This window comes from Streptomyces sp. ISL-10, from assembly GCF_018614575.1.
Classification (GTDB): domain Bacteria; phylum Actinomycetota; class Actinomycetes; order Streptomycetales; family Streptomycetaceae; genus Streptomyces.
The window spans coordinates 1-56,267 of the sequence record NZ_JAGGOJ010000033.1 but is presented as its reverse complement, the minus strand read 5'-3'; the positions used below and the strand labels follow the sequence as shown (position 1 = coordinate 56,267).

53 protein-coding genes, 9 tRNA genes, 1 other RNA gene and 1 pseudogene (1 of these 64 running past the window's edge) are annotated in these 56,267 nt (G+C 70.8%); 33 read left to right on the top strand and 31 right to left on the bottom strand.

The window, feature by feature from the left end:
• The 5 genes from J7E88_RS30330 to J7E88_RS30310 form a co-directional block, all read right to left on the bottom strand.
• A protein-coding gene (locus J7E88_RS30330) for a DEAD/DEAH box helicase (RefSeq protein ID WP_215186646.1) crosses the window boundary here: on the bottom strand, positions 1-146 show its 5' end (the start). It extends 2,032 nt beyond the left edge of the window; 146 of the gene's 2,178 nt are visible here — the first part of the coding sequence; its start codon is at positions 144-146; the stop codon falls past the left edge of the window.
• A gap of 248 nt (positions 147-394) precedes the next feature.
• Positions 395-883 (bottom strand): hypothetical protein, encoded by a 489-nt coding sequence (locus J7E88_RS30325; protein ID WP_215186645.1) that lies wholly within the window; start codon positions 881-883, stop codon positions 395-397.
• Between the two features lie 321 nt (positions 884-1,204).
• Entirely contained in the window at positions 1,205-1,567 is a 363-nt protein-coding gene (locus tag J7E88_RS30320) for a CrcB family protein (protein ID WP_215186644.1), read from the bottom strand.
• Positions 1,567-2,016: a CrcB family protein gene (locus J7E88_RS30315; RefSeq protein WP_308307665.1), complete on the bottom strand. Its 450-nt coding sequence runs from the start codon at positions 2,014-2,016 to the stop codon at positions 1,567-1,569. Before J7E88_RS30315 ends, J7E88_RS30320 begins: the two co-directional genes overlap by 1 nt.
• Positions 2,017-2,069: 53 nt before the next feature.
• Positions 2,070-2,420 carry a metallopeptidase family protein gene (locus J7E88_RS30310; RefSeq protein WP_215186642.1) on the bottom strand — a complete coding sequence of 117 codons (351 nt, stop codon included), beginning with the start codon at positions 2,418-2,420 and terminating at the stop codon, positions 2,070-2,072.
• 76 nt (positions 2,421-2,496) lie between these two features.
• On the opposite strand from J7E88_RS30310, the gene J7E88_RS30305 reads away from it, so the two are divergent.
• From J7E88_RS30305 to J7E88_RS30290, 4 genes are all read left to right on the top strand, one after another.
• Positions 2,497-4,062, top strand: a complete 1,566-nt coding sequence (locus J7E88_RS30305) for a metallophosphoesterase (RefSeq protein WP_215186641.1) — start codon at positions 2,497-2,499, stop codon at positions 4,060-4,062.
• A 116-nt stretch (positions 4,063-4,178) separates the two neighbouring features.
• A tRNA-Glu gene (locus J7E88_RS30300) sits at positions 4,179-4,251 on the top strand.
• A gap of 38 nt (positions 4,252-4,289) precedes the next feature.
• Positions 4,290-4,364, top strand: a tRNA-Asp gene (locus J7E88_RS30295).
• Positions 4,365-4,386: 22 nt separating this feature from the next.
• A tRNA-Phe gene (locus J7E88_RS30290) sits at positions 4,387-4,460 on the top strand.
• A gap of 107 nt (positions 4,461-4,567) precedes the next feature.
• Here J7E88_RS30290 and J7E88_RS30285 read toward each other — a convergent pair.
• From J7E88_RS30285 to J7E88_RS30275, 3 genes are all read right to left on the bottom strand, one after another.
• Complete coding sequence (locus J7E88_RS30285) at positions 4,568-5,404, bottom strand: cytochrome c biogenesis CcdA family protein (RefSeq protein ID WP_215186640.1); 837 nt, start codon at positions 5,402-5,404, stop codon at positions 4,568-4,570.
• Positions 5,401-6,138, bottom strand: coding sequence for a DsbA family protein (locus tag J7E88_RS30280; protein ID WP_215186639.1), 738 nt, complete (start codon positions 6,136-6,138; stop codon positions 5,401-5,403). The genes J7E88_RS30285 and J7E88_RS30280 overlap by 4 nt, the downstream gene beginning before the upstream one ends.
• 61 nt (positions 6,139-6,199) lie before the next feature.
• Entirely contained in the window at positions 6,200-6,655 is a 456-nt protein-coding gene (locus tag J7E88_RS30275) for a hypothetical protein (RefSeq protein ID WP_215186638.1), read from the bottom strand.
• A gap of 171 nt (positions 6,656-6,826) precedes the next feature.
• Between J7E88_RS30275 and hrpA the strand changes: the two genes are divergently transcribed.
• From hrpA to J7E88_RS30260, 3 genes are all read left to right on the top strand, one after another.
• Positions 6,827-10,777: an ATP-dependent RNA helicase HrpA gene (hrpA, locus tag J7E88_RS30270; protein ID WP_215186637.1), complete on the top strand. Its 3,951-nt coding sequence runs from the start codon at positions 6,827-6,829 to the stop codon at positions 10,775-10,777.
• Between the two features lie 89 nt (positions 10,778-10,866).
• Positions 10,867-10,941: transfer RNA gene (locus tag J7E88_RS30265), tRNA-Asp, on the top strand.
• 114 nt (positions 10,942-11,055) lie between these two features.
• Positions 11,056-11,409, top strand: a complete 354-nt coding sequence (locus J7E88_RS30260) for a DUF6274 family protein (RefSeq protein WP_251023449.1) — start codon at positions 11,056-11,058, stop codon at positions 11,407-11,409.
• A 377-nt stretch (positions 11,410-11,786) separates the two neighbouring features.
• Here J7E88_RS30260 and bldC read toward each other — a convergent pair whose 3' ends face one another.
• Together bldC and J7E88_RS30250 are read right to left on the bottom strand one after the other, a co-directional pair.
• Entirely contained in the window at positions 11,787-11,993 is a 207-nt protein-coding gene (gene bldC, locus J7E88_RS30255; RefSeq protein ID WP_003949541.1) for a developmental transcriptional regulator BldC, read from the bottom strand.
• A 478-nt stretch (positions 11,994-12,471) separates the two neighbouring features.
• Positions 12,472-13,302 (bottom strand): hypothetical protein, encoded by an 831-nt coding sequence (locus J7E88_RS30250; RefSeq protein ID WP_215186636.1) that lies wholly within the window; start codon positions 13,300-13,302, stop codon positions 12,472-12,474.
• 155 nt (positions 13,303-13,457) lie between these two features.
• Here J7E88_RS30250 and J7E88_RS30245 point away from each other — a divergent pair, with 155 nt between their 5' ends.
• Both J7E88_RS30245 and J7E88_RS30240 read left to right on the top strand, forming a co-directional pair.
• On the top strand, positions 13,458-14,540 hold the full coding sequence (locus J7E88_RS30245; RefSeq protein WP_215186635.1) for a Glu/Leu/Phe/Val dehydrogenase dimerization domain-containing protein: 1,083 nt from the start codon (positions 13,458-13,460) through the stop codon (positions 14,538-14,540).
• 281 nt (positions 14,541-14,821) lie between these two features.
• A complete protein-coding gene (locus tag J7E88_RS30240; RefSeq protein WP_177153145.1) occupies positions 14,822-15,085 on the top strand; it encodes a DUF3073 domain-containing protein in 264 nt (87 codons plus the stop codon).
• A 54-nt stretch (positions 15,086-15,139) separates the two neighbouring features.
• On the opposite strand, the gene purM is transcribed toward J7E88_RS30240, so the two are convergent.
• The 9 genes from purM to purS all read right to left on the bottom strand — a co-directional run bounded on the left by purM (position 15,140) and on the right by purS (position 24,584).
• Positions 15,140-16,225 carry a phosphoribosylformylglycinamidine cyclo-ligase gene (gene purM, locus J7E88_RS30235; protein WP_215186634.1) on the bottom strand — a complete coding sequence of 362 codons (1,086 nt, stop codon included), beginning with the start codon at positions 16,223-16,225 and terminating at the stop codon, positions 15,140-15,142.
• A 33-nt stretch (positions 16,226-16,258) separates the two neighbouring features.
• The gene (gene purF, locus J7E88_RS30230) at positions 16,259-17,776 is read right to left on the bottom strand and encodes an amidophosphoribosyltransferase (RefSeq protein ID WP_215186633.1); all 1,518 of its coding nucleotides are present in this window, start codon (positions 17,774-17,776) and stop codon (positions 16,259-16,261) included.
• 433 nt (positions 17,777-18,209) lie between these two features.
• Complete coding sequence (locus tag J7E88_RS30225; RefSeq protein ID WP_215186632.1) at positions 18,210-19,010, bottom strand: META domain-containing protein; 801 nt, start codon at positions 19,008-19,010, stop codon at positions 18,210-18,212.
• An 87-nt stretch (positions 19,011-19,097) separates the two neighbouring features.
• Positions 19,098-19,889 (bottom strand): maleylpyruvate isomerase family mycothiol-dependent enzyme, encoded by a 792-nt coding sequence (locus J7E88_RS30220; protein WP_215186631.1) that lies wholly within the window; start codon positions 19,887-19,889, stop codon positions 19,098-19,100.
• 10 nt (positions 19,890-19,899) lie between these two features.
• On the bottom strand, positions 19,900-20,742 hold the full coding sequence (locus J7E88_RS30215) for a M23 family metallopeptidase (RefSeq protein ID WP_215186630.1): 843 nt from the start codon (positions 20,740-20,742) through the stop codon (positions 19,900-19,902).
• Positions 20,743-20,788: 46 nt separating this feature from the next.
• The gene (locus tag J7E88_RS30210) at positions 20,789-21,304 is read right to left on the bottom strand and encodes a helix-turn-helix transcriptional regulator (protein WP_215186629.1); all 516 of its coding nucleotides are present in this window, start codon (positions 21,302-21,304) and stop codon (positions 20,789-20,791) included.
• Positions 21,305-21,415: 111 nt separating this feature from the next.
• Positions 21,416-23,665, bottom strand: coding sequence for a phosphoribosylformylglycinamidine synthase subunit PurL (purL, locus tag J7E88_RS30205; protein WP_215186628.1), 2,250 nt, complete (start codon positions 23,663-23,665; stop codon positions 21,416-21,418).
• Entirely contained in the window at positions 23,662-24,342 is a 681-nt protein-coding gene (gene purQ, locus J7E88_RS30200) for a phosphoribosylformylglycinamidine synthase subunit PurQ (RefSeq protein ID WP_215186627.1), read from the bottom strand. The genes purL and purQ overlap by 4 nt, the downstream gene beginning before the upstream one ends.
• Positions 24,339-24,584 (bottom strand): phosphoribosylformylglycinamidine synthase subunit PurS, encoded by a 246-nt coding sequence (gene purS, locus J7E88_RS30195; RefSeq protein ID WP_017240564.1) that lies wholly within the window; start codon positions 24,582-24,584, stop codon positions 24,339-24,341. The genes purQ and purS overlap by 4 nt, the downstream gene beginning before the upstream one ends.
• Before the next feature lie 278 nt (positions 24,585-24,862).
• Here purS and J7E88_RS30190 point away from each other — a divergent pair, with 278 nt between their 5' ends.
• The 4 genes from J7E88_RS30190 to J7E88_RS30175 all read left to right on the top strand — a co-directional run bounded on the left by J7E88_RS30190 (position 24,863) and on the right by J7E88_RS30175 (position 25,885).
• Positions 24,863-25,198: an Lsr2 family protein gene (locus J7E88_RS30190; protein WP_215186626.1), complete on the top strand. Its 336-nt coding sequence runs from the start codon at positions 24,863-24,865 to the stop codon at positions 25,196-25,198.
• Positions 25,199-25,335: 137 nt separating this feature from the next.
• Positions 25,336-25,407: transfer RNA gene (locus tag J7E88_RS30185), tRNA-Gly, on the top strand.
• Positions 25,408-25,488: 81 nt separating this feature from the next.
• Positions 25,489-25,561: transfer RNA gene (locus J7E88_RS30180), tRNA-Gly, on the top strand.
• 251 nt (positions 25,562-25,812) lie between these two features.
• Positions 25,813-25,885 (top strand) — tRNA-Gly (locus J7E88_RS30175).
• 291 nt (positions 25,886-26,176) lie between these two features.
• Here J7E88_RS30175 and J7E88_RS30170 read toward each other — a convergent pair.
• The 6 genes from J7E88_RS30170 to ffs form a co-directional block, all read right to left on the bottom strand.
• On the bottom strand, positions 26,177-27,076 hold the full coding sequence (locus J7E88_RS30170) for a phosphoribosylaminoimidazolesuccinocarboxamide synthase (protein WP_215186625.1): 900 nt from the start codon (positions 27,074-27,076) through the stop codon (positions 26,177-26,179).
• Between the two features lie 97 nt (positions 27,077-27,173).
• Positions 27,174-28,634, bottom strand: a complete 1,461-nt coding sequence (locus J7E88_RS30165; protein WP_215186624.1) for a N,N-dimethylformamidase beta subunit family domain-containing protein — start codon at positions 28,632-28,634, stop codon at positions 27,174-27,176.
• Between the two features lie 227 nt (positions 28,635-28,861).
• Positions 28,862-30,532, bottom strand: coding sequence for a hypothetical protein (locus J7E88_RS30160; protein ID WP_215186623.1), 1,671 nt, complete (start codon positions 30,530-30,532; stop codon positions 28,862-28,864).
• A gap of 413 nt (positions 30,533-30,945) precedes the next feature.
• The gene (gene purD, locus J7E88_RS30155; RefSeq protein WP_215186622.1) at positions 30,946-32,196 is read right to left on the bottom strand and encodes a phosphoribosylamine--glycine ligase; all 1,251 of its coding nucleotides are present in this window, start codon (positions 32,194-32,196) and stop codon (positions 30,946-30,948) included.
• Between the two features lie 61 nt (positions 32,197-32,257).
• Positions 32,258-34,573 carry a DNA polymerase III subunit gamma and tau gene (locus J7E88_RS30150; RefSeq protein ID WP_215186621.1) on the bottom strand — a complete coding sequence of 772 codons (2,316 nt, stop codon included), beginning with the start codon at positions 34,571-34,573 and terminating at the stop codon, positions 32,258-32,260.
• Positions 34,574-34,667: 94 nt separating this feature from the next.
• Positions 34,668-34,766: signal recognition particle sRNA small type (gene ffs / locus J7E88_RS30145), an RNA gene on the bottom strand.
• Positions 34,767-34,863: 97 nt separating this feature from the next.
• Between ffs and J7E88_RS30140 the strand changes: the two genes are divergently transcribed.
• Positions 34,864-34,951 (top strand) — tRNA-Ser (locus J7E88_RS30140).
• Positions 34,952-35,525: 574 nt separating this feature from the next.
• Here the strand turns inward: J7E88_RS30140 and J7E88_RS30135 are convergent.
• On the bottom strand, positions 35,526-35,870 hold the full coding sequence (locus J7E88_RS30135; RefSeq protein ID WP_215186620.1) for a helix-turn-helix domain-containing protein: 345 nt from the start codon (positions 35,868-35,870) through the stop codon (positions 35,526-35,528).
• A 97-nt stretch (positions 35,871-35,967) separates the two neighbouring features.
• On the opposite strand from J7E88_RS30135, the gene J7E88_RS30130 reads away from it, so the two are divergent.
• The 4 genes from J7E88_RS30130 (at position 35,968) to J7E88_RS30115 (ending at position 40,049) form a co-directional block, all read left to right on the top strand.
• A complete protein-coding gene (locus J7E88_RS30130; RefSeq protein ID WP_215186619.1) occupies positions 35,968-36,861 on the top strand; it encodes an NAD(P)-dependent oxidoreductase in 894 nt (297 codons plus the stop codon).
• A gap of 298 nt (positions 36,862-37,159) precedes the next feature.
• On the top strand, positions 37,160-37,513 hold the full coding sequence (locus tag J7E88_RS30125; RefSeq protein ID WP_215186618.1) for a VOC family protein: 354 nt from the start codon (positions 37,160-37,162) through the stop codon (positions 37,511-37,513).
• A 604-nt stretch (positions 37,514-38,117) separates the two neighbouring features.
• Positions 38,118-39,377 (top strand): S8 family serine peptidase, encoded by a 1,260-nt coding sequence (locus J7E88_RS30120; RefSeq protein WP_215186617.1) that lies wholly within the window; start codon positions 38,118-38,120, stop codon positions 39,375-39,377.
• 465 nt (positions 39,378-39,842) lie between these two features.
• Positions 39,843-40,049, top strand: coding sequence for a DUF5988 family protein (locus J7E88_RS30115; protein WP_215186616.1), 207 nt, complete (start codon positions 39,843-39,845; stop codon positions 40,047-40,049).
• 385 nt (positions 40,050-40,434) lie between these two features.
• On the opposite strand, the gene J7E88_RS30110 is transcribed toward J7E88_RS30115, so the two are convergent.
• Positions 40,435-40,650 carry a hypothetical protein gene (locus J7E88_RS30110; protein ID WP_215186615.1) on the bottom strand — a complete coding sequence of 72 codons (216 nt, stop codon included), beginning with the start codon at positions 40,648-40,650 and terminating at the stop codon, positions 40,435-40,437.
• Positions 40,651-41,062: 412 nt separating this feature from the next.
• Here J7E88_RS30110 and J7E88_RS30105 point away from each other — a divergent pair, with 412 nt between their 5' ends.
• From J7E88_RS30105 to J7E88_RS30085, 5 genes are all read left to right on the top strand, one after another.
• Positions 41,063-41,368, top strand: a complete 306-nt coding sequence (locus J7E88_RS30105) for a hypothetical protein (protein WP_215186614.1) — start codon at positions 41,063-41,065, stop codon at positions 41,366-41,368.
• 168 nt (positions 41,369-41,536) lie between these two features.
• On the top strand, positions 41,537-42,172 hold the full coding sequence (locus J7E88_RS30100; protein WP_215186613.1) for a TetR/AcrR family transcriptional regulator: 636 nt from the start codon (positions 41,537-41,539) through the stop codon (positions 42,170-42,172).
• Complete coding sequence (locus tag J7E88_RS30095; RefSeq protein WP_215186612.1) at positions 42,169-43,830, top strand: FAD-binding dehydrogenase; 1,662 nt, start codon at positions 42,169-42,171, stop codon at positions 43,828-43,830. Before J7E88_RS30100 ends, J7E88_RS30095 begins: the two co-directional genes overlap by 4 nt.
• Positions 43,827-44,627 (top strand): SDR family oxidoreductase, encoded by an 801-nt coding sequence (locus J7E88_RS30090; RefSeq protein WP_215186611.1) that lies wholly within the window; start codon positions 43,827-43,829, stop codon positions 44,625-44,627. The genes J7E88_RS30095 and J7E88_RS30090 overlap by 4 nt, the downstream gene beginning before the upstream one ends.
• 214 nt (positions 44,628-44,841) lie before the next feature.
• The gene (locus J7E88_RS30085) at positions 44,842-45,201 is read left to right on the top strand and encodes a VOC family protein (protein ID WP_215186610.1); all 360 of its coding nucleotides are present in this window, start codon (positions 44,842-44,844) and stop codon (positions 45,199-45,201) included.
• Positions 45,202-45,250: 49 nt separating this feature from the next.
• On the opposite strand, the pseudogene J7E88_RS30080 reads toward J7E88_RS30085, so the two are convergent.
• Positions 45,251-46,113 (bottom strand): annotated as a pseudogene (locus tag J7E88_RS30080) (sigma-70 family RNA polymerase sigma factor).
• Positions 46,114-46,567: 454 nt separating this feature from the next.
• Here J7E88_RS30080 and J7E88_RS30075 point away from each other — a divergent pair.
• From J7E88_RS30075 to J7E88_RS30060, 4 genes are all read left to right on the top strand, one after another.
• A complete protein-coding gene (locus J7E88_RS30075) occupies positions 46,568-46,984 on the top strand; it encodes a YciI family protein (protein WP_215186609.1) in 417 nt (138 codons plus the stop codon).
• A complete protein-coding gene (locus J7E88_RS30070; protein ID WP_374196343.1) occupies positions 46,978-48,213 on the top strand; it encodes an RNA polymerase sigma factor in 1,236 nt (411 codons plus the stop codon). The genes J7E88_RS30075 and J7E88_RS30070 overlap by 7 nt, the downstream gene beginning before the upstream one ends.
• Before the next feature lie 52 nt (positions 48,214-48,265).
• Positions 48,266-48,865, top strand: coding sequence for an HhH-GPD-type base excision DNA repair protein (locus tag J7E88_RS30065; RefSeq protein ID WP_215186608.1), 600 nt, complete (start codon positions 48,266-48,268; stop codon positions 48,863-48,865).
• 138 nt (positions 48,866-49,003) lie between these two features.
• A complete protein-coding gene (locus J7E88_RS30060; protein ID WP_308307663.1) occupies positions 49,004-50,563 on the top strand; it encodes a M28 family metallopeptidase in 1,560 nt (519 codons plus the stop codon).
• A gap of 39 nt (positions 50,564-50,602) precedes the next feature.
• Here the strand turns inward: J7E88_RS30060 and J7E88_RS30055 are convergent, their stop codons facing one another.
• Positions 50,603-52,204 carry a helicase HerA-like domain-containing protein gene (locus J7E88_RS30055; RefSeq protein ID WP_215186606.1) on the bottom strand — a complete coding sequence of 534 codons (1,602 nt, stop codon included), beginning with the start codon at positions 52,202-52,204 and terminating at the stop codon, positions 50,603-50,605.
• A 96-nt stretch (positions 52,205-52,300) separates the two neighbouring features.
• On the opposite strand from J7E88_RS30055, the gene J7E88_RS30050 reads away from it, so the two are divergent.
• Together J7E88_RS30050 and J7E88_RS30045 are read left to right on the top strand one after the other, a co-directional pair.
• Positions 52,301-52,597, top strand: a complete 297-nt coding sequence (locus tag J7E88_RS30050) for a type II toxin-antitoxin system VapB family antitoxin (protein ID WP_003955420.1) — start codon at positions 52,301-52,303, stop codon at positions 52,595-52,597.
• A 114-nt stretch (positions 52,598-52,711) separates the two neighbouring features.
• Positions 52,712-53,338, top strand: coding sequence for a LytR C-terminal domain-containing protein (locus J7E88_RS30045; protein ID WP_251023436.1), 627 nt, complete (start codon positions 52,712-52,714; stop codon positions 53,336-53,338).
• Between the two features lie 198 nt (positions 53,339-53,536).
• On the opposite strand, the gene upp is transcribed toward J7E88_RS30045, so the two are convergent.
• Complete coding sequence (gene upp / locus J7E88_RS30040) at positions 53,537-54,172, bottom strand: uracil phosphoribosyltransferase (protein WP_215186605.1); 636 nt, start codon at positions 54,170-54,172, stop codon at positions 53,537-53,539.
• A gap of 114 nt (positions 54,173-54,286) precedes the next feature.
• On the opposite strand from upp, the gene J7E88_RS30035 reads away from it, so the two are divergent.
• The 4 genes from J7E88_RS30035 (at position 54,287) to J7E88_RS30020 (ending at position 55,818) form a co-directional block, all read left to right on the top strand.
• On the top strand, positions 54,287-54,469 hold the full coding sequence (locus J7E88_RS30035) for a hypothetical protein (protein ID WP_215186604.1): 183 nt from the start codon (positions 54,287-54,289) through the stop codon (positions 54,467-54,469).
• Positions 54,470-54,627: 158 nt separating this feature from the next.
• On the top strand, positions 54,628-55,170 hold the full coding sequence (locus tag J7E88_RS30030; RefSeq protein WP_215186603.1) for a hypothetical protein: 543 nt from the start codon (positions 54,628-54,630) through the stop codon (positions 55,168-55,170).
• Between the two features lie 10 nt (positions 55,171-55,180).
• Complete coding sequence (gene tadA, locus J7E88_RS30025) at positions 55,181-55,666, top strand: tRNA adenosine(34) deaminase TadA (protein WP_215186602.1); 486 nt, start codon at positions 55,181-55,183, stop codon at positions 55,664-55,666.
• Between the two features lie 67 nt (positions 55,667-55,733).
• Positions 55,734-55,818, top strand: a tRNA-Ser gene (locus J7E88_RS30020).
• Between the two features lie 147 nt (positions 55,819-55,965).
• Here the strand turns inward: J7E88_RS30020 and J7E88_RS30015 are convergent.
• Positions 55,966-56,267: hypothetical protein (locus J7E88_RS30015; protein WP_215186601.1), on the bottom strand; the 302-nt coding region annotated here is incomplete at its 5' end.

Genomic DNA, 56,267 nt, shown 5'->3' with positions numbered 1-56,267 from the left:
TCGGGCAGACCGAGGTCCGCGAACGTGACCTGGGGCTGCTGGGGCTCTTCGGCCGCCGTCTCGACGACCTCGACGACCTCTGCGACCGCCTCGTCGAACGTGTCGTTCTCGGGCATGACGGCGTGATCAGTACTGAAAGTGGACATGCGAAATGCGAAACCTTCCGGAGTCTCGGCACGCGCCCAAACTCCGTGAATTCGCAATTCGACCGCCTCGATGCGGTCAGCCACGGCTAGGGAAATACGCGCCACGCGGCGCGCTTCCGTTTCGGCGCCGGGCAATGGGATCAAACGATCTACCACCATACGCACCCCCCCCCGGTAAAGGCAAACCGCCCCCGAGTGACCCCGCTTACATCCCCGGCGTCCGGACCTCCGGCCCCGGCCCGGACGCCCTACGCCGGGCGGTCCTGGGGCGAAGCGGCGGGCTCGCCGTTCCCCAAGGCCCCGGCGGCCCGCCTCGCCCCCACGTGCACCTCGGGCGCCGAGGAGGCCGACGGCTGGCCGGTCGGTTCGCTCGGCTGCGGCGTGGGGCTCGTGGGCGGCTCCGGGGTCGGCTCCGACGGCGGCAGGGTCGGGTGCTGCTGGGTCGGGGACGGCGAACCGCCGCCATGGGGCGGCGTCGGCCTCGTCCCCGGCTTCAGGGGCTTCCCGCCCGGCACCGGGTCCGCCCCTGTGCTCGGCATCCCCTCGGCGCGCTTGCCCTTCTCCTTCCCGGCGGCGTCGGCCTCCTCGGCGTCCTTCCCGTCCCGCCCGTCCCGGCCGTGCTCGGCCGCCCCGCGCTGCGCACCGCCTGGGACGCCGTGGCCGCCGTCGGGCTCCGCGGCCACCCCGCGCTCCGCCGAGATGCTGGGCGCGGGCTTCCTGCCCGCGTCGTCGCTCACGCTCATACAGCCTGTCGAGGCCAGACCGCCCATGAGGCGACGATCCAGACGGCCTTCCGGCCGGGGGCTGACAACTGGCGCACGGGGGCACCTCCGGGACGAGGGGGCATGCGGGTCGCCCTGCCCAACTCCCGTCGCCCCGCCGGGGACACGCCCTCGACGCACCCGTCCCGCGCACCCCGCCGCGCCCGGGAACGGACCGGACCCGGCAAACCCCCGGCCAAAGCGCGACACGCCAGCCGCGACGGGAACGTACGGGACCCAGGCACCGCAGCCATCGCACGACACCCCCGCGCCGCACCGGACCCGCCCCTCGACCCGTCAGCCCACGATGCCGCGCGCCAACTCCACGCCCAGGAAGACCGATCCGAGCCCGATCAGCACGGAGGCGGCCACGTTCGCGACGGCCAGGAACTTCCAGCCGCGTTCGGCCAGGCGCAGCGTCTCGTAGGAGAACGTGGAGTACGTCGTGAGCGCCCCGCACAGCCCCGTGCCCAGCAGCGCGTACGTCCCCGAGGACACCGAAGCTCCGGCCAGCGCACCGAGGAGGAGGCTCCCCGCAGCGTTCACCGTGAACGTCCCCCACGGGAACACCGAGTCGTGCCGCGCCTGTACCGCACGGTCCGTCAGATAGCGCAAGGGGGCGCCGACCGCCCCGCCAGCGATGACCAGCAGCCAGTTCATCACGCGCCTGCCCGGGCCGCCCGCGCCGAGCGGTCCAGGGCCGCCCTGGTGAGGGAGGCGGCCAGCCACACGGCGGCCAGCGCAGCGGCGGCGGTGCCACCCGCGTACGCCACGGCGGCCCCTGCCTCCTCGCGTTCCAGCAGCTCGGTGAAGTCGAGGGCGTAGGTCGAGAACGTCGTGAAACCGCCGAGCACGCCCACCCCGAGGAACGGCCGGACCAGCGGGTGCGCGGTGCGGCCGCGCTCGCCCACCAGCACCATCAGTACGCCGATCAGGGCGCAGCCGAGCACGTTCACCCAGAAGACGGCCCAGGGAAACGCCCCCTGAGGAGCGGGCCACAGCAACAGAGCCCCGTAGCGGGCCGACGCGCCCGCCGCGCCACCCGCCGAGATCGCCGCGAGCACCGCCAACCCGTGTGCGCCCGCCAGTTCGGCGCGTTGGGCCGGCACATGGAGGTCGACGTCCGGATCGATCGCCTCCGGGAGGCCGTTCGGGCCGGAGCTCACCCGTACCCCAGGGCGTGCAGCCGCTCGTCGTCGATCCCGAAGTGGTGGGCGATCTCGTGCACCACGGTGATCTCCGTCTCCGCGACGACGTCCTCTCGGGTCTCGCACATCCGCAGCGTCGGCCCCCGGTAGATGGTGATGCGGTCCGGCAGCACACCCGCGTACCACTCGCCGCGATCCGTCAGCGGAGTCCCCTCGTAGAGCCCGAGCAGCTCGGGATCGTCCAGGGTGGGTTCGTCCTCGACGAACACGGCGACGTTGTCCATCAGCCGCGTCAGTTCGGGCGGGATCCTGTCCAGGGCCTCGGCGACCAGTTCCTCGAACTCCTCGCGCGTCATCTCCAGCACCTGGCCATTGTCACGCACGCCGAGCCCGCCGCGCCGCCCCGGCATGGTGACCGGTCGCGTGGGGCATACGGCACCAATGGCCCGCGAAGCCCCGGAATCGAACCACTTGCCCCGCCCGATCCGCCTGATCCGTACCGCGCTGCGGCGCGGCGGCCCCACGACTGTGCAGGCCACCGCACTTTCGCACACCCCGCGGCCCTGGACCCGCGCACTCGGCCTGACGGCCGTCGTCCTCGTCGGAGCCTGGCTCGGCCTGCTCATCGTCGGCAACGTCCGTACTCCGGTCGGCCCGATGGACACCACCATGACGCTGCGTCCCTCCTTCAGCGGCGGCACGAAGATCAACGTGTCCCCGCTCGGCGCCCTCGAACTCGACTCCCACGTCGCCCCCGTCCGCCTCGACGTCGACGTCGACCGCCTCGACCCGGACCGCTCCCGGGCCCTGGTCGAACACCCCGAGCGGCTGTCCGGGCTCCAGGACGAGATCTCCACCGATGTCCAGGACGGCACCACGGAGCTCGCGGTGCGCTCCTGCGTCGCCGTCGTCTCCGGCGCGACCGCACTGGGCCTGGCCGTCTACCGCCGCCCCCGTCGCGCCCTAGCCGCCGGCGGGCTCGCGCTCGCGCTCCTCGCCGCGTCCGGCGTCTCGGCGGCCGCGACCTGGAATCCGAAGTCCGTACTGGAGCCCAAGTTCTCCGGACTGCTGTCCTCCGCGCCGTCCGTCGTCGGCAACGCGCGCTCGATCGTGACCGAATTCGACGTCTACCAGAAGGAGTTGGCACGCCTGGTCACCAACGTCACCAAGCTGTACGACGCGACGTCGACGCTCCCGGCCTACCGGCCGGACCCGGGCACGATGCGGGTGCTCCACGTCTCCGACATCCACCTCAACCCGGCCGCCTGGCACATCATCGGCTCCCTCGTGAAGCAGTACGGCATCGACGTGATCATCGACTCCGGCGACACCATGGACCACGGTTCGTCCGCCGAGAACGGCTTCCTCGACCCCATCCGCGACCTGGGCGCGCCCTATGTGTGGGTCCGCGGCAACCACGACTCGCGTTCGACGCAGGAGTACCTGTCCCGGATGAAGAACGTCCACGTCCTCGACGAAGGGCGGGCCGTCACCGTCGCGGGGCTGCGCATCGCGGGCACCGGCGACCCGCAGTTCACCCCGGACCGGTCGGTCGTCGCCCAGGGCGACCCGGCGGAACGCATGACCGGCATCCGCCTCGCCTCCGCCCTGCGCGACCAGAAGAGCGCCGGGACGCCGGTCGACATCGCGGTCGCCCACAACCCCGTGGCGGCCCGCGAGACCGACGGCACCGTGCCGCTGGTCCTGGCCGGGCACATCCACAAACGGCACACCGAGGTGCTCAGGCACGGCACCCGCGTCAAGATCGAGGGGTCGACGGGCGGCGGCGGGTTGCGCGCGGTGCAGAACCAGGAGCCGGAGAAGGTACGCGCCTCGGTGCTCTACCTCGACCGGACGAACCGACAGCTCCAGGCATGGGACGAGATCACGCTGGGCGGCCTGGGTCTGACCACGGCGGAGGTCAGCCGCCATGTCGCCCGGCCACCGGACCCCGCCGCCTCGTCCTCCCCCTCGCCGTCACCGGGTTCGCCGACGCCGTCTCCGTAGGGGGCGTGCGGCGGGCGGGGACCGGGCGCCCCGAAAAGCGTTTTGGCGATAGCTCCCCGCATCCCATATGCTTCTCACGTCCCCGACGCGCTGCGAAGCGCCCAGGCGGGCCCTTAGCCCTCATCGTCTAGTGGCCCAGGACGCCGCCCTTTCAAGGCGGTAGCACGGGTTCGAATCCCGTTGGGGGCACGCATCACCGTGTGCGAGACTTGTCTCGCACCACGCTTGGTCCTGTGGAGCAGTTTGGAGTGCTCGCCACCCTGTCAAGGTGGAGGCCGCGGGTTCAAATCCCGTCAGGACCGCTGGAGCTCGGAAGAGTTTCTCGGCTGGGTAGCTCAGTTGGTACGAGCGATCGCCTGAAAAGCGATAGGTCGCCGGTTCGACCCCGGCCCCAGCCACCGTACGAAGGCCCCGATCCCCGGATCGGGGCCTTCGCCGTTTCCCGGCCCCGCCCCCCGGAAGCGTGAGCCGGGCCCCCGTCCGGTGGACGGGGGCCCGCACCGCGCTACGCCTTCTCCCGCTCTTCTCCCCGGCGCCAACCGCGCACGCCCAGGATCAGCGCCGCCACCGCGACCACCACGACGAGCAGCGCCCAGTCCGGGATCGCCCTGCCGATGCCCGCCGCCCACTCCTCCACCGCGAACGAGTCGTCGACCGACAGCAGGCCCGGCAGGGCCGTCGTGCCGTCGAAGACCAGGAACACGGCACCCAGCAGGACGAAGAACACTCCCGACGCCAGGGACGTCGTGTGCAGCCGGAACCGGCCCACGCCCAGTTCGCGCCCGCGGAGCCATCGGCGCGCGCCCAGATCGAAGCGGTCCCAGAGCAGGGCCAGCAGGAACAGCGGGACCGCCATGCCCAGGGCGTAGACCGCGAGCAGCAGGCCGCCGTAGACCGGGCTGCCGCTCAGGGCCGCCACGGTCAGCACGCTGCCCAGGATCGGGCCCGCGCAGAAGCCCGCCAGCCCGTAGACCAGGCCCAGGGCGTAGACCGACAAAACCGTCGTCGGACGGATACGGCCCGACACCTCGGCGATACGGCGCGAGGCGAAGCCCATCCCGAGGATCTGCGCGCCCCCGAGCGCGACGATCAGCCAGCCGCCGGCCGAGACCAGCAGGTCACGGTGGCCGTAGAAGAGCCGCCCCGCGAAGGACCCGGCCGCGCCGAGCGGGACCAGGGTGGTCGCCAGGCCGGCGTAGAAGATGCCGGTACGCGCCAGCAGCCGGCCCGTGGAGTCGATCGAGTACGCGAAGAACGCGGGCAGCAGCAGCGCGCTGCACGGACTGATCAGGGCGAGCAGGCCGCCGAGGAAGGCCGCCAGATAGCCGATGTCGTGCGTCACGAGCCCTGCTTCGCGGCCCGGGCCGCCGCCTCGATGGCCTCGGTGAACGTCTCCATGGGCTGTGCCCCCGCGATGGGCCGGCCGTTGACCAGGAAGGACGGGGTCGACGTGGCTCCCAGACCGTAGCCCTCCTCCTGGTCCTTCGCGACCGCCCGGCGCGCGGCATCGCTGTCCAGGTCACGCGCGAAGCGGTCGAGGTCGCCGACCCCGGCCTCGCGGGCCAGCGCGGTGAGGCGGTCCGGTCCGAAGCCCTTCTCCTTGGCATCGGCCGCGTACGCCGCCGCGTGGAACTGCCAGAAGCGGCCCTGCTGCCCTGCCGCCCAGGCGGCGCGTGCCGCGGCCTCGGACGCCTCGCCGAAGATCGGGAAGTTGCGCCACTCGATCCGCAGGACGCCTGCGTCGACGTACTTCTTCACCAGCTGCGGCTCGGTGTCGCGGGCGAACTTCCCGCAGTAGCCGCACTGGAAGTCCGCGTACTCGACCATCACGACGGGCGCGTCCGCGCGGCCCGTGGCCAGGGGGTCACCGGCCTCCCGGCGGGCGAGCCTCTCCAGCTCGGGGTAGGTGCCCGCCCGCGGTTCGGCGGAGACGTCGGCCACGGACGAGGAGCCGGCCGACGGCGCGGGGTCGGGCTCGGTGGCGGTGTACGAGGCGAAGCCGAGCAGCAGCGCGGCGACGAGGACACCCGCGCCGATGGCAAGCGGCTTGCCTGAGGGGGACGTGGCGGAAGACATGGAGGAGCTCCTGAGCGAGAAGGCCTGACGGGAGGAATGCCGGTGGAAGGGACCGGCGGGCCTATACGCGCAGGACGGACAGGTCGACCGCGGAGGGCGGCGCGAGTGGTGGCGGTCCGCGCAGGGGCGTCACGGCCGGCACGGCCTGGTCGCAGACGAGTGCGGAGCCGGCGGGGCCGTGGGCCTGGTGCAGGGCGGGAAGAAGCTCGTACGCGGATCCGCCGCGCGGCGGTACTCCGGGGTGCGCTCCGCTGCCCTCGCCCCCGGTGCGCTTCCCGCACCCGGACCGGGGCGCCGGATCCACCGCTGCGGGCGACATGTCCCCGGTGCCGACGGCCTCGGCCGGGGCGCGGCCGCCGGCGGCGCCGCCCGCGAGAGCCTCACCGCGACCGATGCCCGCCCCCCTACCCGCGCCGTCGGCAGCATGAGTCGCGGCCGGGAGGATGTCCGCCGCCGCTGTGCCCGTCGCGCATCCCAACAGCGCGCCGAGCAGTCCGAGCAGCAGGCTCGCGGTCACCGCGACACGGTGTCGGCGGTCGCCGCCGTTGTGCATGGCGCGCTTTTCCCCTCGGGACGTTCGGGACGTGCGGGATTACGGGAGGCATGAACGATTCGCTCCATACTGCACCAGCTTGCTGACGAAATGGGTTCGCCAGTGCTTTCCGGAGGGTGCGATCCTGGACTCCGTATGTCTACTTCCTTCGCCGACCTCCAGACCCTGCTGGCCGGGGCGTCCCTGCGCGACGCCCACCGGCTCGGCCGCCGTCTCGAGGGCGCCCGCCGCATCCGTAAGCCCGACGCGCGGCAGGCCGTGCTGGACGAGATCGCCGCCGAGGCCGAGAGGTCCGCGGCCCGTAACGCGCGGCGTGCCGAGCGCGTGCCCAAGGTCACGTACCCGGAGCAGCTCCCGGTCAGTCAGAAGAAGGACACGATCCTCGAGGCGATACGGGACCACCAGGTCGTGATCGTCGCGGGCGAGACCGGGTCCGGCAAGACGACCCAGATCCCCAAGATCTGCCTGGAGCTCGGCCGGGGTGTGCGCGGCATGATCGGCCACACGCAGCCCCGCCGTATCGCGGCCCGTACGGTCGCCGAGCGCGTCGCGGAGGAGCTGCGGACCCCGCTCGGCGAGGCGGTCGGCTGGAAGGTCCGCTTCACCGACCAGGTGAACCAGGACTCCACCTTCGTCAAGCTGATGACGGACGGCATCCTGCTCGCCGAGATCCAGACGGACCGCGAGCTGCGCGCCTACGACACGATCATCATCGACGAGGCGCACGAGCGATCCCTGAACATCGACTTCCTGCTCGGCTATCTCGCACAGCTGCTGCCGAAGCGCCCCGACCTCAAGGTCGTCATCACCTCCGCGACGATCGACCCGGAGCGGTTCTCCCGCCACTTCGGCGACGCCCCGATCGTCGAGGTCAGCGGCCGGACGTATCCGGTCGAGGTCCGCTACCGCCCGCTCCTCGAAGACGACTCCGAGGACTCCGACCGCGACCAGATCACCGCGATCACCGACGCCGTCGAGGAGCTGATGGGCGAGGGCAAGGGCGACATCCTCGTCTTCCTCTCCGGCGAGCGCGAGATCCGCGACACCGCGGACGCGCTCAACAAGAAGCAGTACAGATTCACCGAGGTGCTCCCCCTCTACGCGCGCCTGTCGCACGCCGAGCAGCACCGGGTCTTCCAGCCGCACACCGGCCGCCGGATCGTCCTCGCGACGAACGTGGCCGAGACGTCGCTGACCGTGCCCGGCATCAAGTACGTGATCGACCCGGGCACGGCCCGTATCTCGCGCTACAGCCATCGCACCAAGGTCCAGCGGCTGCCGATCGAGCCGATCAGCCAGGCCAGCGCCAACCAGCGCAAGGGCCGCTGCGGCCGTACCTCCGACGGCATCTGCATCCGGCTGTACTCCGAGGACGACTTCCTCACCCGCCCGGAGTTCACGGATGCGGAGATCCTGCGCACCAACCTCGCGTCCGTCATCCTCCAGATGACCGCGGCCGGGCTCGGCGAGATCGAGAAGTTCCCCTTCATCGACCCGCCGGACCACCGCAACATCCGCGACGGCGTACAGCTGCTCCAGGAGCTGGGCGCCTTCGACCCGGCGCAGAAGGACCCCCGCAAGAAGCTGACGCAGCTCGGCCGCAAGCTCTCCCAGCTCCCGGTCGACCCCCGGCTCGCCCGGATGGTCATCGAGGCCGACAAGAACGGCTGCGTGCGCGAGGTCATGGTCATCGCGGCCGCGCTGTCCATCCAGGACCCGCGCGAACGCCCCTCCGACAAGCAGGCGCAGGCCGACCAGCAGCACGCCCGCTTCAAGGACGAGACCAGCGACTTCCTCGCCTTCCTCAACCTGTGGCGCTACATCCGCGAACAGCACAAGGAACGCGGCTCGTCCAGCTTCCGCCGCATGTGCAAGCAGGAGTACCTGAACTTCCTGCGCATCCGCGAGTGGCAGGACATCTACTCCCAGCTGCGCACGGTGGCGAAGCAGATGGGGATCCACCTCAATGAGGAGGACGCCCCCGAGCAGTCCGTCCATGTCTCCCTGCTCTCCGGCCTGCTCTCGCACGTCGGCATGAAGGACGTGAAGGACGCCGGGGCGGAGGGCGGGAAGAACACAGCGAAGAACGAGTACCTGGGCGCGCGGAACGCCAAGTTCGCGATCTTCCCCGGATCCGCCCTCTTCAAAAAGCCCCCGCGCTTCGTGATGTCCGCCGAGCTCGTGGAGACCTCACGCCTGTGGGCACGCGTCAACGCGAAGATCGAACCGGAGTGGATCGAACCGCTCGCCCAGCATTTGCTGAAGCGTACGTACAGCGAGCCGCACTGGGAGAAGGACGCCGCCGCCGTCATGGCGTACGAGAAGGTGACGCTCTACGGCGTGCCCATCGTCGCCCAGCGCAAGGTGAACTACGGGCGCATCGACCCGGAGACCTCCCGCGACCTGTTCATCCGCAACGCTCTCGTCGAGGGCGACTGGCGCACACACCACAAGTTCTTCGCGGACAACCGCAAACTTCTGACCGAGGTCGAGGAGCTGGAGCACCGGGCCCGCCGCCGCGACATCCTCGTGGACGACGAGACCCTCTTCGACTTCTACGACCAGCGCGTGCCCGACCACGTCGTGTCCGGTGCGCACTTCGACTCCTGGTGGAAGCACAAGCGCCGCGAACAGCCCGAACTGCTCGACTTCGAGCGCGAGATGCTGATCAACGAGAAGGCCGGGGCGGTCACCAAGGACGACTACCCGGACTCGTGGCGGCAGGGCCGGCTGAAGTTCCCGGTGACGTACCAGTTCGAGCCGGGCGCGGACGCCGACGGTGTCACCGTCCACATCCCGCTCCAGGTGCTGAACCAGGTCACCGACGAGGGCTTCGACTGGCAGATCCCCGGCCTGCGCGAAGAGGTCGTCACCGAGCTGATCCGCTCCCTCCCGAAGCCGATCCGCCGCCACTACGTGCCGGCGCCGAACTACGCGAAGGCGTTCCTGGACAAGGCCGTCCCCCTCCAGGAGCCGCTGCCCGTCACCCTGGCGCGTGAGCTCCAGCGGATGGTCGGCGTTCCCGTCCGGGCGGACGACTTCGATCTCTCCCGGATCCCCGACCATCTCAAGATCACGTTCCGGATCGTCGACGAGCGCCGCAAGAAGCTCGCCGAGGACAAGGACCTGGAGGCGCTGCGGCTGGCGCTGCGGCCGAAGGCCCGTCAGGCGCTGTCCAAGGCCGCCGCCTCCTCCGGCCCGTCGGGTGAGGCGCTGGAGCGCACGGACCTGAAGGACTGGACGATCGGCACGCTGGCGCGGGTGTTCGAAACACGCCGGGCCGGCCAGCCGGTCAAGGCGTACCCGGCGCTCGTCGACGCGGGCGACAGCGTCTCCGTACGGCTCTTCGACACCGAGGCCGAGCAGACGCAGGCGATGTGGCAGGGCACCCGTCGCCTGATCATGCTGAACATCCCCGTGAACCCGGCGAAGTTCGCCTCCGACAGGCTGACCAACCAACAGAAGCTGGCACTGTCCCGCAATCCGCACGGTTCGATCCAGGCGCTGTTCGACGACTGCGCCATGGCGGCGGCGGACCGGCTCATCGCCGACCACGGCGGCCCGGCGTGGGACGAGGAATCGTTCCGGAAGCTGTTCGACAAGGTCCGCTCGGACCTCGTGGATCTGACCGTCCGGACCGTCGATCAGGTGCAGCAGATCCTGGCGGCCTGGCAGGCCTGTGAGCGGCGCCTGAAGGCCACGAACAGCCTGACTCTGATCAACAACGTCCAGGACGTGCGCGAGCAGCTGGCGGCCCTCGTGCCGGCCGGCTTCGTGACGCGCACGGGCCTGCGCAGGCTCCCCGACCTGATGCGCTACTTGATCGCCGTGGACCGCCGGCTCCAGCAGATGCCAACGGCCGTCCAGCGGGACACCACGCGCATGGACAAGGTCCACGAGATGCAGGACGAGTACGCCTGGCTGCTGGAGCAGCTGCCCCAGGGCCGGCCGGTGCCACAGGAGGTCCTGGACATCCGCTGGATGATCGAGGAGCTCCGGGTCAGCTACTTCGCGCATGCGCTGGGCACGGCGTACCCCGTGTCGGACAAGCGGATCGTGAAGGCGATCGACGCGGCGGCACCGTGACGGCCCCGTTGCCCTGGGTGAGTTCGACCCGGTCGGCAGACCTGCTGTACAGTCTCTCTCGCAGCCAGGGAACATCGGCTGCGAAACCTGGTCCTGTGGAGCAGTTTGGAGTGCTCGCCACCCTGTCAAGGTGGAGGCCGCGGGTTCAAATCCCGTCAGGACCGCGCCAGATGACGAAGGCCCGCATCATCACGATGCGGGCCTTCGTCGTTTGCGCGCGCAGGCCGTCTTGACGGCGCCATCGGCCACCGGTACCCAGGGTCCAGGGGGTGACGTACATGGCGGCGTCGACGGCGAGACGGTACGAGACGCGCGCGCTGCTGCGCGCCCACCTGGCGGCCGCCACGGGCTACCGCCATCTGACGAGGACCTGCCCCATCTGCCATCGGCTCCTGCGCCTCGCCATGGAGCGCCCCGACCGCGAGCCGACCGCACCGTCGGCCACGTCAGCCGCCGAGCCGGCCGCTCCCGCCGCTCCCGCCGCTCCCGCCGCCGACACTCCACCGGCTGGACCCGCCTCCGACACTCCACCGGCCGCGCCCGCCGCCGGTACTCCACCGGCCGGACCGCCGACACCACCCGCCGCCGACACGCCTGCCCCGGGCCGGGACGAAGGACTCTCCCGCGAGTGACCAACACCCGGCGCATCGTGCCCCTTTCGGTGACGGGCCGGCTTTTGGCAAGACGCGCGCACTGTGACGGGTGTCACCGAACAGGTTTCGGGAAGGGCTGAACTTAACCCCTCCCTACAAGCCCCCCATTTAATATGTGCCATTGCACCGCCGCCCCAGGAGCCCCGTAGGTCGACAGCGATGTCACCCCCCGGCCCCGCCGACTGCCGGCCCCGGCGCCCCCCACCACGCTTCCGGGCACAAAAAGATCGCGCTGGACCCGGCGGAGTCCAGCGCGATCGAAGACGAAGGCCTGTTGGGGCAGACGCGCGCCTGTGGAGCAGGTGGTGGGCTCATCCGAGGTGGGGGCCCCGGAAATGCCCGGTCAGACGGGGTGTTCAGGCCTCGCTGCGCTGCTGCGGAATACCCGCAAGCAGCGCACGGACCTCTGCCTCGCGGTAGCGGCGATGCCCCCCGAGCGTGCGGATGGACGTGAGCTTGCCCGCCTTCGCCCAGCGGGTGACCGTCTTCGGGTCCACGCGGAACATCGTGGCAACCTCAGCCGGGGTCAGCAGCGGCTCGGCATCAGGGGTGCGAGCGGTCATGAGCGGCCTCCTCGGGAGAACCGAACCTTCTCGGTTCTTTCCTCTAAATTCTGCACCTTGACCCACGTTGCCCGAAATGGCGGACGCGGGCCGAGTCGGTTATAGGACGAACGGCTTGTCCTCGGCACTACAACTACACCATCTGTCCAGCCACGTCGGCCAAACCGATGGAATTGCCCTCTCAGGTGTCCATCAACGGCGGAAGGCCGATGGACCATGCCATAACGGACAGTCACGTCACAGTGACGATCAGTCACAGAGCGATCAGGAGTCCTCAGACCCCCCATAGCGTGCAATGCTGAGTGATCCGCCCTTACTTGGACGGAAGGAACCCTCCCCGGACTCCTTGTCCTATTTTGACACGAGGGTAGGTGATGGGCGCAAGGGAGCGGTTAGTGCTATCCGTCACGCTTGGGGCAATCGCCCGGATCGGGACCTACGTCCCCTCCTCTGCTCCCGCCCCCGCCGCACACCTTGGTCAATTGGCGAACTGACGATCCTTCACGGCTCTCCAACGATCCGTCAGACGCCTGTACGCCTTTGCCGCGCCCTCGCCGTCCCCGGCCCGCAGCGCCGCGATCCCCTGCGCCGCGTCGGCCGCCGACCGGTCCTCGGCCAGAAGATCGCCGGGCAGGGCGTGCACCAGACCGCCGTAGTCCAGTTCGACCAGCGAGCGCGGATGGAACTCCTCCAGCCAGCGCCCCACGTCCACCAGGCTCTCGGTCAGCGGCCCCTCGTCGATCGTCTCCCGCAGCGTCCGCAGCGCCCGGGCGAGCCGTCGGCGGGCCTGGACCATCGGCGTCCGGTAGCGCAGCGAGGGAGCCGTCGCCGTGTACTCGCGTTCCTCGTCGGCGAAGAGCACGAACCATCCCACGGGCACGCCCCACACCGCCGTCCTGATCCACGGGCGGGCGTCCGGATTCCGCTCGCGCCACTGCTCGAAATCAGCGGCCGCCTGTCCCCGCACGACCGGTGGCAGCACCGCGTCCAGCAGCGGCGCCGGCAACTGGTCGGGCAGCTCCTCCAGCGCCAGCCAGCCCCGTAGCCGGGTCCGCCACGGGCACACGCACACCACACCGTCGACGTCGGTCACGAAGGCGTCCGCGCTCTCGTGGACGGGGACCGGGACGGGGGGCGTGGGCAGCAAGTCGGCCAGCGACCGTCGCAGCTCGTCCTGTGCGGTCGGGGTGTCGTCCCTGTGGGCGTAGCGCGCCCAGTGGCTGCGCTCGGGCTCGGGGAAGGCCGCCAGGGGCTCGTAGATCCGCAGATAGGCCGCGTACGGGACAAGGACCGAGGACAGCGCTGGCATGCCGCAAATCCTTCCATGCCCGTACTCCGCCGGGGGGTGATCTCCGGCACCAGGTCGGATCTACGCACGCGTAGGACTTACTCTCTTGCCCAGACGGACCTTCCCCACCCGCAGGAAGGCCCGCATCCGCCGCTTCGTACTTGGGAGTCACCACCGTGACCGATGTGACAGACGGCGTCCTGCACACCCTGTTCCGATCGGAGCAGGGAGGGCACGAGCAGGTCGTGCTCTGCCAGGACCGCGCGTCCGGCCTGAAGGCCGTCATCGCCATCCACTCGACCGCCCTGGGCCCGGCCCTCGGCGGCACCCGCTTCTACCCGTACGCCTCCGAGGAAGAGGCCGTCGCCGACGCGCTGAACCTCTCCCGGGGCATGTCGTACAAGAACGCCATGGCCGGTCTCGACCACGGCGGCGGCAAGGCCGTGATCATCGGCGATCCCGAGCAGATCAAGTCCGAGGAGTTGCTGCTGGCCTACGGCCGGTTCGTGGACTCCCTCGGCGGCCGTTACGTGACCGCCTGCGACGTCGGCACCTACGTCGCCGACATGGACGTCGTCGCGCGCGAGAGCCGCTGGGTCACCGGCCGCTCCCCCGAGAACGGCGGCGCGGGCGACTCGTCCGTGCTCACCGCCTACGGCGTCTTCCAGGGCATGCGCGCCTCCGCCCAGCACCTGTGGGGCGACCCGACGCTGCGCGGCCGCAAGATCGGCATCGCCGGTGTCGGCAAGGTCGGCCACCACCTGGTCGAGCACCTGCTCTCCGACGGCGCCCAGGTCGTGATCACCGATGTGCGCACGGAGTCCGTGCGCCGGGTCCTCGACAAGCACCCCGAGGTCACCGCGGTCGCCGACACCGACGCCCTGATCCGCACGGAGGGCCTGGACGTCTACGCCCCCTGCGCGCTCGGCGGCGCCCTCAACGACGACAGCGTGCCGGTGCTGACGGCGAAGATCGTCTGTGGTGCGGCCAACAACCAGCTCGCGCACCCGGGCGTCGAGAAGGACCTCGCGGACCGCGGGATCCTCTACGCCCCCGACTACGTGGTGAACGCCGGCGGCGTCATCCAGGTCGCCGACGAGCTGCACGGCTTCGACTTCGACCGGTGCAGGGCGAAGGCGTCGAAGATCTTCGACACCACCCTGGCAATATTCGCACGTGCGAAGGAAGACGGTATTCCGCCGGCCGCCGCGGCCGACCGGATCGCCGAGCAGCGCATGGCGGACGCCCGCCGTCGCTGAGCCGGGCGCCCGTCCGGCCCGCCCGTCCGGGGAGACAAGACTCACCCCGGTCGGCGGGTCGGACGCCGGGAAGAGGTTAAAATCGCAGTTGACCAGCGAGGACGGGGCTCCTCGCGGGTTGTGTGAAGCGGCACCTGATGCGGGCGGCGTACCGTATGGCCGCGGAAGCAGGTACCGTTGAAGCCCTACGGACCGAGCTCTTCACGGAGAGCCCGTTCCGACTCATGAACGCGTGTCAAGACTCTGGGGCCGTCGAGCCCCGTCACCGAGGGGGTCGAGCCATGGGGCGCGGCCGGGCCAAGGCCAAGCAGACAAAGGTCGCCCGCCAGCTGAAGTACAACAGCGGCGGGACTGACCTGTCGCGTCTGGCCAACGAGCTGGGCGCATCGACTTCGAGTCCGATTTCGAGCCAGCCGCCGAACGGCGAGCCGTTCGAGGACGACGACGAGGAAGACGACCCGTACGCGCGGTACGCGGACATGTACAACGACGACGAGGACGAGGACGACGAGTCCGGTCCGTCGTCACAGCGCCGCGGCGCTTGACGCAGTACTCACCGACCCGGTCCGGGGCCTGCCCCGGACCGGGTTCTGTGCTGTTCAGCTCGCGTAGTCACCCGTCAGCGCGGCACCCGTGCCATGGTCGCCGCGCTCGATGATCTCGCCCGCGACCCAGGCGTCCACACCGCGGTCCGCGAGGGTGGTCAGCGCCACGTCGACGGAGGCCGCCGGGACGACGGCCATCATGCCGACGCCCATGTTGAGGGTCTTCTCCAGCTCCAGCCGCTCGACCCGGCCGGCCGTGCCCACGAGATCGAACACGGCGCCGGGTGCCCAGGTGGAGCGGTCGACCGCCGCGTGCAGGTGGTCCGGTACGACGCGGGCCAGATTGTTGGCGAGCCCGCCACCGGTGATGTGGCTGAACGCGTGCACCTCGGTGGTCCGGGTGAGCGCCAGACAGTCCAGCGAATAGATCTTGGTGGGCTCCAGCAGCTCCTCGCCGAGCGTCCGGCCGAGCTCGTCGACCTGCGTCTCCAGCGACATCTTCGCCCGATCGAACAGGACGTGGCGCACCAGCGAGTACCCGTTGGAGTGAAGCCCCGACGACGCCATCGCGATGACCACGTCACCCGTACGGATGCGATCAGCGCCCAGCAGCCGGTCGGCCTCGACCACACCGGTGCCCGCCCCGGCGACGTCGAAGTCGTCCGGGCCCAGCAGGCCGGGGTGCTCGGCGGTCTCGCCGCCCACCAGCGCCGTACCGGCGAGCACACAGCCCTCGGCGATGCCCTTGACGATGCCCGCGACCCGCTCGGGGTGCACCTTGCCGACACAGATGTAGTCGGTCATGAACAGCGGCTCGGCGCCGCAGACGACGATGTCGTCCATGACCATGGCGACCAGGTCGTGGCCGATGGTGTCGTACACGCCCATCCGGCGGGCGATGTCGACCTTCGTGCCGACGCCGTCGGTCGCGGAGGCGAGCAGCGGTCGCTCGTAGCGCTTGAGGGCGGAGGCGTCGAAGAGGCCGGCGAATCCGCCGAGGCCGCCGAGGCCCGCGACTTCAGCGCGCTGCGTCTTCTTCACCCACTCCTTCATCAGCTCGACGGCGCGGTCACCCGCTTCGATGTCGACACCAGCGGCTGCGTAGCTGGCGCCGCCCTCGGCACTGGGAGTCTCACTCATGAGGTTGAGAGCTTTCGTGTCGTACTGCAGGGATTACGGGCGACGGAGGGCGTCGGCGGCATCGGCGCCACCCGCCAGCTCGGTCTCCAGAAGCTGCTTGCCCAGCAGCTCGGGGTCGGGCAGCTCCATCGGGTACTCGCCGTCGAAGCAGGCGCGGCAGAGGTTCGGCTTGGCGATGGTGGTCGCCTCGATCATGCCGTCGATGGAGATGTACGCGAGGGAGTCGGCGCCCAGGGACTTGCCGATCTCGTCGATCGACATGCCGTTGGCGATGAGCTCGGCGCGTGTCGCGAAGTCGATGCCGAAGAAGCAGGGCCACTTGACCGGCGGGGACGAGATCCGGATGTGGACCTCGGCGGCACCGGCCTCGCGGAGCATCTTGACCAGGGCCCGCTGGGTGTTGCCGCGGACGATCGAGTCGTCGACGACGACCAGCCGCTTGCCCCGGATGACTTCCTTGAGCGGGTTCAGCTTCAGGCGGATGCCCAGCTGGCGGATGGTCTGCGAGGGCTGGATGAAGGTGCGGCCCACGTAGGCGTTCTTCACCAGGCCGGAGCCGTACGGGATGCCACTCGCCTCGGCGTAGCCGATCGCGGCGGGCGTGCCGGACTCCGGCGTCGCTATGACGAGGTCGGCCTCGACCGGAGCTTCCTTGGCCAGTTTCCGGCCCATCTCGACCCGGGAGAGGTAGACGTTCCGGCCGGCGATGTCGGTGTCGGGACGCGCCAGGTAGACGTACTCGAAGACACAGCCCTTGGGCTTCGCTTCTGCGAAGCGAGAGGTGCGGATGCCGTTCTCGTCGATGGCGATGAGCTCACCGGGCTCGATCTCGCGGACGAAGCTGGCGCCGCAGATGTCGAGAGCGGCGCTCTCGGAGGCGACGACCCAGCCCCGGTCGAGGCGGCCGAGGACCAGCGGGCGGATGCCCTGCGGGTCGCGGGCCGCGTAGAGGGTGCCCTCGTCCATGAAGACGAGCGAGAAGGCGCCCTGGACCTCGGGAAGGACCTTGGCGGCCGCCTCCTCGATCGTCAGCGGCTTGCCGTCGTCGTCGACCTGCCCGGCGAGCAGAGCGGTGACCAGATCGGTGTCGTTGGTCGCGGCGACCTGGGTGGACCGGCCGTTCTCCTTGGGGAGCTCGGCGACCATCTCGGCCAGCTGAGCCGTGTTGACCAGGTTTCCGTTGTGGCCGAGCGCGATCGAGCCGTGGGCCGTGGCCCGGAAGGTCGGCTGCGCGTTCTCCCACACGGAGGCGCCCGTGGTCGAGTAGCGGGCGTGACCGACCGCGATGTGACCGGTCAGGGAGCCGAGAGAGGTCTCGTCGAAGACCTGGGACACCAGGCCCATGTCCTTGAAGACGAGGATCTGAGAGCCATTGCTGACCGCGATTCCCGCGGATTCCTGGCCTCGATGTTGGAGGGCGTAGAGCCCGAAGTAAGTGAGCTTCGCGACCTCTTCACCCGGAGCCCAGACACCGAAGACGCCGCAAGCGTCCTGGGGGCCCTTCTCGCCGGGGAGCAGGTCGTGGTTGAGTCGTCCGTCACCACGTGGCACGCCACCGAGTGTAGGCGAGATCGACCACTGGTCCGAATTGGGGATGCCGCGCAACTGGTTTCCAAGAGCCCGGTTGCGGCGCTCATGACACGCCGAAGGCAAGAATTCGCATGGCTCCGGCGGCCGTACGGACGCTGCACGGAGATCGGCAACGTGTCCGTCGACCCGTCCGCATCCTGGGACGATCGTCGACCCACCTGGCCGGGACGGGCCGGGCTCCCGGTCGGCACGGCCCTGCGCGACCGTGCCGTCACGCGCGTGGAGTGCCGTCGCGTCACCCTGCTCGGCGGGGCGAGCGCCGCCTGTGGGTGCGTGCGCCAGTTCACACCCGGTACTGCCGACGGGCGGCCCCATTTCGGTGCATTCCGGGCATGCCGCAACGCCTCGAAGAGCCCTCGCCGCATCCGATTCAGGTGGGTATGCCCGCGTCTGATCAGCGCATGTCCGCGAACGCCGCCAAACCCTTGCCGTTCGACGCGGTGAGGGTCAGCGTGCGGTGCTTCACCTCGTACTTCACCGTCCCCTCGCTGAGGACCTTGACCAGCTCACGCTCCAGATCCATCTCCGGACCCGGGCACAGCTTCCGGGTGGAGGCGAGACGGCCGAGGGTGATCGAGTCGCCGGAGACCTTCGCGGTGCTGGAGAAACGGTTGCAGCCGAGGCTGCCCCCGACGGTTCCGTCCTCGGCGATGGTCAGGTGCGCCTTGCCCTCCGTGCCGGCGGGCAGGGACGTGGCGGTCTCACCCGACACCAGGGAGTCCACGGTCCACCTGGTGCCGATCAGCGGGGCGGGCTGCTCGGCGGTCATCGCGATGGCGTCGCCCTTCTCGGTGGTCAGGGTCAGCCTGCCGTCGGTGAGCTTCGCCTTGAGCTTGCCGGAGAACGCGGCGCGCAGGGTGTCCTCGAAGCCCTGGACCTTCTTGTCACAGGCCATCTCGGTCATCTCGCCGGGACCGACCGTGACGGTGTCGCCCTTGATCGTGATGTCGGCGCCGAAGTGGTTGCATCCGTAGTTGCCCATGGCCCGGCCCTTGTCGGTGATCTCGACATACGCGTCGGTGGGCGCCGCGGTCTTCTTGCCGTCGACACTCACGCTGTCCACGGACCAGCGCACTCCGGTGAGAGGGACGTCGGGCGCCACGGAGTTACCGGAGCCGCCTTGCGACTCCGTGCCGCAGGCGGACAGGGCCAGGAGGGCCACGGCGGTGACAGGAATGCTCAGCTGGTAACGCATACCCCTGGGACGGGACGGCCCCGGCAGCGGTTCCCCCTCTCCAGGGGCCGGTACGGCCCGGAGCCCCGACACCCGGCCCCGTCGCGATCAGCCGAGGATCGGCAGCAGCGCGCCCAGGTCCGCACGCTCCCCACTGGCCCTGACCTTGGCGGCCTCCACCGCCTCCGGCCAGCCCGTGCGCCCGGTGGCGAGCCGGATCCAGGTCAGCGGATCGGTCTCGACGACATTGGGCGGCGTGCCGCGGGTGTGCCGGGGGCCCGCCACGCACTGGACGACGGCGAACGGCGGAATCCTGACCTCCGTCGACGCCCCGGGCGCCTTGACCGCGAGCGCGTCGGCGAGCAGCCGGGTGCAGGCGGCGAGCGCCTGCCGGTCGTACGGGATGTCCAGACCGGTCGCGTCGGCCAGGTCGTCGGTGTGGACGATCAGCTCGACGGTCCGGGTGACGAGGAAGTCCCCGAGTCGCATGGCCCCGAACCGTGTCGGCACCAGCCGGTCGTCCGGCACCAGGGGCAGCAGCTCCCCGACACGCTCGGCCGTGCGCGCGTACATCTCGTCGAGACCGGCGCTCGCCGCGAACTCCCGGGTGTCCTCGTCCACCTGCCCGGCGGCCGTGACGGTCGCGAACGGCCAGTCGAGCAGCGCGACCTCCTGGTGCGCCGGCTCGGGCATCGCGAGATACCGGGGGACGGCCGCCACCGCCATGGCGATGTGCGCGGCCAGCTCCCGCACGGTCCACTCGCCGAGCCGGGTGGGCAGGGCGAGCTGCTCTTCGCCGAGGCCGCCGACAACCTCGCGCACCTGCTGGAACTGCGCGAGCACGGCGGCACGGGTCCTGACGGGGTCGTAGGAGCGGAGGCGCTTCTTCGCGGGCGGCATGGGGCCGACCCTACGGGGTGGGCATACTGCCGGGCACCGTCTCACCGGCAGTGAACAGCTCGCCGTTCCCGGGGACTTCGAGGCCGCGCCAGCGGAACGGGATCCCGACCGCCGTGTCCGCGTCCGGGCCGTCCATCAGCTGGAAGTGGAGGTGCGGTTCGGAGGAGTTGCCCGAGTTCCCGCACCGGGCGAGCAGCTGGCCTGCCCGGACCCGGTCTCCCCGCCGGACGGCGAGCGAGCCGCGCTGAAGATGTGCGTACGCGGCGAACACTCCGTCGCCGAGGTCCAGGACGACATGGTTGCCGAAGATCCCGCGGACTCCGCAGAGGTCCCGGAACGACGCCTCGACGATCAGCAGGTAGAGCACCGCAGGCAGCGAGTTGCGGCTGAGATGGTCGCGCTGACGGTCATCGGCGTGGACGACGGTGGCATCGGCGACGGCGAACAGCGGCTCGCCGAAGGCCGGGAAGTCCCTGCTGCGGCGGACGAGCGGCCACAGGGCCCTGAAGCCGGGCCGGGCGCCCTCCGCGGGTTCGGCCACGAGGTCGATGGCGTACGTCTGCCCGTAGCCGTGGGTTCCGTGGCTGGGCGTCCGGTCGGCCGGGCTGTTCAGGGCGGACCAGCGACCGCGCACCGGCGCATCGACCTCGACGGCCTCGCGCGGTTGTTGACGCCGCACGAGCCGGGCGGTGCGGACGGAACCCGCCACGAATATGGCGAGGGCGAGCAGCGCGGGGAGCCAGACCCAGAACCACGCGAACGGCAGTCCGGCCAGGACGCCGAGGACGACGAGCGCGAAGAACACCACCCAGCTCGACCGATAGATGATCAGGAGTGTTTTACGGACGGACATGGTCGTTCCCCCTCGCTCTGTCACGGGCGCTGCGTCACGAGCTCTGTCAAGGGCACGCGGCGGTCAGCACCACGAGCAGCGGAACCACACGGGCCCCCGGCACCTCGTAGCGGCCGCGCCCTGTGGTGTGCAGCCAGCCCGCACCGGTCAGCTGGCGCAGATGGTGGTAGATCTGGCCGGTCGTGCCGAGCCCTTCGAGCTCGGCCAGCTCGGCGGCGGTGCGGCGGCCGCCGAGGATCTCGCGCAGCAGGCGCAGGCGCACGGCGTGGCCGAGAGCCGCCAGCGACTCGGCGGTCCGCCCCGGGTCGCCGGCGTCCTCCCCGAGGAGCCCCGCGGTGAGCGCACCGTACTGCCACTCGTACCGCTCCCCGGTCGGCAGGCGTACGGCCCCGGCGAACAGCACGCCGCCGTCCGCCGCCGCTTCGCCGGCCGGGGCGAGCTGCTGCTTCAGCCCCTCCAGCGCCCAGAAGTCGCCCTCGGCCGGGATCGCCGCCACGGACGGGGTCTCTTCCAGTGCCGCCAGCCGCCGCTCGAGCGCCGTGACCCGTTCTTCCAGATCCATGGGAAACGAGATTACGTAATTACGTAATCTCGCGCAACCCGGGAACGCCGAAGCCCCCGTCCGGTCGGGCCGGAGGGGGCTTCGAAGCGCGTCTGTCGGGCGACGCGTGTGTCAGACGAGCAGACCCGGAATGGTCTCCTCGTGCGCCGTACGCAGCTCGCTCAGCGGGATGCCGAACTCGCCCTGGACCTCCACCGCGTCGCCGTCGACCACGCCGATGCGGGTGGCGGGCAGGCCGCGCGCACCGCACATGTCGGTGAAGCGGAGCTCCTCGCTGCGCGGGACGGCGACGACCGCACGGCCGGCCGACTCGCTCAGCAGGAAGGTGAACGCGTCGAGGCCGTCCGGGACGACCAGGCGTGCGCCCTTGCCGCCGCGCAGGCAGGACTCGACCACGGCCTGGATCAGGCCGCCGTCCGAGAGGTCGTGAGCGGCGTCGATCATGCCGTCGCGCGAGGCGGAGATCAGGATCTCGGCCAGCAGCTTCTCCCGGTCGAGGTCGACCTTCGGCGGCAGACCGCCGAGGTGGTCGTGGACGACCTGGGACCAGGCCGAGCCGCCGAACTCCTCGTGGGTGTCACCGAGCAGGTAGAGCAGCTGCCCCTCCTCGGCGAACGCGATCGGTGTACGGCGGTTGACGTCGTCGATCACACCGAGCACGGCCACGACCGGGGTCGGGTGGATCGCCGTCTCACCGGTCTGGTTGTAGAGCGAGACGTTGCCGCCGGTGACCGGCGTGCCCAGCTGCAGGCAGCCGTCCGCGAGACCGCGGGTGGCCTCGGCGAACTGCCACATCACGTCCGGGTCCTCGGGGGAGCCGAAGTTCAGGCAGTTGGAGATGGCCAGCGGCTTGGCGCCGGAGGCGGCGACATTGCGGTACGACTCCACCAGCGCGAGCTGCGCACCCGCGTACGGGTCGAGTTTGGCGTACCGGCCGTTGCCGTCCGTCGCCATGGCCACGCCGAGGTTGGTCTCCTCGTCGATCCGGACCATGCCCGAGTCCTCGGGCTGGGCGAGCACGGTGTTGCCCTGCACGAACCGGTCGTACTGGTCCGTGATCCACGCCTTGGAGGCCTGGTTGGGGGAGGCGACCAGCTTCAGGACCTGCTCGCGCAGCTCCTCGGAGGTCTGCGGGCGCGGCAGCTTGTTCGCGTCGTCGGCCTGCAGGGCGTCCTGCCACGACGGACGGGCGAAGGGACGGTGGTACGTCGGGCCCTCGTGGGCGACCGTGCCGGGCGGCACGTCCACGATCAGCTCGCCGTGCCAGAAGATCTCCAGGTGGTCGCCTTCCGTCACCTCACCGATCACGGTGGCGGTGACGTCCCACTTCTCGCAGATCTCCATGAAGCGCTCGACGTACCGCGGCTCGACGATCGCGCACATGCGCTCCTGCGACTCGCTCATGAGGATCTCCTCCGGCGAGAGCGTCGCGTCGCGCAGCGGCACGGTGTCCAGCTCTACCCGCATGCCGCCGCTGCCGGCGCTCGCCAGCTCGGAGGTGGCACACGACAGACCGGCGCCGCCGAGGTCCTGGATGCCCGCGACGAGCTTCTCCTTGAAGATCTCAAGGGTGCACTCGATCAGCAGCTTCTCCTGGAACGGGTCACCGACCTGGACCGCCGGCCGCTTGGCCGGACCGGTCGACTCGAAGGTCTCCGAGGCCAGCACGGAGACGCCACCGATACCGTCGCCACCGGTCCGGGCTCCGTACAGGATGACCTTGTTGCCCGGGCCCGACGCCTTGGCGAGGTGGATGTCCTCGTGCTTCATCACACCGATGCAGCCGGCGTTGACCAGCGGGTTTCCCTGGTAGCACGCGTCGAAGACGACCTCGCCGCCGATGTTCGGCAGGCCCAGGCAGTTGCCGTAGCCACCGATGCCCGCGACCACGCCCGGCAGGACGCGCTTGGTGTCGGGGTGGTCGGCCGCACCGAAGCGCAGCGGGTCCACGACCGCGACCGGACGCGCACCCATCGCGAGGATGTCGCGGACGATGCCGCCGACGCCGGTCGCCGCGCCCTGGTAGGGCTCGATGTACGACGGGTGGTTGTGCGACTCGACCTTGAAGGTCACCGCGTAACCCTGGCCGACGTCGACGACACCCGCGTTCTCGCCGATGCCGACGAGCATCGCGTCGTTCTCGGGGATCTTCTCGCCGAACTGCTTCAGGTGGACCTTGCTGCTCTTGTACGAGCAGTGCTCCGACCACATCACGCTGTACATCGCGAGCTCGGCGCCGGTGGGACGGCGGCCGAGGATCTCGCGGATCCGCGCGTACTCGTCCTCCTTGAGGCCGAGCTCCTTCCACGGCTGCTCGGCATCCGGGGTCTCGCCCGCGTGCTTGACGGTGTCCAGAGTCATGCTGCGACCAACTTCTTCAGGATCGAGGTGAAGAATCCGAGCCCGTCGGTACGCCCCGTACCGATCAGCGGCTCCACGGCGTGCTCCGGGTGCGGCATCAGACCGACCACGTTGCCCGCGGCGTTGGTGATGCCGGCGATGTCGCGCAGTGAACCGTTGGGGTTGACGTCGAGGTAGCGGAAGGCGACGCGGCCCTCCGCCTCCAGCTCGTCGAGCACCCGCTCGTCGGCGACGTACCGGCCGTCCATGTTCTTCAGCGGGACGGAGATCTCCTGGCCCGCCTCGTAGTCCGCGGTCCAGGCGGTGTCCGCGTTCTCGACACGCAGCTTCTGGTCGCGGCAGATGAAGTGCAGGTGGTTGTTCTGCAGCATCGCGCCCGGCAGCAGATGCGCCTCGGTGAGGATCTGGAAACCGTTGCAGATGCCGAGAACCGGCATACCGGCCTTCGCCTGCTCGATGATCGTGCCCATCACCGGCGAAAAGCGGGAGATGGCGCCGGCGCGCAGATAGTCGCCGTACGAGAAGCCGCCGGCGAGGACGACCGCGTCGACCTGCTTGAGGTCCTTGTCGCGGTGCCACAGCGGAACGGCCTCGGCGCCCGCGAGGCGGGCGGCACGCAGAGCGTCCCGGTCGTCGAGCGTTCCGGGGAAAGTGACGACTCCGATACGAGAGGTCACGACTCCACCTTCACGATGAAGTCCTCGATGACGGTGTTGGCGAGGAACGTTTCGGCCATCTCATGGATGCGGGCGAGGGCGGCGTCGTCGACCGGCCCCTCCACCTCCAGCTCGAAGCGCTTTCCCTGACGGACGTCCGCGATCCCGGCGAATCCCAGACGCGGCAGTGCACGCTGCACCGCCTGTCCCTGGGGGTCGAGGATCTCGGGCTTGAGCATGACGTCGACTACGACGCGAGCCACGGGCACTCCCGGTGGTGTGTTGCGAGGGCGGTTCCCTCAGCGTACCCGTCCCGAAAATCTACGCGAGTAGATATACATCGCACCCGCCGAAAATCCCGGGAAAGAATCTCTGCGACCTTTGCGGCGGAGACTCGCGGAAAATTGCCGGGGCTTCACAATGCGTGGTCGTGCGCTGTACAAAGGAATACAGAGGAAAGCAGCATTGCCCCTCAACGGCCGTAAAGCCGGTATCGCCGCACGTCAGAACCGGTGATACCGCAGGGAAAGGACCGATATCCGTGGCTCAGCGAGTAGTGGTCACGCTCTCCGACGACATCGATGGCGGAGAAGCGGCGGAAACGGTCATGTTCGGCCTCGACGGGAAGTCGTACGAGATCGACCTCAATACGTCCAATGCAAAGAAACTGCGCAAGGCCCTGGCTCCGTACATGGCCGCAGGCCGAAAGCTGACGAACGTCACCAAGCGCGACAAGGCACGTATCTCGTACCGGCACACCTCGCTCGAACCGTCCCCGGCCGCGATCCGCGCCTGGGCGCAGTCCCGCAAGATGGACGTGCCCGCCCGGGGCCGTATCCCCAAGCGCGTCTACGAGGCGTTCCGCGAGGCCAGTTGAGCGGCCGGCCCCCCGGCGCCGGAGCCGGGCCCGCGCGCGAGGGCCGCGGCGAACCGAGTTGCACCGCACCCCCGGTGATCGGCTAGAGTCTGGAGCACGCCGAGGGGCAAGGCCGAAAGGCCCGGCCCAGCGAGCATGCGGGTGTAGTTCAGTAGCAGAACATCCCCCTTCCAGGGGGAAGGCGCAGTGTGCAATTCCTGTCACCCGCTCTGCACCATCATTACCGTCCACCGATGTGGATCAGGTACAGTGGTCAACGCACCGCCCGGTGAGAGCCGAGCGGCAGCAATGCGGACGTGGCTCAGTTGGTAGAGCATCACCTTGCCAAGGTGAGGGTCGCGAGTTCGAATCTCGTCGTCCGCTCAGAGAGCGAAGGCCCTGGTCGATATGACCGGGGCCTTCGTCGTTCTCCGGTGTCGGATATCCGCCGCCTGTGACGATTGCCACAGGAATCCCCGCATACAGGGTGCTGCTCCCCGCGTATCCCGGGCCGCCCCCCGCGGCGGGTCCCACGCTCCGGCGGGTCCGGCGGAGACCCGTCCGGGAGATCTGTACGGCCGTGTGTCTCATCCACGTCCGAGTTTGGGTATAGTGGTCCCCGCGCTACGGCGCATGCGGACGTGGCTCAGTTGGTAGAGCATCACCTTGCCAAGGTGAGGGTCGCGAGTTCGAATCTCGTCGTCCGCTCAGCGCAAAGCCCCCGGCGATCTCGCCGGGGGCTTTCTCGTGCGCTTCTTGTGTCGCACAGGCCGTGGGTGCCCGCCGACGAGCATCGTCCGATGGCTGGGAGCTCCTCCCGTGCCCGAAGGGCCACGGGGGAGATCGGCAAGCCGCCGGAAGCCCTCGCAGCGGAGCCACTTGGGCCTTTGGCCAATGCAGCACGGCGCCCTCCCCGTGCCCGCAGGGCTGCGGGGGTCATTCCCCGACGGAGGCCGTGGGGGCCGGGTGGCGCGGCAGGGCAAAGCCTGCCGGGGGGCACTAGCTCCAGGTCGTCCCGGTCAGCAGCTCGTACGCCTCCAGGTACTTCGCCCGGGTCGCGTCCACGACGTCCTGCGGCAGCGCGGGCGGCGGCTGCTCGCTCCTGCGGTCCCAGCCGGAGGCCGGCGACGTCAGCCAGTCGCGTACGTACTGCTTGTCGTACGACGGCTGGGCGCGGCCCGGCTCCCAGGAGGCGGCGGGCCAGAAGCGGGACGAGTCCGGGGTCAGCACCTCGTCCGCGAGGACCAGGGTGTCCCCGTCGAAGCCGAACTCGAACTTGGTGTCGGCCAGGATGATGCCGCGCTCCCGGGCGATGTCGCGGGCACGCGCGTACACGTCGAGAGTCGTGCGGCGCAGGTGGGCGGCGGTCTCCGCGCCGACCTGGCGGGCGACCTCCTCGTAGCTGACGTTCTCGTCGTGGTCCCCGACGGCCGCCTTCGTGGCCGGCGTGAAGATCGGGGCGGGCAGCTCGGAGCCGTCGCGCAGCCCCTCGGGGAGCCCCAGACCGCAGACCGTACGGGTCTGCTCGTACTCCACCAGGCCGGAGCCGGTCAGGTAGCCGCGGGCGACGCACTCGACCGGCACCATGTTCAGCGACTTGCAGACCAGGGTGCGGCCTTCCCAGTCGGCCGGGGCGCCGGCGGGCAACTCGGTGGACAGCACATGGTTCGGGACGAGGTCCTGCAGCCGCTCGAACCACCACAGGGACAGTCGGGTCAGGACCCGGCCCTTGTCGGGGATCTCGGTGGGCAGCACCCAGTCGAAGGCGGACATGCGGTCGCTGGCCACCATCACGAGGTCGCCCGCCTCGTTCCGGTACAGGTCGCGCACCTTGCCGGTGTGCAGGTGCACCAGGCCGGGCACCTGGGTCGGCTCGGGCTTTTCGACGAATCCGGACACGGTTCCTCCGCGTGGTTACGTACAACGGATCCGATTGTCCCGTATCCAGGCAGGACTCTCCCGGGCAGGGGTGCCGGACGTGCCGGACCAGGCGGGCCTAGTCGCGTTTGCAGATGCGGTCCAGGAGGTTGGCCGTCGCGCGCTGGATGCGCGGGTCCACGTGGCCGGGCCGGTCCAGGGCGGGTGACCATGCGAAGGTGCCGGAGGCGAACACCAGGGCGCCCGACGGTGCCCGGTACAGCGACGTCTCCTGGTGGCGCAGCACCCCGTCGCCGTCCTCGTAGGGCGAGTGGGCGAGCAGGATGCGGCCGACGTGCTCGGGCAGCGCGGTGCGCGGGAAGTAGCGGTCGGCCTCGCCCGCGACCAGGCCGGGCAGCTGGTCGCCCTCGCCCGCGCCCGTCGCCTCCCACAGCCAGTGGTCCGCGTTGCGCACGACGAGGGGCGAGGGCTCGGGGACACGGCCCGCGTACTGGATGCCGAGCAGCAGTTGCTCGGACCGGTCCACCTCACGCCACAGCGCCGGTTTGCCGGGGCCGCGGCGCTTGCGGCAGGTCAGCAGGCGCTCGGGCATCCCTGACGGGGACGGACCGAGATCGACCCGCCAGTACATGGTGTTGGCGGAGAGGAAGACCAGCGAGGTGCCCCGGTCGCGGGCGGTCTCGACGGCGTGACGCATGGGCGCCGACCAGTACTCGTCGTGGCCGGGGAAGACCAGGCCGCGGTAGCGGGAGGGATCCACGCGGCCCGCGTGGAGATCGCGGGTGTCGGCGTAGGCCAGGTCGTAGCCGTAGCGCTCGGCCCAGCGGATGAAGTCGTAGGCGTGGCCGACGTGCAGGGGCAGGCCGGCGCCCGCATAGGGGCGGTCGTAGGAGACCGTGACGGCGGCGTCCTGCTCACCGAGGAGGCGGCCGGTCTCGTCCCACGCGTGGTACAGGCTCGCGCCGGTGCGGCCGTCCTCCGGATAGAGGTTGTACGCCTGCCAGGTGACGTCGGGCAGGAGGAGCAGCAGGTCGGCCGGATGGTCGTCGCGGACCGTGAAGGGGATGTGGGACCGGTAGCCGTCGAGCGTGGTCAGCACGGCGACGTACGCGCCGATCGACCAGTACGAGGGGATCTGGAGCCGCCACGAGAGCCACCAGTGGTGACAGGAGACCGTGCGGTCGGCGGTGAGCGGGGGCGGCTGGACGATGCCGGACAGCCGCGAACTCGTGGTGATCTTGGCGGCGCCGTCGCCGCCGTAGTGCCCGATGCGATAGATGTCGACCGAAAACTGCTGTGGCGGGTCCACGGTGACGTGGAAATCGATCGCCTCGCCGGGTGTGGCCGCCCCCGGCGACACGAACCCCTTGATCTGGCGGTGCACGTCATCCGCCGTACGCGGGCCGCCGGAGCCGCCGCGGGCAAGGGTGGGGTCGGCGTACCAGGGGACGACCTGGCCGGTGTCGCCGAAGTAGTGCTCACCGCCGCGCAGCCAGGGGAGCGGGCCCTGCCCGAAGGGGTCGCTGACGGCGTGTGCGAGGGCTCCCGATTCCCATCGCCGGATCTGCTCCGCCCCCATGCTGCGCCCTCCCTCGGTGCCCCCGGGTCCACGGTCTCGCGCCGACCTGTTCAGCGCCGGTCTCCAGCACATCACATAACGCACTCACTCCGTCACCGTTCGTCGCGAATTGACGCGAAGGGGAAGAGATCGTTCCGGATAGGGCGTGGGACGCGGCTCGTCGCGGGGATGCGGACCTCGCGGGCGGGGCCCGCGGTCCTGCGGACGCGGGGCGAGCGGCGTGCGGCTCAGGCGAGGCGGACGGGCTTCTCCGGCCGTACGCCGAGGGAGCCGAGCCACACCCGCAGAGGCTGCGCGTCACCGTCCTCGACGAGGCTCAGCACCGGTGCCATGAGATCGCCACGCCGCTCGCCATGGATCAGCAGCGCCGGGCCGTCCAGCCAGTCCAGGCCGGGCGCAGCGCCCACGGTGTCGACCGCGGTGCAGCACACCATCGCGACGACATGGTCCGCGAGCAGCTCACGGCCGGTGCGCGGGGGCTGGAGCGGGCACAGGGGCAGCGGATCGCCGCCCCACAGGGCCAGTGCGTCACCCACACCCTCCCGCGCGGCATGGGACTGGCCGGCGGCGCCGGTCTGACACCCCGCTTCACGGCCGGCCTCCTCCCGGGCCGCACGGGCGGTGAGCGCGGCAGCCAGGTCGTCACTCGCACCACCGCCGGGCCGCTGCGACAGGTGCTCCATCACGCGGGAGAGTGTCGGCCCATCGGGCCCGGTCGACGGCGGCACCCCCAGCTCGTCGAGGACCCGGTGGATACGAGCGGCCTCCGTACGCCATTTACGGTCCACGACCTCGTCCGGATACTGCTGCCAGTCCACCGGAGACCAATCGGGGCCGCCCCCGGCAGGGCCGCCGTGGAACAGCCTCGCCGCCAGCAGCGACGCCGCCTCGTCCACCGCCCCCGGCTCCTCCAGCAGGTCACAGGCCGGACGCTCGCCCAGCCTCGAGGTGAATCCCTCGGCCAGACGGTCGCGCCGGGACAGCTCGGTCAGCGCCGACACGACGCCCGCGTCCAGCCGCGAGGGCCAGCGGCCCATGCGCCAGGCGGGCAGCGCGACCCTGGTCAGCAGCCGGTCCCAGCCCGCGTAGGCCAGGCCCACCTGCTCCTGGGCGACGATCCGCAGGCCGTAGTCCACATCCTGTGCACGCTCGGACGCGGCGGCCGCGACCCAGCGCTCCATCTCGGCCGCAGGCATCTGACAGCCGCGCAGCAGGACCCGGGCTATCCGGCCGGTCAGCAGCGACAGCGGCCTGCGTATGGACCTCTGCCCTGTGTCGGCGGCGTCGGCGACCGCGGCGTCCAGGCCCCGCACGAAGCGGCGGGCGGCGGCTATGTCGGGATCGGCGGCGAGGCCGGTGCCGGCGACGACCGGGGCGAGTACGGCCCGCAGCTCGGCGACCCGCATCCACCACAGGAACGGTGAGCCGATGACCAGGACCGGCGCCTTGCCCGAACGCCGCCCTGCCCCGGACATGGAGTGTGCCGGGTGCGTACGGTCCTCCAGCCAGCTGTCGCAGTCCGGGGTGAGGGCGAGGGCGGAGGGCGCGGGCACGTCGAGACGCTCGGCGAGGTCATGGACCAGCCGGTAGAGATCGGGGGCCGAGCGCTCCGGAAGCTCCACCGTGGGGCTGAGCGCGGGGGTCGCCCGGGTGATGACGGCGGCGACCACCGTGGTCGCGAGCAGCACGACCACCGCCCAGACCGTCACGGTCCAGCGCGCGACGTCCCAGCCGCCACCGGTCATCCGCCCCATGGCACCGCCGGCGAGCAGGACCACGGCCGAGGCAGCCGGTAGCAGCGCCACGGCGGTCGCCCAACTGCGGACGCGCAGCACGGCGAGGGCCTTGGAACGGGCGCCCCGAGCGCCCACCGACTCCCCGATAGCGGTACCGGACACGACCGGACGTCACCCCCTCTGCCCTGCGACGGTGTTGGTCACTCCCCCACTGTGGCACCGCCCACTGACATCGCAATGCCGGTGGGCCAAGTGCCGGAACCCTTGCGCCGCACCCTAGTTGGGGCTTCGGCGACCGTCATCCGGATGGCTCAGCCATCACTCGATGGAATGGCTTTGGGCAAAGGATCGGCCGGTTTCCGGGGGCGTATGGACGCGGTCCGGGCGTACGGGTCCCGGGCCCGGACCCGTAGGCCTACGGGTCCAGGATGAGCCGGCCCGACCGGTTCCCGGGCCTAGGGGGCCGGGCGTACGGCCGCGGACGGGGGCCGGCGCGGAGTGCGTCGGGCCCCGTCCGGAAGGAAGGTGCGTCGTGTGCGGGCGCCAAGGGACCGGCCGGCCCGCCGGTTCTGTCGTCAGCCCTCCGCTGCCGCGCGGGCGATGTCCGTCCGGTGCTGGGAGCCGGACAGGCGGATGCGCGACACCGCCCGGTAGGCGCGCTCACGGGCCTCGGCCAGGTCCTTGCCCGTCGCGGTCACCGAGAGCACGCGGCCGCCCGCGCTCACGATCGCGTCGCCGTCCCGCTTCGTACCGGCGTGCAGCACGTACGCGTGCGGCGCGTCCTCGGCGGCGACCTCGTCCAGGCCCTCGATCGGGTCGCCGGTACGCGGCGTGTCCGGATAGTTGTGGGAGGCGATGACGACGGTCACGGCCGCGTCCTCGCGCCACTGCAGCGGCGGAAAAGTGTCGAGCGTGCCGTTCGCCGCGGCGAGCAGGACCCCGGCCAGCGGAGTCTTCAGCCGGGCGAGCACGACCTGGGTCTCCGGGTCGCCGAAGCGGGCGTTGAACTCGATGACCCGCACACCGCGCGACGTGATCGCGAGGCCCGCGTACAGCAGCCCGGAGAAGGGCGTGCCGCGGCGGCGCAGTTCGTCGACCGTCGGCTGGAGAACGGTCGCCATGACCTCGTCGACCAGCTTGGGATCGGCCCACGGCAGCGGGGAGTACGCACCCATGCCGCCGGTGTTCGGGCCCTCGTCACCGTCGAGAGCGCGCTTGAAGTCCTGGGCGGGCCGCAGGGGAACGACCGTCTCGCCGTCGGTGACGGCGAAGAGGGAGACCTCGGGCCCGTCGAGGTACTCCTCGATGACGACCCGGCCGCACGCCAGCGCATGCTCGCGGGCCTGCGCCAGATCGCCGGTGACAACGACTCCCTTGCCCGCGGCGAGCCCGTCGTCCTTGACCACGTACGGGGCGCCGAAGGCGTCGAGCGCCTCGTCGATCTCCTCCGGGGTCGTGCAGACGTAGCTGCGGGCCGTGGGCACTCCGGCCCCGGCCATCACGTCCTTGGCGAAGGCCTTCGAGCCCTCCAGCTGCGCCGCAGCCGCCGACGGGCCGAAGCAGGGGATCCCCGCGGCACGGACATGGTCGGCGACACCGGCGACCAGCGGCGCCTCGGGGCCGACCACGACGAGATCGGCGCCGAGAACGGCGGCGAGCCGCGCGACGGCCGGGCCGTCCAGCGGGTCGACCGGATGCAGCTCGGCGACCTCGGCGATACCGGCGTTTCCAGGCGCGCAGTGCAGAGCGGTGACGTCGGGATCGAGGGACAGAGAGCGGCACAGGGCATGTTCGCGGGCGCCGCCGCCGATGACGAGGACCTTCACGGGCGCCAGCCTAACCGCCGTCCGCCGGAAGTCGTCGTACGGGCCTCCGAGGGCAGGCCCGCTACTCGTTCGTATATTCCTCCACGACCGTGGCGCCGAGCTCGCGCACGATCAGGTCGTGCCCGGAGAGCGCCGAGTCGACGAGGTCCGGATCGTCCTCCTCCGGGACGTCGTCCTCCAGGGAGACCGGCGTGGGCGGGGGCGGGCTGTACGTGTCCGCCGGGCGTGCGAGCTCGGGGGCGGGGTGCGGCGGCGAGGCCGCCTGGGCGGGTGCCTGCCCGGGCCGGTCCGACTGGGCGGGCCGGGGTGCGGGAGCTGCCGGGGAGGGCGCGGCCGGCGCGGCGGCGGGCGGCCTGCCCTGACCGTAGCCGCTCTGGCCGCTGCCGCCGGGACCGCCGTAGCCGCCGGAAGCTGACTGGCCGCCGGGGCCTGGCTGCGCGCCGTAACCTCCGGAGCCGCCGGGAGGCTGGACGCCGCCCGGGCCTCCGCCCACGCCGCCGGACGGGTCGACGATCGCCTCGACCTTCCACTGCACGTTGAACTGCTCGGCGAGCGCCTGTTTCAGGACCTCCTCGCTTCCACTGCTCGCGAAGTTGTCCCGGGCTCCGGCGTTGATGAAGCCGAGCTGGAGGGTCGTGCCGTCGAAGCCCGCCACCTGCGCGTTCTGGCTCAGCAGGATCCAGGTGAAGCGGCGGCGGTTCTTGACGGCCTCCAGGATGTCCGGCCACATGTTCCGCACCTGGCCGGCGCCCTGGGACATGACCGGTCCCGGCGCGGGCGCGGCAGCGGCGGGAGCCGCGGCGGGCGCGGGCTGCGGAGCCGGCGCCTGGGGCGCCGCGGCGGGCGGTGCGCCCTGGCCCTGGCCGGGGGCCGAGGTCGTGGGCCAGCCGCCGGGCCGCCGCGGGGTCTCCTGCGCTCCGCCGGCACCGGCCGAGCCCGGCCAGGCACCGGGACGGGCGGGCGCGGAAGAGGCCGGCACGGGCGGCTGCGGGGCCTGCTCCGGGGCGGCCGGCTCGGGCGCGGAGGCCTGGGCTGCGGGGGCGGGTGCCGGGGCCGGGGCGGGTGCCTGGGCCGGTGCCTGGGCAGCTGGGACGGCCTCCGGCCGTACGGCGGCGCGCGCCGCGGCCGGGCCGCCCGCGGTCGGGGCGGGCACATGTGCCTGCGCATCGGGCCCGGGGACGTACCCCATCGCGGGCCCCTGGCCGCCCGTCGAGAACGTCGCGCCGCGCTCCAGCCGGTCCAGCCGGGCCTGCACGGACCGCTCGTCGTCGAAAGCGGCGGGCAGCAGCACGCGGGCGCAGATCAGCTCCAGCTGGAGCCGCGGCGATGTGGCGCCCCGCATCTCGGTCAGACCGGTGTTCACCAGGTCGGCGGCGCGGCTGAGCTCGGCCGCGCCCAAAACCGACGCCTGCGCCTGCATGCGTTCCACCACGTCGACAGGGGCGTCGATCAGGCCCTTCGTCCCCGCGTCCGGCACGGCCGCCAGGATCACCAGGTCCCGCAGCCGCTCCAGCAGGTCGGCGACGAACCTGCGCGGGTCGTTCCCGCCCTCGATGACGCGGTCGACGACCTCGAAGGCCGCGGCGCCGTCACCCGAGGCGAAGGCGTCCACGATCGAGTCGAGCAGCGACCCGTCCGTGTAGCCGAGGAGAGCGGTCGCCATGGCATATGTCACACCGTCCTCGGCCGCGCCCGCCAGCAGCTGGTCCATGACGGACATGGAGTCACGCACCGACCCGCCTCCGGCACGCACGACGAGCGGCAGCACGCCGTCCTCGACGGGGATGCCCTCGTGCCCGCACACGTCCGCCAGGTACTCCCGGAGCGTGCCGGGCGGCACCAGGCGGAACGGGTAGTGATGCGTCCTTGACCGGATGGTCCCGATGACCTTCTCGGGCTCGGTCGTCGCGAAGATGAACTTCAGATGCTCCGGAGGCTCCTCGACCACCTTCAGCAGAGCGTTGAAGCCCGCCGAGGTGACCATGTGGGCCTCGTCGATGATGTAGATCTTGTAGCGGCTGCTCGCCGGCCCGAAGAACGCCTTCTCGCGCAGGTCACGGGCGTCGTCCACGCCTCCGTGGGATGCGGCGTCGATCTCGATGACGTCGATCGAACCGGGGCCGTTGCGCGCGAGGTCGAGGCAGGACTGGCACTCACCGCAGGGCGTCGGCGTCGGACCCTTCGCGCAGTTCAGACAGCGGGCGAGGATGCGGGCGCTGGTCGTCTTGCCGCAGCCACGCGGTCCGCTGAACAGGTACGCGTGATTGACCCGGTTGTTCCGCAGGGCCTGCTGCAACGGGTCGGTGACATGCTCCTGCCCGATGACCTCGGCGAACGACTCGGGGCGATAGCGGCGGTACAGCGCAAGGGACGACACGCTTACGAGGTTATCGGGGCCCACCGACATTCGAAGCCGCCCCGAGATCCGGCGACGGCCTGCGCTCCGGGGCGACCACGCACCACCACCCGCACACGCAAGCGCCCCCCACGCACCCGCCAGAGCCGACCTACCCTTGCTGCCTTCCGGCCCTGGGGGAGTTCAGTCAGATAGCGCCACGTGAGGGGCTGCGCCCAGGTTACCCGATGGACGGGGGTGCTCGGGCCCCGGTCCCGAGGCGAGGGGAACGGGTTCGCGAGCACTCCTCAACGTCTTGTATTGTTTGCGGCGGAGGATTCGCCTAGTGGCCTAGGGCGCACGCTTGGAAAGCGTGTTGGGGGCAACCCCTCACGAGTTCGAATCTCGTATCCTCCGCCAGTGCCTCACCGGGCACGAAGTCGAAGGGCCCCACCGCTTGCGGTGGGGCCCTTCGACGTTGTCCGTCTCAGTTTCCGTCTCAGCTCGTCTTCGGCGACTCCCAGAGCGCGTCGCCGACCTCAAGACACCGGTTTCGACTACGACGAGATCGGCGTTTCAAGGACTGCCGCGCTCGGAGAGATGCGTCGCTTCATCGAGTCCTACCCTCAGCGGCCGCGATGTGGCAAGCCGAACCCGCTCGCAGCGACTTGACCGTCGAACGAGCGGGGTAGCTACCGCGCCCGGCACAGCAGCTTCCTACCGCAACCCCAGCAACCGCCCCGGCCGCTACCGGCCCTCCGGGCCTCGTAGCGGCCGGTGTGGCCGTCGCTGACCGATCCGGCTAGCTGCGGATCAGAAGGTTGTGAGAGGGGTGGATCGGAGCCATTCGGCATCCAGGGAACGCGAGGATCCGGGGACCCCTATCTGGCCCCCTTGGTCGCCGTGCACCTCGTCGGGAACTTCGAACCGGCTCATCCGAGCAGGAAGGTACCCCCAGTCACCGACATCCCGATCCGAAGCCAAGGGGGCCTGGCTAGGCGGACGCCGCCCCGCCCGGGAGGAGGTGCCTGCTCCCCCACTCCCCGAGGGGCTCCAGGGCCGTATTGAGGGTGTGGCCCAGCGGGGTCAGGGAGTACTCCACGCGCGGCGGAACCTCGTCGTAGGCCTCGCGGTGCACCAGGCCGTCCGTCTCCAGCTCGCGCAGGTGGGCGGCGAGCACCTTCTCCGACACCCCGGGGACCAGCCGCCGCAGTTCACCGAAGCGGCGCGGCCGCTGGTCCAGCTCCCACAGGAGCGACACCTTCCACTTGCCGTCGATCACGGACATCGCCGCGGCCACACCGCAGTGGTCCGCCCCGGGCCTCCGCGTTCCCGCCATCACGCACCCCTCCCCACGTGTTCACTCACTTTGAAGTAACCACCCACTCCATAGTGCGTACTTGAGGACCTTTCGGCCCGCTACCAGTCTGAACGTCATGACCGACACGAACGTTGCACAGCGCTCCCTCACCCTTCTCGGCCTCGGCGACATGGGCACCGCCCTGGCCCGCACCTGGCTCGCCGCCGGCCACTCCCTGACCGTCTGGAACCGCACCGCCGCCAAGGCCGAAGCCCTCGCCACCGAAGGCGCCCTCATCGCCACGAGCCCCGCCGAGGCGGTGGCCGCGAACGACCTCGTCGTGGTGTGCCTGCTGGACGATGCCAGCGTCGGCTCGGCTCTGGACGGCACCGACCTGGCCGGCAAGGACCTGGTCAACCTCACCACCGGCACCCCGGGCGAGGGCCGAGCCCGCGCGGCCTGGGCCGAGGCCCGCGGCGCCCGCTTCGTGGACGCCGGGATCATGGCCACCCCGGTGATGGTCGGCGCACCCGAAGCCGGCGGCTATGTCTTCTACAGTGGCTCCCGGGCCCTGTTCGACACCCACCGGGCCGTGCTGGAGGTCCCTGCCCCGGCCCGGTTCGTCGGCGAGAACCCGGGCCACGCCGCCCTGCACGACGTGGCACTGCTCAGCGGGATGTACGGGATGTTCGCCGGCATCTCGCACGCCTTCGCGCTCATCGAGGGCGAGGACATCTCCCCGAAGGACCTGGCCCCGCTGCTGTCGGAGTGGCTGCGCGCGATGGGCTTCTTCGTGGGCAACGCGGCCGAGCGGCTGACCTCGGGCGACTTCGCCACCGGTGTGGCGTCGAACCTCGCCATGCAGGTGGCAGCCACCGGGACGCTGCTGCGCACCGCGGAGGAGCAGGGGGTCAGCACGGAGTTGATCAGCCCCTACTTCGAGCTGATGCGGCGCCGCCTGGCCGCCGACGGGGCCGCGCACGCCGACGAGGACACGGCGGGCGCGATCACCCTGCTCCGGCGCCAGTAGCGGACGGGCGGCAGCTCAGGCACGGCGGTCCAGGGTCGGCAGACCGCTCGTTGGAGCATCGCGACCAGGGAGCACCGGGCCGCAGCCCCAGGGCGCGGAGGTCGCGGCGGGGCGTAGCCGTCCGGAGCGAGCCGCCACCGGTGCACCGAAATCAGCGGGTTCGCGGAATCTGAACGCTGGTGGGTGCCGAACCCGCGGGTGGCGGTGGCTCCGCGAGGGGGAAGGCGCTCGGGTTCAGCCCGATGAGGGAGGCCCGAGCGCCTGTTTTTCGAAGCCCTGGCAGGTCTAGGCTCGGCGGATGACCTTGGAATGGGAACAGGTAATCGTTCACTCGGTAGATCCGGTGGCCTTGGGGCAGTGGTGGGCTACGGCTCTTGGCTGGGTTGTGGTCCACTCCTCCGATGAGGAGTTCGAGATCCGCCCGGAGCCGGATCGCCTGCCGGGGTTGGACTTCGTCCGGCTTGATGAGAGCAAGAAGGTCAAGAGCCGCCTGCACCTCGACTTCAGGCCTGATGACCAGGACGCCGAGGTGGCTCGTCTGGTGGCTCATGGCGCGCAGCGTGTTGATATTGGCCAGGGTGATCAATCGTGGGTTGTTCTGGCAGACCCCGAAGGTAATGAGTTCTGTGTCCTTGGCCAGCGGCGTCGGTAAGGCTCACGCCTGGGTGGGGTCGATGGTGAAACATTTCGGGTTGGGCGGCGCGGACGTAGTGGTGTGACAGTCAGTGAGAAGGCTCCCCACCTCCCCGCAGAGAGCGGGGCGCGCCCCGCGTTGAGGCAAGGAGCGCCACTCACAGTTCGAATCTCGCATCCTCCGCCAGTGCCTCACCGGGCACGAGGTCGAAGGGCCCCACCGTTCGCGGTGGGGCCCTTCGAGGTTCTCCGTCTCAGTTGCCCCTTCGGCGGGTCGGCGTCCCGGACGTCGTGAGAACGGTCGCCGCCTCCGCCGGCCGCGCGGCTGAAGCGAGCGCACCAGATACAAGACGTAGCCCATGACATGCGGTGTCGACGCCGCCGTGGGCAGAGGGCTCTCACAACGAGGCTGAGGGTGGCGGGCTGCGACCGGGAGCGAGGGCCGCACAGGACCACATGGTTGACAGATGGTCAGGGAATCCGGTGAACGCCGGATGTCGTCCTGCCGCCGCCGTCGCGAACCTGCTAGCTGTGAGCGCAGTAGCGAAGCGTACACGCTACGAAAACTTATCTGGAAACACCTCGTTGACTCTCATTTCCAGTGTCCTCAAGAAAGGTCTGGGATGCGCAAAATCTTCCCCGTCGCCCTCCTCGCGCTCGTTCTCGCGGCCGCACCGCTGACCCCGGCGGCGGCCGAGGCGCCTCCGCGGTCCGACCTGATCCCCGGCGGGTACATCGTGACCCTCAAGGACACAGCCGCTCCCGAGGGTGGCGGCATGGACGCGGCTGTGGAAGCGGCTGTCGAGCAGGCCACCACCCTGGGTGCCGATGTGCAGCACGTGTACCGCCACGCACTCCACGGCTACGCCGCGTCCATGAGCGCGAACGTCGCAGCCGAGCTCGCCGACGACCCGCGGGTGCTTTCGGTGGAGCCCAACCGGCGCGTACAGGCCACCGCCCAGTCGGTCCCGACCGGTGTGGACCGGGTGGAGGCCGACAAGAGCCCCACAGCGGCCATCGACGGCGTCGACACCCGGGTGGACGCCGATGTCGCCGTCATCGACACCGGGATCAACGCGAGCCACAGCGACCTCAATGTGTACCGGGCCGGCGGCAAGAACTGCTGGCTGCCCTTCCTGCCCCCCTCCGACTGGCACGGTCACGGTACGCATGTCGCCGGAACCATCGGCGCCCTGGACAACGGCACCGGGGTGGTCGGTACGGCACCGGGCGCCCGGCTCTGGCCGGTACAGGTGCTCGACCCCTTGGGCAGCGGCACCACCGCGGCGGTCATCTGCGGCATCGACCACGTCACCCAGCACGCCGACGAGATCGAGGTCGCCAACATGAGCCTGGGCGGCTCGGGCACCGACGACGGCAACTGCGGCAAGAGCAACAACGACGCCATGCACCGGGCGATCTGCAATTCCGTCGCAAAGGGCGTCACCTACACCGTGGCGGCCGGCAACGACCACGGCGACGCCAAGAACATGGTCCCCGCCGCGTACGACGAGGTGATCACCGTCAGCGCCCTGGCCGACTTCGACGGCAAGCCGGGAGGCCTCGGCCAGCCGACCTGCCGCAGCGACAAGGACGACACCTTCGCCGACTTCTCCAACTACGGCTCCGATGTCGATCTGATCGCGCCAGGCGTGTGCATCCGCTCCACCTCCAACAGCGGCGGCTACACCACGCTGTCCGGCACCTCGATGGCCGCGCCCCACGTAGCGGGCGGCGCAGCGCTGTACCGGGCCACCCACCCCGGCGCACTGCCCCAGAGCGTCAAGACGGCTCTGCAGGCCGCCGGAGGCGTCGACTGGACCTGGCCCTCCGAGGACGGCGACACCACCAAGGAGCGTCTGCTCAAACTCACGTCCTTCTGACGGCGGGTCACCTTCACCATGGCGTGGGCGCGCACCGGCACCGGTGCGCGCCCACGCCACAGTCACTTGTACGGAGGCACCGAGCAGCGCTCCACTGAACGACCGCGCCGGGTACGGGACCCCCTGACGGTGCCCGCCCCCTGGACACACGACCACGAGAGGTCTGCATGGCCAACCCCGGCTGCTCCGCGAACAGCACGAGGACATGAGTCGCACCCTCGCCGGCATCGCCGACGAACTCACCCGTCGTATCGCCTGGTTCGGCAACACCTACCCCGGCACCGGCCGGCATCTGAGAACAACCGCAAGAGCACCCGACCGCGCGAGTCGCGATCAACCGAAGGGCCCCACCGTTCGTGGTGGGGCCCTTCGGCGGAACAGGACGCCTGCCGACCTCCCATGTGGCGGTGGGCTCACCGGCGCGTCAGCGGCGAGCCGATACCGGGCTTTGGGGACACTTCCGCCATGAACGACACCACGAAAGCAGTCCTCGAAGGCGGACCCGACGATCTTCCGGAGCGGATCGTCGACCTCTCCACGACCGGAGGCGATCTCAAGATCCCGTTCCGAGGCGGCTACGAGCACTTCAAGGCCACCGCGCGGCAGCAGGAGACCACCGAGGGGGCGCTGCCCGTCTACGAATGGTGGGAGCGCACGGAGCTTCCGGGCTGAGCAACTCTCAGGTTTGGCGCTCCCGCCGCTTCGTGGGCCGTGCGGACGACGGCGCGTACCGCTCAGTCACGGGTGCCCTCCGTGACCGCCGCCATCGTCCTGCTCGCCCTCGGCCTGGAGCGCGCCACGCACACCGGGTCACAGCACACCGAGGGCACGGGGACCTTCGCCACCCGGGGTGCCGGACTGCTGCCGGCCGCCGTCGTCGTCGCCGTCGTCGCCGTCGAGCGGCGTTGGAAAAGGGGCACGTCCCCTTCAGGCTCCGCACACGCGCAGGACCCCGGAACTGGAAATTCCGGGGTCCTGTCCGGGCCCTCGCGGCATGAGGATGCGCAGGCGGGGCCGGGAGTGCGCGTGGCCGGGAAGGCCGTGCGGCAGGGCGTTCTCAGACGCCGGTGGTGTGCACCGACACGACGCTCGTGACCGCGGAGGCCGGCACGACGGACGCGAGGGACTGGGCGGCCCCGACGACGTCACCGACGTTCACGGCAGCGCCGTAGCCGTTGGCACCGGCGTGGGCGCTGGCGATACCGCCGGAGATGCTGTCCAGCTCGCTGTCGGAAATCTCGGCGGTCTCAACAGGGGTGAAGTCGTTACGCACTTTCTCTCCCTTTCCATGCTGGGGGAATTCCGGAACCGATGCCGATGGAATGGGCATCATGGAAAACAGGCCGGCGGAAATTCGCGCCCGACGCCTGGAACGGGTGTCAATGATCACGACTCCCGCACCCCAGGATGAGATCACGCAGGAAGACCAACTAGCAACCAACGTTCCGGTTTTGACGGTGAATACTTCTTCACGACAACGACAACTGACCTGCACGTCTGCCCGCCTATTCGTGACGAACCAGACCAGGGGGAAAGCTGGGGCGAATGTCGCCAGATGTCTGCTTCTTGGCCGTTTCGTGGTGCAGGTGGTCCAAAAGTGCCGTGTCCAATGAATTCAGGGTGCGGATGCCGTCTGCCCTTGCAGGACCGAACACCGCCACGCCCGCCCGGAAGAGGCGCCGACGATGCGCAAGCTGATCGTCTGCAACGTCATCTCGCTCGACGGCTACTTCGAGGGCCCGGGCGAAGACGTCATGGCCATGCCGTTCGACCACGGGTTCTCCGATTACCACGCCGAGCGGCTGCGGGCCGCCGACACCCTGCTGCTCGGCCGCACGCCGCACGAAGGGTTCCGGAGCTACTGGCCGACGATCGCCGACGATTCCGACGCCCCACCGCTGGAGCGGGAGGTCTCCCGCCGCGGCACCCGTACGTGGGACGGCTCCGGGCTCGTGCTCGTCCGCTACGCGGTCGAACCGACCAGGTCATAAGCGCCAGGGCCCCGCCTGCCCGGGCCCCGCCCGTCCTGCGCCCCCGCCCGTCCGGGCCCCGCCTGCCCACGGTGCCCGCCCGTCCTGCACCCTCGCCCCGCTGCGTCCGCACCCTTGTCGATACGTGAATGCATCCGATACGTTCGCGCATCGAACAAGGGACCGGCCATGACGACCACCACCGCATCCGCACCCAGACGTGTCACCGCGCGCCGCGCCCAGACGCGGCAGCGCATGCTCGACGCCGCCCTCCAGGTGTTCGCGGACGAGGGCTTCGGCCGCTCGACCGTGGAGCGCGTCTGCGAGCGGGCCGGCTACACACGCGGCGCCTTCTACTCGAACTTCTCCTCCCTCGACGAGCTGTTCCTGGCCATGTGGGAGGAGCGCTCGCAGCGCATGCTCGCCGACCTGCGCGAGGCCCTGGCCGAGGTCTCCGGCGCGGCGCCCGAGGAGGCGCTGCGGGCCGCGCTCCGCGCGATTCCCGTGGACGACGCCTGGTACAGGGTGACGGCCGAGTTCACGGCGCACGCGCTGCGCAATCCCCCGCTGCGGCGCGTGATGGCGGCCCGCGAGCAGGCGATCCTCGACACGATCCTGCCGGTCGTCGTCGACGCGCTCGGGCGGACCGGGCGGCGGGTCCCCGACGTGGTCGCCCTCGGGCAGGCCCTGGTCGCCGTGCACGACGGCACCGCCGTACAGGTGCTGCTCGAACCGGGCAGCGAGGTGCCGCACCGGCGCCGCGAGGAGCTGTTCAGAGTCGTTCTGCAGGCGTACAGCACGCCCGTCACCGAGGAGGCAGCGTGAGCGAGGACGCCGACGTCATCGTCGTGGGCGCGGGACTGGCCGGTCTCGTCGCGACGTACGAACTCACCCGCGCCGGGCGGCGGGTGGTGGTCGTCGACCAGGAGAACGAGGCCAATCTCGGCGGTCAGGCGTTCTGGTCGCTCGGCGGGCTGTTCCTCGTCGACAGCCCCGAGCAGCGGCGGATGGGCATCAAGGACTCCGTCGAACTGGCCCTGTCCGACTGGCTGGGCTCGGCCGGCTTCGACCGGGAGCGCGAGGACCAGTGGCCGCGCCGGTGGGCCGAGGCGTACGTGAACTTCGCCGCCGGTGAGAAGCGGGACTATCTGCAGCGCCTGGGGCTGCATGTGATGCCGACGGTCGGCTGGGCCGAGCGCGGCGCCGGTGCGGCGGCCGGGCACGGCAACTCGGTGCCGCGGTTCCACATCACCTGGGGCACCGGCCCCGAGGTGGTCCGCGTGTTCCGCGAGCCCGTGCTCGCGGCCGCCGCGCGCGGGCTGGTCACGTTCCGCCACCGTCACCGCGTCGACGGGCTGGTCCTCGAGAACGGGGCGGCGGTCGGCGTGCGCGGCACGGTGCTCGAACCGTCCGCCGAGCCGCGCGGCGTCGCCTCGTCCCGCGAGCCTGCGGGCGAGTTCGAACTGCGCGCGCAGGCCGTGGTGGTGACCTCCGGCGGCATCGGCGGCAACCAGCAGCTGGTCCGCGACAGCTGGCCCGCGGAGCGGCTCGGGCCCGCGCCACGGTCGATGATCACGGGCGTTCCCGCGTACGTCGACGGCCGGATGCTTTCGATAACCGAGGGCGCGGGCGGCTCGATCGTCAACCGCGACCGGATGTGGCACTACACCGAGGGCATCAAGAACTGGGATCCGATCTGGCCCGACCACGCGATCCGCATCATCCCCGGCCCCTCTTCGCTGTGGCTGGACGCGAAGGGGCGCAGGCTCCCGGTGCCGCTGTTCCCGGGCCACGACACGCTCGCCACGCTGAAGCACATCGTGAGCACCGGCCACGACCACTCGTGGTTCGTGCTGACGCGGGCGATCGTGGAGAAGGAGTTCGCGCTCTCCGGTTCCGAGCAGAACCCCGACATCACCGGCAAGGACCTGAAGCTGGTGCTGTCCCGGGTGAAGAAGGGCGCTCCCGGGCCCGTGCAGGCGTTCCTCGACCACGGCGAGGACTTCGTCGTACGGCCGACCCTCAAGGAGCTCGTCAAGGGCATGAACGCCCTCTCGCCCGACTGCGAACTCGACTTCGCGCAGGTCGAGCGGGAAGTCCTGGCGCGCGACCGCCAAGTGGGCAACGCGTACTCCAAGGACTTCCAGCTGATGTCCGTCACCAATGCCCGGGCGTACTGGCCCGACCGGCTCACCCGCGTGGCCAGGCCCCACCGCCTCCTCGACCCCGACCAGGGGCCGTTGATCGCCGTACGGCTGCACCTGCTGACCCGCAAGACGCTCGGCGGCCTGGAGACGACGCTGGACTCCCAGGTGGTCCGCCCCGACGGATCCGCCTTCGACGGCCTGTACGCGGCCGGTGAGGTCGCCGGGTTCGGCGGCGGCGGGGTGCACGGCTACAACGCGCTGGAGGGCACGTTCCTCGGCGGCTGTGTCTTCTCCGGCCGTGCCGCCGGTCTCGCGATCGCCCGGCGGCTGGCATGACGGCCCGGGGCACGGCCCTGGTGACGGGCGCGTCGTCCGGTATCGGCGCCGCCGTGGCCGCCGCGCTCGTCGGGCGCGGCTACCGCGTCTACGGCACGAGCCGCGATCCGGCGTCGGTCGCCGCCCCCGTGCCCGGCGTGGAGTACCTGGCGCTCGACCTCACCGACGACGCCTCCATCGAGGCGTGCGCCGCGGCGGCCGGAGCGGTGGACGTCCTGGTCAACAACGCGGGAGAGAGCCAGAACGGGCCGCTGGAGGAGCTTCCCATGGAGGCGCTGGAGCGGCTGTTCCGGCTCAATGTGTTCGGGGCCGTACGGCTCACCCAGCTCCTGCTGCCCGGAATGCGGGCCCGCCGCCGCGGCCGGGTGGTCATGGTGGGCTCCATGCTGGCCAGTTTCCCGCTCGCGTACCGGTCCTCCTACGTCGCCTCGAAGGCGGCGCTGAAGGGCTTCGCGAGCGCGGCACGGCGCGAGGTCGCCCCGTACGGCGTCGGCATCACCACCGTCGAGCCCGGGTCGATCAACACGGGCATCAGCGAGCGCCGCACGCAGTACGTGGCCGAGGACTCGCCGTTCCTGGCGGAGTACCGCACGATGCTCGCCGCGCTCAATGCCAACGAATCCAGGGGCATCCCCGCGGAACGCGTCGCCTCGACGGTGGTGCGGGCGATCGAGGCCGCCCGGCCCCGGCCGCTTTACGCGGTGGGCAGCAACGCGCCCGTGGTGTTCGCGCTGCGCAGGCTGCTGCCGCGGGCGGCCGTCGAGCGCATGGTGGCCCGCAGGCACGGGCTGCGCTGAGGGGTGCCGCAGGCACGGGCTGCGTTGAACGGGGTCCGCAGGCACGGGCTGCGTTGGAGGGCGCCCGCAGACACGGGCTGCGTTGGAGGGCGCCCGCAGGCCTCATCGTTGAAAGGCGTACGCGAGAAATCCGGCGTGGCGGTCACACACTCCCCGCGGGCCGGGTCACCACAGTGAAGGCCCACTGGGACGACCCGCCAGCGAGGAGCACGCCATGAGCGCCACCACCGAGGCCATGAGGACCGTCATCTACCCAGTCCGCGACCTGGAGGCGGCGAAGGCCCTGTTCAGGGCGCTGCTGGGGGTCGATCCGTCCATGGACGAGCCGTACTACGCCGCCTTCGCCGTCGCCGGACAGCACTTCGGTCTCGACCCCAACGGACACGGCAAGGGCATGACCGGTCCCGTCTGCTTCTGGGACGTCGACGACATCGAGGGCCGGCTCAAGGCACTCACCGACGCGGGCGGCGAGACGCTGCAGGGAGTGCGGGACGTCGGCGGCGGCAAACTGACCGCCATGGTGAAGGACGCCGACGGCAACATCATCGGCCTAGCGCAGGCACCGGCCGCCTGAACCGACACCGCTCCGAGGGGCAGGCCCGGGGCCGGCCCCTCGGTGGACCTCACTCGCCCACCGACTCCAGTTCCAGCGCGGACAGCAGTTCCGGATCGGCCAGGATGTCGATCGCGGCGATCCGGCCGTCCGTGACCGTGAAGTCGAAGACCACCCGCGGCGTGCCGCCCACCGCCCACACCAGTCCCGCCGCGCCGTCGACCAGCACGGGACGGGCCGCCTTCGCCCGACCCGCGAAGGTCCGCGCCACGGCCGCCGCCCCGTGCGCCCCGGCCGCGCCCGCCAGCGCCGCCGCGCCGTCGACCCGCAGCACCGCATCCGGATCGAGCAGCGCGAGCAGCGCCTCGAAGTCCCCGCCCCGCGACGCGGCGAGGAACGCCTCGACGACCTGGCGCCGGCGCTCCGGCGCCGCCTCGGGGGCCACCCCCGAGCTCTGCACCCGGCGACGGGCCCGGCTCGCGAGCTGACGGGCCGCGACGGGGCTGCGCTCCACGAGAGGGGCGATCTCGTCGAACGGCACGGCGAACATGTCGTGCAGCACGAACGCGAGACGTCGGCGGGCGAGAGCGTGTCCAGCACCACGAGCAGCGCGAGCCCGACGGAATCGGCGAGCTCGGCCTGCTGCGCCGGGTCAGGCCCCGCGCCGGGGGTCTCGGGGAGGGACGCGTCGAGGGAGTCCTCGCGCCGGGTGTCGCGCGAGCGCAGCATGTTCAGCGACACCCGGGCGACGACCGTGGTGAGCCAGCCGCCCAGGTTCTCGATCTCGCCGCTGCCCGTACGGCTGAGCCGCAGCCACGCCTCCTGCACGGCGTCGTCCGCCTCAGCGGCCGAGCCGAGCAGCCGGTATGCCACGGCCCGCAGCCGTGTCCGGTGCGCCTCGAAACGCTCCGCCAGGAAGTCGCTGTCGTCCATGGGTCACATGTCTCCGCGGTGAAGTCTCGCCGATGTGACCACGCACGGCGCCCCGGTGTGACGCCGTGTCCGCCAGCCGCCGTCGCCGCCGCAGTGCGCCGCCCGGTCGTCGAAACGCGTGCACCGCGCGTCCAGGCGACGCCCGGTGTGACGCATGGTCGTCGAAGCGCGTGCGCCGCGCGCTGAGCGCGCCGCCCGGCTCCGGCGTCCGGCCCCCGGCGTCCGGCGGTCCGGCGTCCGGCGTTCGTGAACCGCGCGACAAGACGCTCCCGGCAGCCCTCTACGCCGACGGATCGCGGCTTCGTCCGGGCCGCCGCCGCGCCGACCCTGAGAAGAGTTCCGGCGCGCCTGTCGAGAATGCGTCATCGGCTCCGACGTCCCCCGTGAGAGTTGCCCACAAGCGGGCGGCACCGAGGGGCGAAGGCCCCGCACGAGGGCACGAGGGAGCGAGACCATGAAGTATCTGGTGATGATTCAGGGCACGCAGGCCGACTACGAGGCCATGCGCGGCAAGGGGTCCCCTGGAGCCCCCGCGTGGAGCGAGAAGGAACTGAAGGCGATGTTCTCGTTCATGCAGTCCGTCAACGACGACCTGGCCGAGTCCGGCGAGCTGGTCGACGGGCAGGGGCTCGCCGAGCCCGCGCAGACCCGCTGTGTCACCGCGGGCCCCGACGGCCGTCCGGTGATCACGGACGGCCCCTACGGCGAGACGAAGGAGCTGCTCGCCGGGTACTGGGTGCTCGACTGCGAGAGCCTGGAGCGGGTCACGGAGATCGCCGCACGTGTGGCGCAGTGCCCCACCCCGGAGGGCACCACCCAGTATCCGGTCGTCATCCGTCCCATCCTCGACGGTGGAGGCGATGTGTGTTGAACCGCGCGAACGGCACCGAGGACCTGCTGCGCCGCCACGCGCCGCAGGTCCTCGGCGCGCTCGTGCGTCGCTACGGCCACTTCGACCTGGCCGAGGACGCGGTGCAGGAGGCCCTGCTGTCGGCGGCGCGCCAGTGGCCCGCCGCAGGGGTGCCGGACAATCCGCGCGGCTGGCTGATCCGCGTCGCCTCCCGCAGGCTCACGGACCTGCTGCGCGCCGAGGAGGCACGGCGGCGCCGGGAGGAGACGGCCGTGCGGCTCGCTCCCCGGGACGCCTTCACCGCGCCGCCGCCCGGTGAGAGCCGCGCACCGGCCGAGGACGACACCCTCACCCTGCTCTTCCTGTGCAGCCACCCCGCGCTGACTCCTGCCGCGCAGGTGGCGCTCACGCTCCGGGCGGTCGGCGGCCTGACGACCGCGGAGATCGCCCGCGCGCATCTGGTGCCGGAGGCGACGATCGCGCAGCGGATCAGCCGGGCCAAGCAGAAGATCGCGGGGCTGCCCTTCCGCCGGCCGGGCCCCCAGGACCGCGACGCCCGGCTCGCCGTGGTCCTCCAGGTGCTGTACCTGATCTTCAACGAGGGGTACACCGCCACGTCCGGCGCCGCACTGCACCGCGCCGACCTCGCGCGCGAGGCGATCCGGCTGACCCGCGCGGTGCGCCGGCTGCTGCCGCGCGACGGCGCGGTGACCGGGCTGCTGGCGCTGATGCTCCTCACCGAGGCGCGCAGCCCGGCGCGCACCGGCCCGCACGGGGAACTGGTCCCGCTCGACGAACAGGACCGCACGCTCTGGGACCGGGACGCCATCGTCGAGGGCACCGCCCTGGTGGAGGAGGCCCTGCACGAGGGCCCGGCGGGCGCGTACCAGATCCAGGCGGCCATCGCGGCCCTGCACGACGAGGCGGCCCGCCCCGAGGACACCGACTGGCCGCAGATCCTCGCGCTGTACGACGTCCTCGTCGGCCGCTTCCCCGAGCCGATGGCCGAGCTCGGCCGCGCGGTGGCGGTGGCGATGGTGCACGGCCCGCGTGCCGGACTCGGCGAAGTGGCACAGCTGGAGCATCGTCTGAAGGGCCATCACCGGCTGGACGCCGTACGGGCGCACCTGCTGGAGCGTGCGGGTGACAGGGAAGGCGCCCTGGCGGCCTACCAGTCGGCGGCGCGGCACACGCTCAGCCTCCCGGAGGCCCGCTACCTCCAGATGCGGGCCGCCCGGCTGACGCCCTGACATACGGCCCACGGCGCTGGCGGCCGGTACGCCGCCGGGCGATCATCGGGGCATGGATGCCACCATTCACCTCGCCCAGCAGCCCGAGGCCGACGAGTTGCTCGGCCGCAGCCCGCTCGCCGCCCTCGTCGGCATGCTGCTCGACCAGCAGATCCCCATGGAGTGGGCGTTCACCGGCCCCTTCACGATCGCGCAGCGCCTGGGCGCCGACGATCTGGACGCCGCCCAGATCGCCGCCTACGACCCGGACGCCTTCGGCGAGCTGCTCCGGCAGAAACCGGCCGTGCACCGCTACCCGGCGTCGATGGCCAAACGGGTGCAGGAGCTGTGCCGGTTCCTCGTCGACGAGTACGACGGCGACGCGAGCGCCGTGTGGCGGGACGTGCGCAGCGGCGACGAGCTGCTGACGCGGCTGAAGGCGCTGCCCGGCTACGGCGAGCAGAAGGCGCAGATCTTCCTGGCGCTGCTGGGCAAGCAGTACGGCGTCACGCCCGAGGGGTGGCGGGAGGCGGCCGGGGCGTACGGCGAGAGGGACTCCTATCGTTCGGCGGCCGACATCACCGGTCCCGACTCGCTGGCCCGGGTGCGGGCGTACAAGCAGGAGAAGAAGGCGGCGGCCAAGGCGAAGAAGACGGCCCCGGAAAAGCCCTGATGGGGGCGCACGGAGGCGGAACGAATACGTCCGGTGTCAATGGTCCTAAATGCGCCGTGAGTTGTGGCGGAAGTGTTCACAGAAACGCAGATGATCGCTAGCTTCCCTTTCACCAAGTTCGCACCGGGAAGGACCTCTGTGAACGCAACCCATCGCAGAGCCGCGGCCACCCTGGCCGCAGCCGCACTCGCGACCCCGCTCCTGCTGGCATCCGCTTCCCCTTCCGCAGCGCACCGTCACGACCCCGCCGACCGGGCGGCCAAGGACGCGGCGAAGCTGGCCAGGAAGCTGGTCGCCCGGGCGTCGGCCGACGACGCCTTCGCACACCTGGAGAAGTTCCAGCAGATAGCGGACTCCGCCGACGGCCATCGCGCCGCCGGTTCGCTCGGGCACGACGCCTCGGCCGCGTATGTGTACCAGCAGATGAAGAAGTACGGGTACGACGTCTCGTACGAGAAGTTCGAGTTCGTCTACACGCAGACGCTGGCCGAGAAGCTGTCGGTTCTCTCGCCGTCGCCGCGCGACCTCACCATCAAGGCGATGACGTACACCAAGTCCACTCCGGTGGGCGGTGTCACGGCCGCGCTGGCCGCCGTGCCGGTGGACGACACCACCGGCTGCACCGCGAGTGACTACGCCTCCTCGACCTTCACGGGCAAGATCGCGCTGATCAAGCGGGGCGGCTGCACCTTCGCCGAGAAGCAGGCGGCCGCGGCCGGTGCCGGAGCGACCGGCGCCATCGTCTACAACAACACCGAGGGCGTGCTCTCCGGCACCCTCGGCGACACCGCATCGGGCAAGATACCGACCGGCGGCATCACGCAGGCCGACGGCGAGAAGCTCGTCGCCGACCTGGCGAAGGGGCCGGTGAACGTCTCCTTCGAGATCCGCCAGCTCCAGGAGATGCGCTCCACCAACAACGTGATCGCCGAGACCCGCCATGGCAACGCGGCCAACACCGTGATGCTCGGTGCGCACCTCGACTCGGTCACCGCGGGGCCCGGGATCAACGACAACGGCTCCGGCTCGGCCGGTCTGCTCGAAGTCGCCCAGGAACTCGCCAAGAAGGAGCCGCGCCCCGCCAACAAGGTGCGCTTCGCCTGGTGGTCGGCCGAGGAGAACGGGCTGCTCGGCTCCGAGCACTACGTCGCGAACCTGAGCGACCTGGGCAAGAAGGAGATCAAGCTCTACCTGAACTTCGACATGATCGCCTCGCCCAACTACGGCATCTTCGTCTACGACGGCGACGACTCCGACCGTGTGGGCGCGGGCCCCGGCCCCGCGGGCTCGGCCCAACTGGAGCGCGACATCAACGCGTTCCTCGACCGCAACGGCACCCCGCACGAGGGCACCGACTTCACCGGCCGTTCCGACTACGGCCCGTTCATCGAGGTCGGCATCCCGTCCGGCGGCACGTTCACGGGCGCCGAGGGCATCAAGACGCAGGCACAGGCGCAGAAGTTCGGCGGCGAGGCGGGCGTCGCGTACGACCCGAACTACCACGCCAAGGGCGACACCATCGAGAACATCGACATGGACGCCTTCGCCATCAACATCGGCGTCATCGCCAACGCCGTCGGCACCTATGCCCACGACCTGAGCTCGCTGCGCAAGCCGGTCGAGTCCGTCCCCACGGACGGTGACGCGGGCAGCGGCGGCGGCCTGCACGACGGTCATGACCACGAGGTGACCGAGTAACAGCCCCTTGAGGGCAGGACACCGGCGCGCCGCGGGGGATCACCTTCTGCGGCGCGCCGTTCCGAACAGCGAGCGTGTGATCTCACGGCCGAGCTGCGTACCGACCGAGCGCGCCAGCGACCGGAAGACGCCGCTGCCCATGACCTGCCCGGCGAGCGACTCCTCCCGCTGCTGCCCCTTCCGCCGTGTCGGCTCCGGCTCGGCCTCCCGCGCCGCGCGCTCGGCCGCCGCCTCCGCCGCCTGCTGCCCGGCCGACAGCTTCTCGTACGCCGACGCGCGGTCCACGGCCTCGGCGTAGCGCCCGTACAGCGGCGATCCCTCGACCGCGGCGTCCAGCGCGGCCGCCTCGACCGGTCCCATCAGCGACTGCGGAGCACGCAGCCGGGTCACGGCGACCGGCGCCGGCGCGCCGCCCTCGCTCAGCACGGTGACCACCGCCTCGCCCGTCCCGAGCCCGGTCAGCACCTCCTCGAGGTCGTACGGGGAGTTCGGGAAGGTCTTCACCGTCGCCTTGAGTGCCGTGGCGTCCTCGGGCGTGAAGGCACGGAGCGCGTGCTGCACCCGGTTGCCGAGCTGGGCCAGCACATCGCCCGGCACGTCCTTCGGGCTCTGCGTGACGAAGAAGATGCCGACCCCTTTCGAGCGAATCAGCCGCACGGTCTGCGTGATCGACTCCAGGAACGCCTTGGACGCCCCGTTGAACAGCAGATGCGCCTCGTCGAAGAAGAAGACCAGCTTCGGCCGGTCCAGGTCACCGGCCTCCGGCAGATCGTGGAAGAGGTCCGCCAGCAGCCACATCAGGAACGTCGAGAACAGCTGCGGCCGGTCCTGCACCGCCGGCAGCTCCAGTACGGACACGAGCCCCCGCCCGTCGGCCGCCGTACGCAGCAGGTCGGCGGTGTCGAAGGCGGGCTCGCCGAAGAAGCCCGAGGCGCCCTGCTGCTCGAAGGCGGTGATCGAGCGGAGGATCACCCCGGCGGTGGCGGTCGACAGACCGCCGATCGTCTTCAGCTCCGCCCTGCCCTCGTCCGACACGAGGAAGGCGACGACGGCCCGCAGGTCCTTGAGGTCGATCAGCTCCAGGCCCTTGCTGTCGGCGTAGTGGAAGACCAGCCCGAGGGACTGCTCCTGCGTCCGGTTGAGCTGGAGCACCTTCGACAGGAGCAGCGGGCCGAAGTCGGTGACCGTGGCGCGCAGCGGGATGCCCGGGCCGATGCCGCCGAGCCCGTAGAACTCGCAGGGAAAGCCCGCGGCCGACCACCGCTGACCCACCTGTCGGGCCCGCTGCTGGACCCGTTCGCCGCCCTGTCCAGGGGCCGAGATCCCTGACACGTCCCCCTTGACGTCGGCGAGGAAGACCGACACGCCGTGCGCCGACAGCTGTTCGGCGATCAGCTGGAGCGTCTTGGTCTTGCCGGTGCCGGTCGCCCCGGCCACCAGGCCGTGCCGGTTGAGCATCGAGAGCGGGATGCGGATCCGCGCGCCGGGCAGGCACTGCCCGTCCCACAGCAGGGCACCCAGATCGAGCGCGGGGCCGGTGAAGGAGTACGCCGAGGCGATCTCCACGGCGGGCCGCGGAAGGGCCGCGGCGGTCCCGATCTCCTCTGCGGCGCCCTGTCGCACTGGTTCCTGAGCTGTCATGAGAGACCCCTGTTTCCCGCTTTGCCCAGTTTTCGACAGGATCGCACCGCCGCTCCGCGGCTGCGCCCGGAGCCTCTTGACCGGTAGGCTTTCCGTGTGATCTTCAAGCGCATCGGCAACGGGCGGCCGTATCCCGACCACGGCCGGGAAAGCACCCGACAGTGGGCGGATGTCGCGCCGCGCCCGGTCCGCCTCGATCAGCTCGTGACGACCAAGGGCCAGCTGGACCTCGAAACGCTGCTTGCCGAGGACTCGACCTTCTACGGCGACCTCTTCGCCCACGTCGTGAAGTGGCAGGGCGACCTCTACCTGGAGGACGGGCTCCACCGCGCCGTGCGCGCGGCCCTGCAGCAGCGCCAGGTGCTGCACGCCCGCGTGCTCGAGCTCGGCTGAACCCCCGCGGCCTCGGGCGCCGACTGATCCTTTCGGAGTCAAATCGGCACCGTACGGACGCAACGGACTGATCGTTTAGTAGGCATAACGACCGGGCCGCACTACGCTGCGCCCATGAGCATGCTCACTCCCCCCGGCATGGGCGGAAAGTACCGCATCACGGGCGACAAATACCCACGTATGCGACGCTCCCGGAGCCGCCGCAGAATCGTCTTTGCAGTGGTGGCCGCGGTGGTCGCGCTCGGCCTGGCCGGCTGGGGGACCATGCAGCTCATCGACGCCTTCACCGGCGGCGGCAAGAAGACCACGGCGGGCGACCGGGCCCGGGACTGCGAGCCCGTCCCCGTCGTCTCCGCGGCACCCCTCCCGCCGAAGCCGCGCCAGGTCACGGTGAACGTCTACAACGCCACCCCGCGCAGCGGTCTGGCGAAGGCCGCGGCCGACGAACTGAAGAAGCGCGGCTTCACCATCGGCAAGGTGGGCAACGCGACGCCCGAGTACGACAAGAAGGTCCACGGGACCGCGGTGCTGCTCGGCGGCCCGACGGCCCACGAGGGATACTTCAGGGTGCTGGGCACGCAGCTCGCCGGCACCCAGCTCAAGACCGACACCCGCAGCACGGCGGACGTCGACCTGATCATCGGGACGGCCTTCACGACCCTGTCACCGAAGAAGGACGCCGACGTGGCCCTGGCCGCGATGGCGGAGCCCGCACCCTCGCCCTCGCCTTCTTGTCGGTGAATCGGAGCAGGGCCTCCAGCAGGAGGTGAGGAGGCCGAAGGGGCGCGGCGATGTCGAGAGTAAGAACGCGCCGAGGCCCGAGGAACGTGGATCCACCCCCGGACGAAGTCCGGGGGTGGATCGAGCAGGATCGACCGTCGACGCCGTCAGGCGCCCCGATGGGGGTCCCCCGGCGAAGCCAGGGGGAGAGCCGAGCCCCTAAACAGCGGTCCCGTACATGCGGTCGCCCGCGTCACCGAGGCCCGGAACGATGTAGCCGTGCTCGTTCAGGCGCTCGTCGACCGACGCCGTCACCACCGTCACCGGGGTGCCCGCCAGTTCGCGCTCCATCAGCTCGACGCCCTCCGGCGCCGCGAGCAGCACCACGGCGGTCACATCGTCGGCACCGCGCTTGATCAGCTCCTGGATCGCCGCGACCAGCGTGCCGCCGGTGGCCAGCATCGGGTCCAGGACGTACACCTGGCGGCCGGACAGGTCCTCCGGCATCCGGGTCGCGTACGTCGACGCCTCCAGCGTCTCCTCGTTGCGGATCATCCCGAGGAAACCGACCTCGGCGGTCGGCAGCAGCCGGACCATGCCGTCGAGCATGCCGAGGCCCGCCCGCAGGATCGGCACGACCAGGGGACGCGGGTGCGACAGCTTGACGCCGGTCGTGCCCGACACCGGCGTCACGATGTCGACCTGCTCGGTGCGCACGTCCCGGGTGGCCTCGTACGCGAGCAGGGTGACCAGCTCGTCGGCGAGGCGCCGGAAGGTCGGGGAGTCGGTGCGCCGGTCGCGCAGCGTGGTGAGTTTGTGCGCCACCAACGGGTGGTCGACGACGTGGATCCGCATGGGCCCCACAGTAGCCCGCACTCGCATCAACAGGGCTATCGGAGGGAAGGTGGTGGGGTACCCCCGGGCCACGGGCACGAGGGCATACGGAGCACTCGTGGGGTGGTGTGACCGATGGCGGATCCCGAGCCGGAGCGCGACGAGGAGCCGGAGACCGACGCGGAGCGCCGCAAGCGACGCGCCCAGTTCCTGCGCGAGCTGAACGAGGCGAAGGCACTGCGCGACCGGGTGCAGCCACGACGGGCCCGCGCGGCCCGGATGCGCCAGCAGATGCGTATGCGGACGTTCCGCTGGTGACCCCGCGGCGTTCCCCAGAGCCGGCCTCGCAGAACTGGTGGCCGACGCAACGACGGAAGACCTCTCGCAACGCGGATGTTTCTGCCACGATTCCGAGTGGCGGGGCAGACATCAGCGCACCGCCGGTCGTCACACCTCTGATCAGTGGGAGAGTCACGGTGTACTTCGCCGCACTGCTCGCGCGCACTCAAGACGGGTGGCAAGCGAGCGACACAGAGCTCGACGATGTGGAGACCCTGTCGGATCTGACCGACCTGGCCCGGGAGGCCTCGGTGGACGAGGACACGGTGCTCGTCTTCATCGAGCAGGAGGACGCCTGGTTCGGCATCATCCGCGTCGAGGGCGAGGAGGACCCTCGTATCTTCGTCTCGGACGCGGCCGCGGCCGCGCGCTCCTCCTATGGGGAGATCCTGACCAACGAACTGCTCGGCCGGGACGACGACGACCCGGCCGACGACCTGGACGCCCTGGACCTCGACGGCACCGAGGACGGGGAGACACAAGCGGACGACGACGAGGACACGGCCGACGACGGGGCGCTGGCGACCGGCGACACCGTCCCTGCCGGGCCGGTCGGCGACCGCGAGATCCTGATGGACCTCGGACTCGGTGAGAAGGAGTTGCTGGCGCTGGACACGGACGCGCTGCTGGAGATCGCCGAGGCGCTCGGCGCGGGCGAGGTCCTGGAGACCGTGCGCTGACGATCACGTGATGGAAGACCCGAACGACCCCGTACGCGGCCCCTGGCAGGCGCCCATGCGTCTCGCGCTCGAGGAGGCCGAGCGCGCGGCGCGGGCCGGTGATGTGCCGGTCGGCGCCGTCGTCCTGGCCGCGGACGACACGGTCCTGGCCACGGGCCACAACGAACGCGAGGCGACGGGCGATCCGACGGCGCACGCCGAGGTGCTGGCGATCCGCCGGGCGGCCGCCCGTCTCGGCGCGTGGCGGCTGACCGGCTGCACGCTTGTCGTGACGCTGGAGCCGTGCACGATGTGCGCCGGCGCGATCGTGCAGTCCCGCGTGGACCGGGTGGTCTACGGCGCCCGCGACGAGAAGGCGGGCGCGGCCGGTTCGCTGTGGGATGTGGTGCGGGACCGGCGGCTCAACCACCGGCCCGAGGTGGTGCTCGGCGTGCTGGAACGCGAGTGCTCGACCCAGCTGACTGCCTTCTTCCGGGACCGCCCCGCAGGCGGCTGACGCCCGGCCGGCCGCTGCCCGGATACCGATTTCGGCGTACGGGCCACCTTGGGCTAAGCTCTCTCCCGGTAGCGTGTCCGAGCGGCCGAAGGAGCTCGCCTCGAAAGCGAGTGTGGCGCAAGTCACCGAGGGTTCAAATCCCTCCGCTACCGCTGGTAGACGAAGGGCCCAGTCCGATGGACTGGGCCCTTCGCGCTGTTCCGTCTCAGTTTCCGTCTCACTTGCCTCACCCGTGCCTTCCTCGCAAGACTGCCGTCCGTGTGCGTCCTCGCTGTCGCAGGCCGGTGCACGTAGCCCATCTACCTTGGCCGCTTGAGGCTCACAATCACCCATACGAGCTCCCCCAGCGTTGCGAGCGACCCCACGACCACCGCGGCCCATCGCCACATCGAGGGCGCCGGACACTCGGGGGGCACCATCAAGACCGTCAAGCCGGACAGCAGCCACAGCACGCCTAGTCCGTACGCAACTCGCGCCACATCAGACCAGCGCCGGTATAGGGCGTTTTCCTCAATGAGGGTGAGGCTCAACTCTCGGCGGCGGTAGTCCTGCGCCCAGTCCGGCCACCACTCCATGAGGTCTTTAGACGTCGTTTCAGTTG

Bases quoted from the DNA above. Each gene is read 5' to 3' on its own strand.
- J7E88_RS30135 (WP_215186620.1), bottom strand. From the start codon at position 35,870: ATGGCGGGAACGCGGAGGCCCGGGGCGGACCACTGCGGTGTGGCCGCG.
- bldC (WP_003949541.1), bottom strand. From the start codon at position 11,993: ATGACCGCTCGCACCCCTGATGCCGAGCCGCTGCTGACCCCGGCTGAG.
- J7E88_RS30225 (WP_215186632.1), bottom strand. From the start codon at position 19,010: ATGCGTTACCAGCTGAGCATTCCTGTCACCGCCGTGGCCCTCCTGGCC.
- J7E88_RS30085 (WP_215186610.1), top strand. From the start codon at position 44,842: ATGAGCGCCACCACCGAGGCCATGAGGACCGTCATCTACCCAGTCCGC.
- J7E88_RS30105 (WP_215186614.1), top strand. From the start codon at position 41,063: ATGCGCAAGCTGATCGTCTGCAACGTCATCTCGCTCGACGGCTACTTC.
- J7E88_RS30035 (WP_215186604.1), top strand. From the start codon at position 54,287: ATGGCGGATCCCGAGCCGGAGCGCGACGAGGAGCCGGAGACCGACGCG.
- J7E88_RS30065 (WP_215186608.1), top strand. From the start codon at position 48,266: ATGGATGCCACCATTCACCTCGCCCAGCAGCCCGAGGCCGACGAGTTG.
- J7E88_RS30125 (WP_215186618.1), top strand. From the start codon at position 37,160: ATGACCTTGGAATGGGAACAGGTAATCGTTCACTCGGTAGATCCGGTG.
- J7E88_RS30055 (WP_215186606.1), bottom strand. From the start codon at position 52,204: ATGACAGCTCAGGAACCAGTGCGACAGGGCGCCGCAGAGGAGATCGGG.
- J7E88_RS30115 (WP_215186616.1), top strand. From the start codon at position 39,843: ATGAACGACACCACGAAAGCAGTCCTCGAAGGCGGACCCGACGATCTT.
- J7E88_RS30250 (WP_215186636.1), bottom strand. From the start codon at position 13,302: ATGCCAGCGCTGTCCTCGGTCCTTGTCCCGTACGCGGCCTATCTGCGG.
- hrpA (WP_215186637.1), top strand. From the start codon at position 6,827: ATGTCTACTTCCTTCGCCGACCTCCAGACCCTGCTGGCCGGGGCGTCC.
- J7E88_RS30240 (WP_177153145.1), top strand. From the start codon at position 14,822: ATGGGGCGCGGCCGGGCCAAGGCCAAGCAGACAAAGGTCGCCCGCCAG.
- J7E88_RS30165 (WP_215186624.1), bottom strand. From the start codon at position 28,634: ATGGGGGCGGAGCAGATCCGGCGATGGGAATCGGGAGCCCTCGCACAC.
- J7E88_RS30100 (WP_215186613.1), top strand. From the start codon at position 41,537: ATGACGACCACCACCGCATCCGCACCCAGACGTGTCACCGCGCGCCGC.
- J7E88_RS30075 (WP_215186609.1), top strand. From the start codon at position 46,568: ATGAAGTATCTGGTGATGATTCAGGGCACGCAGGCCGACTACGAGGCC.
- J7E88_RS30210 (WP_215186629.1), bottom strand. From the start codon at position 21,304: ATGGATCTGGAAGAACGGGTCACGGCGCTCGAGCGGCGGCTGGCGGCA.
- J7E88_RS30260 (WP_251023449.1), top strand. From the start codon at position 11,056: ATGGCGGCGTCGACGGCGAGACGGTACGAGACGCGCGCGCTGCTGCGC.
- J7E88_RS30045 (WP_251023436.1), top strand. From the start codon at position 52,712: ATGAGCATGCTCACTCCCCCCGGCATGGGCGGAAAGTACCGCATCACG.
- J7E88_RS30220 (WP_215186631.1), bottom strand. From the start codon at position 19,889: ATGCCGCCCGCGAAGAAGCGCCTCCGCTCCTACGACCCCGTCAGGACC.
- J7E88_RS30305 (WP_215186641.1), top strand. From the start codon at position 2,497: ATGGCCCGCGAAGCCCCGGAATCGAACCACTTGCCCCGCCCGATCCGC.
- upp (WP_215186605.1), bottom strand. From the start codon at position 54,172: ATGCGGATCCACGTCGTCGACCACCCGTTGGTGGCGCACAAACTCACC.
- J7E88_RS30090 (WP_215186611.1), top strand. From the start codon at position 43,827: ATGACGGCCCGGGGCACGGCCCTGGTGACGGGCGCGTCGTCCGGTATC.
- J7E88_RS30130 (WP_215186619.1), top strand. From the start codon at position 35,968: ATGACCGACACGAACGTTGCACAGCGCTCCCTCACCCTTCTCGGCCTC.
- tadA (WP_215186602.1), top strand. From the start codon at position 55,181: ATGGAAGACCCGAACGACCCCGTACGCGGCCCCTGGCAGGCGCCCATG.
- J7E88_RS30280 (WP_215186639.1), bottom strand. From the start codon at position 6,138: ATGTCTTCCGCCACGTCCCCCTCAGGCAAGCCGCTTGCCATCGGCGCG.
- J7E88_RS30215 (WP_215186630.1), bottom strand. From the start codon at position 20,742: ATGTCCGTCCGTAAAACACTCCTGATCATCTATCGGTCGAGCTGGGTG.
- J7E88_RS30120 (WP_215186617.1), top strand. From the start codon at position 38,118: ATGCGCAAAATCTTCCCCGTCGCCCTCCTCGCGCTCGTTCTCGCGGCC.
- purM (WP_215186634.1), bottom strand. From the start codon at position 16,225: ATGAGTGAGACTCCCAGTGCCGAGGGCGGCGCCAGCTACGCAGCCGCT.
- J7E88_RS30320 (WP_215186644.1), bottom strand. From the start codon at position 1,567: ATGAACTGGCTGCTGGTCATCGCTGGCGGGGCGGTCGGCGCCCCCTTG.
- purL (WP_215186628.1), bottom strand. From the start codon at position 23,665: ATGACTCTGGACACCGTCAAGCACGCGGGCGAGACCCCGGATGCCGAG.